The following is a 52,260-nucleotide window of genomic DNA, read 5'->3' as shown; positions in this document are numbered from 1 at the left end:
GCCCCGCACCGGCCCGCCCGGCCGCCCCGAAACCGCTGCGCCTGGGCAGCCCGCGCCCCCGGCTGCGCATGGTCGGCCTGGCGCTCGCCCTGGTCCTGATCGCCTTCGTCGTACGGCTGTTGCAGGTCCAGGCTGTGGACGCGAGCACCTACGCCGCCATGGCCGACCAGAACCGCTACGTCGGCCAGGTCCTGCCCGCCGAGCGCGGCGGCATCACCGACCGCGCCGGCGTGGCACTCGCGACCAGCGTGGACGCCTACGACATCACCGCCGACCCCACGATGTTCACCCGCGAGCAGCTGAAGATCGACGACGGGCCCGAGCAGGCGGCCGCGCTGCTCGCGCCCATCCTCGGCCTGGACCAGGAAGCCCTGGTCAAGAAACTCCGGCCGAAGAACAAGGCGCTGCGCTACACCCTGCTCGCCCAGCGGCAGACGCCGCAGGTGTGGACGCAGATCAAGGACCTGAAGGCCGCTCTGGCGAAGAAGTCGGACACCGCCGACGTCCTGGCCGGCGTCTTCTCCACCCCCAGCAGCAAGCGGGTCTACCCCAACGGTGCCCTCGCCGCCGGGATACTGGGCTGGGTCAACGCCGACGGCAAGGGCGGCGGCGGCATCGAGCAGGAGCTCAACAAGGAGCTGTCCGGCAAGGACGGCAAGATCCGCTACGCCCAGTCCGGCGGGCGGCTGGTGCCCACCGCGGGCTCCACGGAGACCCCCGCCGTGCCCGGCAGCGACGTCGAGCTCACCATCGACCGCGACATCCAGTGGGCCGCCCAGAGCGCCATCAGCGAGCAGGTGAAGAAGTCCGGGGCGGACCGCGGCTACGTGATAGTGCAGGACACCCGCACCGGCGAGATCCTCGCGATGGCCAACTCGCCCGGCTTCGACCCCAACGACCTGTCCAAGGCGAACCCGAACGCCCTGCACAACTGGGCCGTCGAGGACGCCTACGAGCCCGGTTCCACCGCCAAGATCATGTCGATGGCCGCCGTGCTGCAGGAGAACGTGGCCACGCCGCTGACGCACGTCGTCGTGCCCAACCGGCTGCACCGCGGCGACCGGCTCTTCAAGGACGACATCGACCACAAGACCTGGGACCTCACGCTCAACGGCGTCCTCGCCAAGTCCAGCAACATCGGCACCATCCTGGCCACCGGCCAGCTCGGCAGGACGCAGGCCGAGGCCAACAAGGTCCTCTACAAATACCTGCGCGGCTTCGGCCTCGGCAGCTACAGCGGACTGGACTTCCCCGGCGAGACCAAGGGCATCCTCGCCCCGCCCGCCACGTGGTCGACCTCGCAGCAGTACACGATTCCTTTCGGCCAGGGCATGTCGCTCAACGCGCTCCAGGCGGCGTCGGTCTACTCGACGATCGCCAACGGCGGCGTCCGCGTCGCCCCCACCCTCGTACGCGGCACGAAGGGACCCGACGGACGGTTCGTGCCGGCCGCCAAGCCCCGGAAGACAAGGGTCGTGAGCGCGAAGACGGCGAAGACGCTCGCCCAGATGCTGGAGTCGGTCGTGGACGACCAGGAGGGAACGGGCGCCAAGGCGCGCATCCCCGGCTACCGGGTGGCGGGCAAGACGGGTACGGCCAACCGCGTGGATCCGGCCACCGGCAAGTACCGCGGATACACGTCCTCGTTCGCCGGCTTCGCCCCCGCGGACAACCCGCGCGTGACCGTGTACTGCGCCATCCAGAACGCCACCAAGGGCAACTACTTCGGCGGCCAGATCTGCGGCCCCATCTTCAAGGAGGTGATGGAGTTCGCACTGAAGACCCTCCAGGTCCCGCCCACGGGCGCCCAGCCCGCGCGCCTGCCCGTCACCTTCACTCCCTGATCAGCGCAACCAGTCAGGAACGCTCCGTGACCATGATCACTCCCGACTCCGGCAAGCCGGACACCCCCCGCCCCTCGCTTCGCCCGCAGGCGGGTACGCCCGGTACGCTCACCGCCGTGCCACACGCTGATCAGTCCCAAACCACCCAGAAGGGCGTTTCCGTGACATACCCGGGGCCGCCACGACCGGTTCAGGTCTCCGCCACACCACTGACGGAGCTCGCCGATCAGCTGGGTGCCGCCGCGCCGCAGAGCACCGCCGAGGTCACGGGCATCACCCACGACTCGCGTGCCGTCCGCCCCGGCGACCTGTACGCCGCCCTGCCGGGCGCCCGCCTGCACGGCGCCGACTTCGTGACCCAGGCCGCGGGCCTCGGTGCGGTCGCGGTGCTCACGGACCCCACCGGAGCCGAGCGCGCCGCCGCCACGGGCCTGCCGGTCCTGGTCGTCGACGACCCGCGGGCCCTGATGGGCGAGCTGGCGGCGACGATCTACGGCCACCCGGGCCGGGACCTGCTCCAGATCGGCATCACCGGCACCTCCGGCAAGACCACCACCGCCTACCTCGTCGAGGGCGGTCTGAAGACCAAGAACAACACCGGCCTGATCGGCACGGTCGAGATGCGCATCGGCGACGAGCGCATCAAGTCCGAGCGCACCACCCCCGAAGCCACCGACCTGCAGGCCCTGTTCGCCGTGATGCGCGAGCGCGGGGTCGAGGCGGTGGCCATGGAGGTCTCCAGCCACGCGCTGGTCCTCGGCCGGGTCGACGGCTGCGTCTTCGACATCGGCGTGTTCACCAACCTCAGCCCGGAACACATGGAGTTCCACTCCGACATGGAGGACTACTTCCGGGCCAAGGCGCAGCTGTTCACGCCGCGCCGCAGCAGGCTCGGCGTGGTCAACGTCGACGACGAGTACGGCCGCCGGCTGACCAGGGAGGCCACCGTCCCGGTCGTCACCTACTCCGCCGAGGGCCACCCGGACGCCGACTGGCGGGCCGAGGACGTCCGGATCGGCCCGATGGACTCGACGTTCACCGTCGTCGGCCCCGAGGGCGAGCGGATCGAGGCCACCTCGCCCCTGCCGGGCGGGTTCAACGTGGCCAACACCCTCGCCGCGATCGCCGCCCTCGCCGCGGCCGGCCTCGACCCGCAGGCCGCCGCCGACGGCGTCGCCGCCGTGCCGGGCGTGCCGGGCCGGCTGGAGCGCGTGGACGCCGGGCAGCCGTATCTCGCGGTCGTCGACTACGCCCACAAGACGGACGCCGTCGAGTCGGTCCTGCGCGCCCTGCGCAAGGTCACCGAGGGCAGGCTGCACGTCGTGCTCGGCTGCGGCGGCGACCGCGACAGAACCAAGCGGGCGCCGATGGGCGCCGCCGCGGCGCGCCTCGCCGACACCGCCGTACTGACCTCCGACAACCCCCGCTCCGAGGACCCCCTCGCCATCCTTGCAACCATGCTCGAGGGCGCCGCGTCCGTACCAGCACACGAACGCGGTGAGGTGCAGGTCTTCGAGGACCGGGCCGCCGCGATCGCCGCAGCCGTCGCCCGCGCGCAGCCCGGTGACACCGTGCTCGTCGCGGGCAAGGGCCACGAGCAGGGCCAGGACATCGCCGGTGTGGTCCGTCCCTTCGACGACCGCCAGGTGCTTCGAGAAGCCATCCAGCAGACCCAGGGATGAACTTGTGATCGCCCTCTCTCTCGCCGAGATCGCAGAAGTCGTCGGCGGGCAGACGCACGACATACCGGATCCGTCCGTCCAGGTCACCGCTCCGGTCGTCCGGGACTCCCGCCAGGTGGAGCCCGGCAGCCTGTTCGTCGCCTTCGTCGGCGAACGCGTCGACGGCCACGACTACGCCCGGCAGGTCGTGGAGGCGGGCGCGGTCGCGGTCCTCGCGTCCCGGCCCGTCGGCGTCCCCGCGATCGTCGTCGACGACGTCCAGAGCGCCCTCGGCGCCCTCGCGCGGCACGTCGTACGACGGCTCGGCGCGACCCTCGTGGCCCTCACCGGCTCGGCGGGCAAGACCAGCACCAAGGACCTGATCGCCCAGGTCCTGCGGCGCAAGGCGCCGACGGTGTTCACGCCCGGCTCGCTCAACAACGAGATCGGCCTGCCGCTGACCGCCCTGTCCGCCACCGAGGAGACGAAGTTCCTCGTGCTGGAGATGGGCGCCCGCGGCATCGGCCACATCCGCTACCTCACCGAGCTGACCCCGCCGCGGATCGGCCTCGTGCTCAACGTCGGCAGCGCCCACATCGGGGAGTTCGGCGGACGGGAGCAGATCGCGCAGGCCAAGGGCGAACTCGTGGAGGCCCTGCCGGAGGACGGCGCCGCGATCCTCAACGCGGACGACCCCTTCGTACGGGCCATGGCGTCCCGCACGAAGGCCAGGGTGGTCCTCTTCGGTGAGAGCGACGAAGCGGACGTACGGGCCGAGAACGTGCGACTCACGGACACGGGACAGCCCGCGTTCAGGCTCCACACACCCTCCGGTGCAAGCGACGTGACCATGCGCCTGTACGGTGAGCACCACGTGTCGAACGCGCTCGCCGCGGCCGCCGTCGCCCATGAGCTGGGCATGTCCGCGGAAGAGATCGCCACCGCGCTCTCCGAGGCGGACTCCCTCTCCCGCTGGCGTATGGAGGTCACCGAGCGACCGGACGGCGTGACCATCGTCAACGACGCCTACAACGCGAACCCCGAGTCCACGCGAGCCGCCCTGCGCGCGCTCGTGGCCATGGGCAAGGGACGCCGGACCTGGGCGGTGCTCGGCAAGATGGCCGAGCTCGGGGACGAGGCGCTCGCCGAGCACGACGCGGTCGGACGGCTCGCCGTCCGGCTCAATGTCGGCAAGCTCGTCGCGGTCGGGGGCAGGGAAGCGTCCTGGCTGCAACTGGGCGCATATAACGAGGGTTCGTGGGGTGAGGAGTCGGTGCACGTGTCCGACGCACAGGCGGCGATCGACCTGTTGCGCAGCGAGTTGCGCCCGGGGGACGTCGTGCTCGTGAAGGCGTCCCGGTCGGTGGGGCTCGAGAGCGTGGCGCAGGCGCTGCTCGAGACCGGTGCCGCGGGTGGGGCTGATGCCCGATGATGAAGCAGATCCTGTTCTCGGGCGTCATCGGTCTGTTTCTGACGCTGGTCGGCACCCCGCTGCTGATCAAGCTGCTGGCGCGCAAGGGCTACGGCCAGTACATCCGTGACGACGGCCCGCGCGAGCACGCCAGCAAGCGCGGTACGCCGACGATGGGCGGTATCGCCTTCATCCTGGCCACCGTCGCCGCGTACTTCCTGTCCAAGGTGATCACCGGTCAGCCGCCCACCTACTCCGGCCTGTTGGTGCTCGGCCTGATGTGCGGCATGGGCCTGGTCGGCTTCCTGGACGACTACATCAAGATCGTCAAGCGGCGTTCGCTCGGCCTGCGGGCCAAGGCGAAGATGGCCGGTCAGCTCATCGTCGGCATCAGCTTCGCGGTGCTCGCGCTGCAGTTCTCCGACGCCCGCGGCAACACCCCGGCCTCCACCAAGCTGTCGTTCATCACGGACTTCGGCTGGACCATCGGCCCGGTGCTGTTCGTGGTCTGGGCGCTGTTCATGATCCTCGCGATGTCGAACGGCGTGAACCTGACGGACGGTCTGGACGGCCTGGCCACCGGCGCCTCCGTGCTCGTCTTCGGCGCCTACACCTTCATCGGCGTCTGGCAGTTCCAGGAGTCCTGCGCCAACGCGCAGACCCTCACCAACCCCGGCGCCTGCTACGAGGTGCGCGACCCGCTGGACCTCGCGGTCATCGCCTCCGCGCTGATGGGCGCCTGCCTCGGCTTCCTGTGGTGGAACACCTCGCCGGCCAAGATCTTCATGGGCGACACCGGTTCGCTGGCGCTCGGCGGTGTCCTGACCGGCCTCGCCATCTGCTCCCGCACGGAGCTGCTGGTGGCCATCATGGGCGGCCTGTTCGTCCTCATCACCATGTCGGTCGTCATCCAGGTCGGCTCCTTCCGGCTCACCGGCAAGCGCGTCTTCCGCATGGCGCCCCTGCAGCACCACTTCGAACTCAAGGGCTGGTCCGAGGTCCTGGTCGTGGTCCGCTTCTGGATCATCCAGGGCATCTGCGTCATCGTCGGACTGGGCCTCTTCTACGCGGGATGGGCAGCGGACAAGTGACCTCCTCGGTGCCTGAAGGATCCTCGGAGTTCCAGGGCAAGCACGTCACCGTCGCCGGGCTCGGCGTCTCCGGCATCCCGGCGGCCAAGGTGCTGCACGCGCGCGGCGCGATCGTCACGGTCGTCAACGACGGCGACGACTCCCGCGCGCGGGAACAGGCCGCCGAACTGGAGGCGCTGGGCGTCACCGTGCGCCTCGGCGACGGCGCGACCCTGCCCGAGGGCACCGAACTCGTCGTCACCGCGCCCGGCTGGAAGCCGGACAAGCCGCTGTTCGAGGCGGCCCGCGCGGCCGGCGTGGAGATCTGGGGCGACGTCGAACTCGCCTGGCGGCTCAGGGGCCCCGACGCGGCCCCCTGGCTCGCCGTCACCGGCACCAACGGCAAGACCACCACCGTGCAGATGCTGGCGTCGATCCTGAAGGCGGCGGGCCTGCGCACGGCCGCCGTCGGCAACATCGGCGTCTCGCTGCTGGACGCGGTGCTCGGCGAGGAGCACTACGACGTCCTGGCCGTGGAGTTGTCGAGCTACCAGCTGCACTGGGCGCCGTCCCTGCGGGCCCATTCGGCGGCGGTGCTCAACCTCGCCCCCGACCACCTCGACTGGCACGGCTCGATGGAGGCGTACGCGCGCGACAAGGGCCGTATCTACGAGGGCAATCGGGTCGCCTGCGTCTACAACGCCGCCGACAAGGCCACCGAGGACCTGGTCCGCGAGGCCGACGTCGAGGAGGGCTGCCGGGCGATCGGCTTCACCCTCGGCACCCCGGGACCCTCCCAACTCGGCGTCGTCGAAGGCATCCTGGTCGACCGCGCCTTCGTGGAGAACCGGCACAAGAACGCCCAGGAGCTCGCCGAGGTCTCGGACGTGAACCCGCCGGCCCCGCACAACATCGCCAACGCCCTTGCGGCGGCGGCCCTCGCGCGCGCCTTCGGGGTGCCCGCCAAGGCCGTACGCGACGGCCTGCGGAACTTCACGCCGGACGCGCACCGCATCGCGCACGTGGCCGACGTCGACGGGGTCGCCTACGTCGACGACTCCAAGGCCACCAACACGCACGCCGCGGAAGCCTCGTTGGCGGCCTACGAGTCCATCGTGTGGATCGCGGGCGGGCTCGCCAAGGGCGCGACCTTCGACGAGCTGGTCGCCAAGTCGGCAAAGCGACTTCGCGGCGCCGTGCTCATCGGCGCGGACCGCGCTCTCATCCGCGAAGCGCTCGCGCGACACGCGCCGGAAGTACCCGTCGTCGACCTCGACCGGACCGACACTGGGGCGATGCTCGCGGCTGTCCAGGAGGCGAAGCGGCTCGCGGCCGAAGGCGACACGGTGCTGCTGGCCCCCGCCTGTGCCTCGATGGACATGTTCGCCAACTACAACAAGCGCGGTGACGCGTTCGCGGAGGCGGTTCGCGAACTCGGCGCCTGACCGACGTAGCGGAGGCGTCTGATGCCCAGTAGCCGTACCGGACGGCCGCCCGTTCAACGGGCCGTCCGACGCCCCGCCGGTCCCCGGCCGCCCCGCGACAACCCGGTGCTGCGCGCGTACCTCAACGCCAAGCGCGCCTGGGACCGGCCGCTGACCGCCTACTACCTGATCGCCGGCGGCAGTTTCCTGATCACCGTGCTCGGTCTGGTGATGGTCTACTCGGCCTCCCAGATCACCGCGCTGCAGATGTCCCTGCCGGGCTCCTACTTCTTCCGCAAGCAGCTCCTCGCGGCCGTCATCGGCGGCGTCCTGCTGCTGATCGCCTCCCGGATGCCGGTCAAACTGCACCGCGCGCTGGCCTATCCGATCCTCGCGGGCGCCGTCTTCCTGATGGCCCTGGTGCAGGTGCCGGGGATAGGGATGTCGGTCAACGGCAACCAGAACTGGATCTCGCTCGGCGGCTCCTTCCAGATCCAGCCCAGCGAGTTCGGCAAGCTCGCCCTGGTCCTGTGGAGCGCCGACCTGCTGGCCCGCAAGCAGGACAAGAACCTGCTCAACCAGTGGAAGCACATGCTGGTGCCGCTCGTGCCGGTCGCCTTCCTGCTGCTCGGCCTGATCATGCTCGGCGGCGACATGGGCACGGCGATCATCCTCACCGCGATCCTGTTCGGCCTGCTGTGGCTGGCCGGGGCGCCCACCCGCCTCTTCGTCGGCGTGCTGTCGGTCGCCGCCACCCTCGGTGTGATCCTGATCAAGACCAGCCCCAACCGCATGGCCCGTCTGGCCTGCATCGGCGCCACGGAGCCCAAGTCCGGGGTCGCCGACTGCTGGCAGGCCGTGCACGGGATCTACGCGCTCGCATCCGGCGGAATCTTCGGTTCCGGGCTCGGTGCGAGTGTGGAGAAATGGGGACAACTCCCCGAGGCGCACACGGACTTCATCTTCGCCGTCACCGGTGAGGAACTGGGCCTGGCGGGGACGCTGTCGGTACTCGCCCTCTTCGCGGCTCTAGGCTATGCGGGTATCCGCGTGGCCGGACGCACGGAGGACCCCTTCGTCAGGTATGCCGCGGGAGGCGTGACCACCTGGATCATCGCGCAGGCGGTGATCAACATCGGTGCGGTGCTCGGTCTGCTGCCGATCGCCGGAGTCCCCCTCCCGCTGTTCTCCTACGGAGGATCCGCCCTGCTGCCGACCATGTTCGCCATCGGGCTGCTGATCGCGTTCGCGCGTGACGAGCCCGCTGCGCGGGCGGCGCTTTCCTTGCGGCAACCCCGCTTTGGTAGAAAGCGGGCGGGAGGCGCCGTGCGGGACCGGGGGCCTCGGAGATGGAACACGATGCGACGGCGTGCCTCGGCGGCGCGTTCGTCCGGAGAGCGGTGAATTTCGGTGCATGTCGTACTCGCCGGTGGGGGGACCGCCGGCCACATCGAGCCCGCGCTCGCCCTCGCGGACGCCCTGCGCAGGCAGGACCCGACCGTGGGGATCACGGCCCTGGGCACGGAGCGCGGCCTGGAGACCAAGCTCGTACCGCAGCGGGGCTACGAGCTGGCGCTGATCCCCGCCGTACCCCTGCCGCGCAAGCCCACCCCCGAGCTGATCACCGTTCCGGGCCGGCTGCGCGGCACGATCAAGGCGACCGAGCAGATCCTGGAGCGCACCAAGGCGGACGCCGTGGTCGGCTTCGGCGGCTACGTCGCGCTGCCCGGCTACCTCGCCGCCAAGCGCCTCGGCGTGCCGATCGTGATCCACGAGGCCAACGCCCGCCCCGGCCTGGCCAACAAGATCGGGTCCCGGTACGCCGCCCAGGTGGCCGTCGCCACCCCGGACAGCAAGCTGCGCAACTCCCGCTACATCGGGATCCCGCTGCGCCACACCATCGCCACCCTGGACCGGGCGGCGGCCCGGCCCGAGGCCCGGCACATGTTCGGCCTCGACCCCAACCTGCCCACGCTGCTGGTCTCCGGCGGCTCGCAGGGCGCCCGCCGCCTCAACGAGGTCGTGCAGCAGGTCGCGCCGTGGCTGCAGCAGGCCGGCATCCAGATCCTGCACGCGGTCGGCCCGAAGAACGAACTGCCGCAGGTGCAGCAGATGCCGGGGATGCCCCCCTACATCCCGGTAAGTTACCTGGACCGGATGGACCTCGCGTACGCCGCTGCCGACATGATGCTCTGCCGCGCGGGCGCGATGACCGTCGCCGAACTCTCCGCCGTCGGGCTGCCGGCCGCCTACGTCCCGCTGCCCATCGGCAACGGCGAACAGCGGCTGAACGCCCAGCCGGTGGTCAAGGCCGGCGGCGGACTGCTGGTCGACGACGCGGAGCTGACACCCGACTGGGTGCGGGCGAACGTCCTGCCCGTGCTCGCCGACCCGCACCGGCTGTACGAGATGTCCCGCGCCGCCGCCGAGTTCGGCCGCCGGGACGCCGACGACCTGCTCGTCGGCATGGTGTACGAGGCGATCGCCGCCCACCGTGCACAGCACTAGGACCGCATGAGCGAAGGGCAGGGAGCGTGGCCGGACCGACCACCGCCGAGCGTGGTGAACGTCAGCAGGAGTCGTCCGGCCCGCCCCTCGCCCGGCGGTTGAGGCGACTGAAGCCGCCACGCGTTCGTACGATCATCATTCTCGCCGTGGCGCTGGTTCTTCTCGGCGCGGGCACCGTCTGGGTGTTGTACGGCTCCTCGTGGACCCGCGTGGAGCGCGTGTCCGTCTCGGGAACTCAGGTCCTGACGCCCGCGCAGGTGCGCGAGGCCGCCGACGTCCCCGTCGGGGCGCCGCTGATCTCCGTCGACACCGGCGAGATCGAGACGAGGCTGCGCGCGAAACTGCCCCGAATCCACACGGTCGACGTGGTCCGTTCCTGGCCCCACGGAATCGGCCTGAAAGTGGTTGAGCGCACTCCGGTTCTCATTGTTCAAAAGGGCGGAAAGTTCGTCGAAGTGGACGATGAAGGTGTCCGTTTCGCCACGGTTTCCCAGGCTCCGAAAAGCGTGCCGGCACTGGAATTGAGGCTCTCCCGGGGTTCCGCCGCCGCGAGCCTGCGGCGCTTCGGCGAGGCCCGTCTGGTGCGCGAGGCGGTGCGCGTCGCCGACGCCGTTCCGGCGGCCGTGGCACGCGAGACCGCGACCGTCGAAGTGCGTTCCTACGACGACATCCTGCTGCTGTTGAGCGGGGGCCGGACCGTGGCGTGGGGGAGTTCCGAGAGGGGCGCCCTGAAGGCCCGTACGCTCACCGCTCTCATGAAAGCGGCTCCGGATGCGCGGCACTTCGACGTCTCCGTTCCCACCGCCCCGGCGTCATCGGGGAGTTGACGCACATCCGCGCAGGCCAGCACCCTGGTTGGGCAGCGCTATGGCTGATCACATAGGGTGAAAAGAAAAACGGGAGGTTCGGCGTGTTCGTTGAACGTGCGCCACTTGTCGACTTAGTGTCCTGTTCGGAAGACTCCAGCGAACAGTCACACTGGTAACCCTAAACTTCAACGTTAGGGTTCGGGTCGGCGCTACGGACCGTCCCAATCGGCATCAGTCGTCGGATCGCACTCACCCGCGAAACGGCGACACGTAACTCGAGGCGAGAGGCCTTCGACGTGGCAGCACCGCAGAACTACCTCGCAGTCATCAAAGTCATCGGTGTCGGCGGCGGTGGTGTCAATGCCATCAACCGGATGATCGAGGTCGGTCTCAAGGGCGTCGAGTTCATCGCCATCAACACCGACGCGCAGGCGCTGTTGATGAGCGACGCCGACGTCAAGCTCGACGTCGGCCGCGAACTCACCCGCGGACTCGGCGCCGGAGCCAACCCGGCCGTCGGCCGCAAGGCCGCCGAGGACCACCGCGAGGAGATCGAGGAGGTCCTCAAGGGGGCCGACATGGTCTTCGTGACCGCCGGTGAAGGCGGCGGCACCGGCACCGGCGGCGCGCCCGTCGTCGCCAACATCGCCCGCTCCCTGGGCGCCCTCACCATCGGCGTGGTCACCCGCCCGTTCACCTTCGAGGGACGGCGCCGGGCCAACCAGGCAGAGGACGGCATCGCCGAACTCCGCGAAGAGGTCGACACCCTCATCGTCATCCCGAACGACCGGCTGCTGTCCATCTCGGACCGCCAGGTCTCGGTGCTCGACGCCTTCAAGTCGGCCGACCAGGTCCTGCTCTCCGGTGTCCAGGGCATCACCGACCTCATCACCACCCCCGGCCTCATCAACCTCGACTTCGCCGACGTCAAGTCGGTCATGTCCGAGGCCGGTTCGGCCCTCATGGGCATCGGCTCGGCCCGCGGCGACGACCGCGCGGTGGCCGCGGCCGAGATGGCCATCTCCTCGCCGCTGCTGGAGGCGTCCATCGACGGCGCCCGCGGTGTGCTGCTCTCCATCTCCGGCGGAAGCGACCTCGGCCTGTTCGAGATCAACGAGGCCGCCCAGCTGGTGAGCGAGGCCGCCCACCCCGAGGCCAACATCATCTTCGGCGCGGTCATCGACGACGCGCTCGGCGACGAGGTCCGGGTCACCGTGATCGCGGCCGGCTTCGACGGCGGCCAGCCGCCGGCCCGCCGGGAGACCGTCATGGGCTCGTCCTCGTCCTCCGCCCGCCGCGAGGAGCCCACTCCGGTACGGCAGCCCGAGTCCCGCCCGAGCTTCGGCTCGCTCGGCAGCGTCACGCCGAAGGAGGACCCGGAGCCCGCCCCCGAGCCGGTCGCCGACCTCCCGGTCGCCCCGCCGGTCCCGCCGTCGCGGTCGTACACCGACAGCGCCGCCGAGGAGCTGGACGTACCGGACTTCCTCAAGTGATCCTTCTGACGTGACAAAGCAGCGCGACACCGTGAGCGGCGCGCACTTCGCCTTCACCGACCGGTGGGGCGGGGTGAGCGCCGTTCCGTACGAGGAGCTCAACCTCGGCGGAGCGGTCGGCGACGACCCCGACGCCGTCCGCACCAACCGGCAGCGGGCGGCGGGGTCCCTCGGCCTCGACCCGGCGAACGTGGTCTGGATGAACCAGGTGCACGGAGCAGACGTGGCCGTGGTCGACGGACCGTGGGGCGACAACCCCGTGCCCGAGGTCGACGCGATCGTCACCACGCGCCGCGGACTCGCCCTCGCCGTCCTCACCGCCGACTGCACGCCCGTCCTGCTCGCCGACCCGGTCGCCGGGGTCGTCGCTGCGGCGCACGCGGGCCGGCCCGGCATGGTCGCCGGCGTCGTCCCGGCCGCGCTACGCGCGATGACCGAACTCGGCGCCGACCCCGCCCGGATCGTCGCCCGCACCGGCCCCGCCGTGTGCGGCCGGTGCTACGAGGTGCCCGAGCAGATGCGCGCCGAGGTGGCCGCGGTCGAGCCGGCGGCGTACGCCGAGACGAGCTGGGGCACGCCCGCCGTCGACGTGACCGCCGGAGTGCACGCGCAGCTCGACCGGCTCGGGGTACGCGACCGGTGGCAGTCCCCGGCGTGCACGCGGGAGTCGGCCGATCACTTCTCGTACCGACGCGACCGCACCACGGGGCGACTCGCGGGATATGTCTGGCTGGACTGAGGGACATGACGGACCGTAAGGACGAACTCGCCGCGAACCTGGCGAAGGTGGAGCGTCGCATCGCCGACGCCTGTGCGGCCGCTGGCCGGGCGCGGGACGAGGTGACCCTGATCGTGGTCACCAAGACCTACCCGGCGAGCGATGTGCGGATCCTGGCGGAGCTCGGTGTGCGGCACGTCGCCGAGAACCGGGACCAGGACGCCGCCCCCAAGGCGGCCGCCTGCTCGGATCTGCCGTTGACTTGGCACTTTGTTGGGCAGTTGCAGACCAACAAGGTTCGATCCGTGGTCGGTTATGCCGATATGGTGCAGTCCGTCGACCGCGCCCGGCTGGTGACCGCACTGTCCCGGGAGGCGGAGCGGCAGGAGCGCGAACTGGGCTGCCTGATCCAGGTCGCCCTCGACGCGGGGGAGAGCGGGCGCGGGGAGCGCGGGGGTGTGGGACCGGGCGGAATCGAAGAGTTGGGCGATCTCGTGGCGGGGGCGCCCGGGCTGCGGCTGGCGGGTCTGATGACCGTCGCGCCGCTGACCGGACCCTACGCGGGACGCGAACAGGCGGCGTTCGAGCGGTTGATGGATTTGTCGACCGACCTGCGCCGGGCCCATCCGGCTGCGAACATGGTCTCGGCAGGGATGAGTGCGGACCTCGAACAGGCCGTGGCGGCCGGAGCGACACATGTACGCGTCGGCACCGCGGTACTCGGAGTCCGCGCACGGCTCGGGTAACGTCGCCAGGAAGTCGGACCACAGCAGAAAATATGGTCAATGCCGCCGAAAGGCGGGCACAACGGCCTCGTGGATCGCGGGCACTTGGCAGTCGTCAGTCGATCCACCACAGAGCGGAGGACTCAGAGCATGGCCGGCGCGATGCGCAAGATGGCGGTCTACCTCGGCCTCGTGGAGGACGATGGGTACGACGGCAGGGGATTCGACCCCGATGACGACTTCGAGCCCGAACTCGACCCCGAACCGGAGCGGGACCACCGACGGCACGAGCCGTCGCACCAGTCTCACGCCGCACATCAGTCCCAAAGGGACGAAGAGGTGCGAATCGTGCAGCCCTCCGTGCCGCGCGAACCGGTCGCCCGTTCCGCTTCGCTACCCGCGGAATCCGGCCGTCCGGCGCGCATCGCGCCCGTGGCGTCCATCACACAAGAACGCGCAAGCCTGGAGAAGAACGCACCGGTGATCATGCCCAAGGTCGTGTCCGAACGAGAGCCTTACCGGATCACCACGCTTCACCCGCGGACCTACAACGAGGCCCGTACCATCGGGGAACACTTCCGTGAGGGCACCCCGGTGATCATGAATCTGACTGAGATGGATGACACAGACGCGAAGCGACTTGTCGACTTTGCGGCCGGTTTGGTGTTTGGTCTTCACGGCAGCATCGAGCGGGTGACGCAGAAGGTGTTCCTGTTGTCGCCTGCTAACGTCGATGTCACGGCGGAGGACAAGGCCCGTATCGCAGAGGGCGGGTTCTTCAACCAGAGCTGAGACGCACGACCGGAAACAGCAGTACGAGCAGTACCCGGCAGCACGGAAACAGGGGAGAGGGAAGCACCAGCAATGAGCGTGGTCCTGCAGGTCATTTACATCGCGCTGATGTGCTTCCTGATCGTGCTCATCTTCCGGTTGGTCATGGACTACGTCTTCCAGTTCGCCCGCTCATGGCAGCCCGGCAAGGCGATGGTGGTCGTTCTGGAGGCCACCTACACTGTCACCGACCCACCGCTCAAGCTTCTGCGGCGGTTCATCCCGCCGCTGCGCCTCGGGGGCGTGGCGCTCGACCTGTCCTTCTTCGTACTGATGATCATCGTCTACATCCTGATCTCGATCGTGAGCCGGCTGTGACCGATGTGACCTACCGTCTTGCCGAATGCCGACGACTACGTTGAGGTGAAGAGATGCCGTTGACCCCCGAGGACGTGCGGAACAAGCAGTTCACGACCGTCCGCCTCCGAGAAGGCTATGACGAGGACGAGGTCGATGCCTTCCTCGACGAGGTCGAAGCCGAACTGACCCGCCTGCTCCGCGAGAACGAGGACCTGCGCGCCAAACTGGCCGCGGCGACGCGTGCTGCTGCCCAGAACCAGCAGAACATGCGCAAGCCCCCGGAGGGTCCCGGCGGTCCGCAGGACCAGCAGCAGGGCGGCATGCCCCAGCAGGGCGGAATGCCTCAGCAGGGCGGTATGCCCCAGCAGGGCATGCGAGGCCCGGGCGCCCCGGTGCCGGCCGGCATATCGGGCCCGCCGCAGCAGCAGATGGGTGGCCCCATGGGTGGTCCGCCCCAGCTGCCGAGCGGTGCGCCGCAGCTGCCCGCCGGTCCCGGCGGACAGGGCGGCCCGCAGGGTCCCGGCCCGATGGGGCAGGGGCCGATGGGTCAGGGCCCCATGGGCCAGGGCCAGATGGGCCAGGGCCAGATGGGCGGCCCCATGGGCCAGCCCCCCATGCAGCAGCAGATGGGTGGCCCGATGGGCGGCCCCATGGGCGGTCCGATGGGCGGCCCCGGTCAGGGCCCCGGTGGCGACAGCGCCGCCCGTGTCCTGTCGCTGGCCCAGCAGACCGCCGACCAGGCGATCGCCGAGGCCCGTTCCGAGGCCAACAAGATCGTCGGCGAGGCGCGTTCGCGTGCCGAGGGTCTCGAGCGTGACGCCCGTGCCAAGGCCGACGCGCTGGAGCGGGACGCGCAGGAGAAGCACCGCGTCGCGATGGGCTCCCTGGAGTCCGCCCGCGCCACGCTGGAGCGCAAGGTCGAGGACCTGCGCGGCTTCGAGCGCGAGTACCGCACGCGTCTGAAGTCGTACCTGGAGTCGCAGCTGCGTCAGCTGGAGACCCAGGCCGACGACTCCCTCGCCCCGCCGCGCACCCCGGCCACGGCCTCCCTCCCGCCGTCCCCGGCGCCCTCCATGGCACCGGCCGGCGCGAGCGCCCCGTCCTACGGCGGCAACCAGAGCATGGGCGGTGCGCCGAGCCCCGCTGCCCCGTCCTACGGCGGCCAGCAGCAGATGTCCCCGGCGATGACCCAGCCGATGGCTCCGGTCCGCCCGCAGGGCCCGTCCCCGATGGGCCAGGCGCCGTCGCCGATGCGCGGCTTCCTGATCGACGAGGACGACAACTGACGGCCGCGGCACGGTGAGTAGTACGCCGTAGGCGTCGGCAGCGTTCAAAAGGGGCGAGCCCCGGACTCCGGTCCGGGGCTCGCCCCTTTTACGCGGGTTGACTCTGCCGAACGGAAGGGGCGCGGGGAACCGATTGAACGGTTCCCCGCGCCCCTTCAGCCGCCGTCGGCGAGGATCACACCTTCCGGAGGCGGAACGTCAGGGACAGCCCCTCGTCGGTGAAGGCGGAGCCGTACGTGTCGTCCGCCTCACCCTGCCCGAAGTCCGTGGCCAGGACCTCGTCGGCGATCAGACCCGTGTGCTCGCTCAGCGCCGCGACGACCGCGGGGTCCGTGGACGTCCAGCGCAGGGCGATCCGGTCGGCCACGTCCAGCCCGCTGTTCTTCCGGGCCTCCTGGATCAGCCGGATCGCGTCACGGGCCAGACCCGCCTGCCGCAGCTCCTCGGTGATCTCCAGGTCGAGGGCCACGGTCGCACCGGAGTCGGACGCCACCGACCAGCCCTCGCGCGGGGTCTCGGTGATGATCACCTCGTCGGGGGCGAGCGAGATCGTCTCCCCGTCGACCTCCACCGACGCCGTGCCCTCGCGCAGGGCCAGCGACAGCGCGGCCGCGTCCGCGTTCGCGACGGCCTTGGCCACGTCCTGCACCCGCTTGCCGAACCGCTTGCCCAGCGCCCGGAAGTTGGCCTTCGCGGTGGTGTCCACCAGCGAACCGCCGACCTCGGACAGCGACGCCAGCGAGGAGACGTTCAGCTCCTCGGTGATCTGGGCGTGCAGCTCGGTGTCGAGGGACTCGAACCCGGCCGCCGCGACCAGTGCCCGCGACAGCGGCTGGCGCGTCTTCACGCCCGACTCCGCGCGCGTGGCGCGGCCGAGCTCGACCAGCCGCCGGACCAGCAGCATCTGCTTCGACAGCTCGGGGTCGATCGCCGTCAGGTCCGCCTCGGGCCAGGAGGCCAGGTGCACGGACTCCGGCGCGCCCGGGGTCACCGGCACGACCAGGTCCTGCCAGACCCGCTCGGTGATGAACGGCGTCAGCGGGGCCATGAGCTTGGTGACCGTCTCGACGACCTCGTGCAGGGTGCGCAGCGCCGCCTTGTCGCCCTGCCAGAAGCGGCGGCGCGAGCGGCGGACGTACCAGTTGGACAGGTCGTCGACGAACGCCGACAGGAGCTTGCCGGCGCGCTGGGTGTCGTAGGACTCCAGAGCCTGGGTTACTTGGTCGGTCAGCGCGTGCAGTTCGGACAGCAGCCAGCGGTCCAGGACGGGGCGGTCGGCCGGGGCCGGGTCCGCCTCGCTGGGCGCCCAGTCGGAGGTGCGGGCGTACAGGGCCTGGAAGGCGACCGTGTTCCAGTAGGTGAGGAGCGTCTTGCGGACGACCTCCTGGATCGTGCCGTGGCCCACACGCCGCGCGGTCCACGGTGAGCCGCCCGCCGCCATGAACCAGCGCACGGCGTCTGCGCCGTGCTGGTCCATCAGCGGGATCGGCTGCAGGATGTTGCCCAGGTGCTTGGACATCTTGCGGCCGTCCTCGGCCAGGATGTGACCGAGGCAGACGACGTTCTCGTACGACGACTTGTCGAAGACCAGCGTGCCGACGGCCATGAGGGTGTAGAACCACCCGCGGGTCTGGTCGATGGCCTCGGAGATGAACTGCGCCGGGTAGCGGCTCTCGAACAGCTCCTTGTTCTTGTACGGGTAGCCCCACTGCGCGAACGGCATGGAGCCCGAGTCGTACCAGGCGTCGATGACCTCGGGCACGCGCGTGGCCGTCTTCTCGCACGTGGGGCAGGCGAAGGTGACGTCGTCGATGTACGGGCGGTGCGGGTCCAGTTCGGACTGGTCGGTGCCGGTCAGCTCGGTGAGCTCGGCGCGGGAGCCGACGACCGTGAGGTGCTCGTCCTCGCAGCGCCAGATCGGCAGCGGGGTGCCCCAGTAGCGGTTGCGGGACAGGGCCCAGTCGATGTTGTTGTTCAGCCAGTCGCCGTACCGGCCGTGCTTGACGGTGTCCGGGAACCAGTTGGTGTTCTCGTTCTCCTGAAGGAGCCGGTCCTTGATGGCCGTGGTGCGGATGTACCAGGACGGCTGCGCGTAGTAGAGGAGCGCGGTGTGGCAGCGCCAGCAGTGCGGGTAGCTGTGCTCGTACGGGATGTGCTTGAAGAGGAGGCCGCGCTGCTGGAGGTCCTCGGTGAGCTTTTCGTCCGCCTTCTTGAAGAAGACGCCGCCGACGAGCGGGACGTCCTCCTCGAAGGTGCCGTCCGGGCGGACCGGGTTCACCACGGGCAGGCCGTAGGCGCGGCAGACCTTGAGGTCGTCCTCACCGAAGGCGGGGGACTGGTGGACCAGACCCGTGCCGTCCTCGGTCGTGACGTACTCCGCGTTGACCACGTAGTGCGCCGGCTCCGGGAACTCCACGAGCTCGAACGGACGTTGATACGTCCAGCGCTCCATCTCGGCGCCGGTGAAGGACCGGCCGGTCGTCTCCCAGCCCTCGCCGAGGGCCTTCTCGACGAGCGGCTCGGCGACGACGAGCTTCTCCTCGCCGTTCGTGGCGACGACGTAGGTGACGTCGGGGTGGGCGGCGACGGCCGTGTTGGACACCAGGGTCCAGGGGGTCGTCGTCCACACCAGGAGCGCGGCCTCGCCGGCGAGCGGACCGGAGGTGAGCGGGAAACGGACGTACACGGACGGGTCGACGACCGTCTCGTAGCCCTGCGCCAGCTCGTGGTCCGACAGGCCGGTGCCGCAGCGCGGGCACCAGGGGGCGACGCGGTGGTCCTGCACCAGCAGGCCCTTGTCGAAGATCGTCTTCAGCGACCACCAGACCGATTCGATGTACTCGGGGTCCATCGTGCGGTAGGCGTCGTCCAGGTCGACCCAGTAGCCCATGCGGGTCGTCAGCTCGGTGAAGGCGTCGGTGTGGCGGGTCACCGACTCGCGGCACTTGGCGTTGAACTCGGCGATGCCGTACTTCTCGATATCCGGCTTGCCGCTGAAGCCCAGCTCCTTCTCGACCGCGAGCTCCACGGGCAGGCCGTGGCAGTCCCAGCCGGCCTTGCGGGCCACGTGGTGGCCGCGCATGGTGCGGAAGCGGGGGAAGACGTCCTTGAAGACGCGGGCCTCGATGTGGTGGGCGCCGGGCATGCCGTTGGCGGTGGGCGGGCCCTCGTAGAACACCCACTCGGGGCGGCCCTCGGACTGCTCCAGGGTCTTGGCGAAGATCTTCTGCTCGCGCCAGAAGTCGAGCACGGCGTGCTCGAGGGCGGGCAGGTCGACCTGGGCGGGCACCTGGCGGTACGTCGGCGTTGTCATCAGCGAGCTTCCTCCGGCGGACTTGCTGCCTTCCGTCCGGAGGGACGAGAGCCGAATGCTTCCCTACGCCGGTTTCGGCGCGCTCCCGCGGTACCACCCTCCTTGGCCCGCCGGCGCGGGGTGTGCGCCGATGAGCCCCCTCATTGGGGTCGCGATGCCGGTTCTACGGCCGCGGCTGCGGCTTTCTTCCGGCGGCTCCGGGGTGATCTTCACGTCGCGCTCGCCCCCGGGCTTCCACCGTCCCCGGGTCGCTCTGGGCTGCGTACGCCGCTACTCGTCCCCATCCACGCTTTTCGCTCCGCCCAGTGTACGGCGCCGCGCGGACAGCGGCCGACCGGTTTTCGGAGCTCCGGTGACAGGGGTGCCGGGGGAGCGGAGATGACCCGAATGGAGCGGTACGCGTGTTCGCATTCCGGGACGCACGGTCCGGCGGATTATGCCGCGAGGAGGTGGGCACAACGGATGCAGGCTCGCGGAGCGGCATGCGCGAGCCGGGCGAATCGGGCGGTGTGCCCCGTTGCCGCGGGACTCAAGTCGATTTATCGTCCCAGCACGATTCGCGTGCAAGATCACAATATGTGAAGGGGCCGCGGCCATGGTGGCGAAGAAGACCGCCGTACAGCATTCGGCGCCCGGCAGGTCCACACAGGCCCCGGGCGGTGCGGCCAAGGATGTGAGCGGGAAGAAGAGCGCGCGGGGCGGGGCCGGCGGGCGCGCGGGCGGGGCGGCGAAGGCGGAGCAGAGCGCGGAGCCGGTGAAGAGGGTGCGGGGCGCCGCCGCGGCGAAGGGCTCCGGGCCGCCTCCGGAGACCGAGCCGGCGCCCGAGGCGAAGCCCACGAGCAAGCGGGCCGCGGGGAAGGCGACGGGTGCCGCGAAGGCGACGGGAGCTGCGAAGACGGCCGGTGCCGCAAAGGCTGCAGGAGCTGCGAAGACGGCGGGTGCTGCCCGGACGGCGGGAGCTGCGAAGGCGGCGGCCGGTACGGCGGGGGCCGCTGAAGCGGGGGCCAAGACGGCGGCCGTCGGTAAGGCGGCGGCCGGTGAGGCGGGTGCCGGAAGGTCGGGGGTGGGTAAGAAGGCCGCCGGGAAGAAGACGGTGGCCAAGAAGGCCGCGCCGAAGAAGGAGACGGCGGCGAAAGCGGTGGCCGGGAAGGCGGCCGGGAAGGGCGCCGCCGAGGAGGCCGCTCCACGCAAGCGTGCCGCCAAGAAGACGGCGGCGCGTGCGGGAGGGGGCGCCGGGAAGGCGGTCGCCCCCGCGAGCGCGGGCGAGAAGAACGAGAGCACGGCCAAGAAGGCGGGCGCGGCGCAGGCCGCGGAGCAGACGGGAGCCACGACAGTGGTTGCGAAGAAGACTCCTGGCACGGCCACGGCGGCGAAGAGCGCCGTACCCAAGGCACGCCTCGCCGCGGCGGTGGAGCCGGGCGAGCTGGCGGTACGCCCCGGAGAGGACCCCTGGACGACGGAGGAGGTCGAGGAGGCGCGCGCCGAGCTGCAGTCCGAGCAGCAGCGGCTGAGCGACGAGATCTCCTCCTCCGAGGCCGCCCTGCAGGGCCTGATGCGGGACTCCGGGGACGGCGCCGGCGACGACCAGGCGGACACCGGCACGAAGAACATCACGCGCGAGCACGAGATGGCGCTCGCCGCCAACGCGCGCGAGATGCTCACGCAGACCGAGCACGCCCTGCAGCGGCTGGACGCGGGCACGTACGGCCTGTGCGAGAACTGCGGCAACCCGATCGGCAAGGCCCGCATGCAGGCCTTCCCGCGGGCCACCCTGTGCGTGGAGTGCAAGCAGAAGCAGGAACGCCGGTACTGAGTGCTCACACGCGCGTGTCGTACCCTCGTCCTCAGTCAGGTACCTAGGTCGAGGGACTCACGTGGCAGAGGCGGAGCGCATCATCGGTACGCCGGATACCCCAGAGGCGGCGGGGTCCGCATCGCGGCAGGACACGGTCGCGCGCCCCGAGGGCAGGCGCAGGATCGCCGTGCTGTTCGCGGTCGCCGCCTTCGCCTACCTCCTCGACCTCGGCAGCAAGCTGCTCGTGGTCGCCAAGCTGGAGCATCACGCCCCGATCGAGGTCGTCGGGGACTGGCTGAAGCTGGAGGCGATCCGCAACGCGGGCGCGGCCTTCGGTTTCGGGGAGGCCTTCACCGTGATCTTCACGGTGATCGCGGCGGCGGTGATCGTGGTGATCGTCCGCCTCGCCCGCAAGCTCTACAGCCTGCCCTGGGCGATCGCGCTCGGCCTGCTGCTGGGCGGTGCGCTGGGCAACCTCACCGACCGGATCTTCCGCTCGCCGGGCATCTTCGAGGGCGCGGTCGTCGACTTCATCGCGCCCAAGGGCTTCGCCGTCTTCAACCTGGCCGACTCGGCGATCGTCTGCGGCGGTGTGCTGATCGTGCTCCTGTCCTTCCGGGGCCTCGACCCGGACGGCACCGTCCACAAGGACTGAGCCCCGGTTTTCCACAGGCCCGGTCGGGGCGGCCGGCGGTGTCCGGCATACTCGACGGGTGAGCACGATTCCCGAGATCCGAACCCTGCCCGTGCCCGACGGCCTGGAGGGCGAGCGCGTCGACGCCGCCATCTCCCGCATGTTCGGCTTCTCCCGCACGAAGGCGGCCGAGCTCGCCGCGGCGGGGAAGGTCATGGTCGACGGATCGGTGGTCGGGAAGTCGGAGCGGGTGCACGGCGGCGCCTGGCTCGAGGTCGAGATGCCGCAGGCGCCCGCGCCCGTGCAGGTCGTCGCGGAGCCCGTCGAGGGCATGGAGATCGTGCACGACGACGACGACGTGGTGGTGATCGTCAAGCCGGTGGGCGTGGCCGCGCACCCGTCGCCGGGCTGGACCGGGCCGACGGTCATCGGGGGCCTCGCCGCGGCCGGCTACCGCATCTCCACCTCCGGCGCCGCCGAGCGCCAGGGCATCGTGCACCGCCTCGACGTCGGCACCTCCGGCCTGATGGTCGTCGCCAAGTCCGAGTACGCGTACACCTCGCTCAAGCGCCAGTTCAAGGAGCGCACGGTCGACAAGCGCTACCACACGCTCGTGCAGGGCCACCCGGACCCGACCAGCGGCACCATCGACGCGCCCATCGGCCGTCACCCCCAGCACGACTACAAGTGGGCGGTCACGGCCGAGGGCAAGCCCTCCGTGACGCACTACGACCTCATCGAGGCGTTCCGCTCCGCCTCCCTGCTCGACGTGAAGCTGGAGACCGGCCGCACCCACCAGATCCGGGTCCACATGGCCGCCCACCGCCACCCCTGCGTCGGCGACCTCACGTACGGCGCCGACCCGACCCTGGCGAAGCGGCTGCACCTGACCCGGCAGTGGCTGCACGCCGTCCGCCTCGGCTTCGAGCACCCCGGCGACGGGCAGTGGGTGGAGTTCTCCAGCGACTACCCGGCCGACCTGCAGAAGGCGCTGGACCAGGTCCGCGAGGAGACCTACGGATGAGCGGCACGCCCGCGTACGAGGTGCGCGTCGCCGAGGACCCCGCCGACCTGGAGGCCTGCTTCGCCGTCCGCAAGGAGGTCTTCGTCGGCGAGCAGGGCGTGCCCGAGGACATCGAGTACGACGCGTACGACGCCGTGGCCGTGCATGTGCTGGCCGTGCGGGAGGACGGGTTCACGCTCGGCACCGGGCGGCTGCTGCACGGGGAGGCGGCCACGGCCAAGGTCGGCGGCGACTTGTCCGTGGGGTCGCTCGGGCGGCTCGCGGTCGCCCGGGAGGCGCGGGGTCTGGGAATCGGCGTCGCGCTGGTCCGGGCCATCGAGGACGCGGCCCGCGCGCGGGGGCTGACGGCCGTGGATCTGCACGCCCAGACGCACGCCCTGGGGTTCTACGAGCGGCTCGGGTACGAGGCGTACGGGCCGGAGTACCTGGAGGCGGGCATCGCGCACCGGGCGATGCGGCGCGCTCTGTAGCAGGGGGCCGAAAGCGCAGGTCGGGTCGGCGTCGTGGCAGGCTGGAGGTCTGCCCGTCGGACGTCGATCTTCCGGAGCGCTGACCGTGGATCAGTTGGCCCTGCTGTTCGTGCTGTTGCTCGGGGCCGTACTGAGCGTGCCGGTGGGGGACCGGTTCGGGCTGCCCGCGCCGGTCCTGATGACCCTCCTCGGGATCGTCCTCGCCGTCGCCGACTTCGTGCCCGACGTCAATGTCCCGCCGGATCTGATCCTGCCCCTGCTGCTGCCCCCGCTGCTGTACGCGGCCGTGCGGCGGACCTCGTGGCGGCAGTTCGCGGCGAACATCAGGCCGATCTTCCTGCTGGCGGTGGCGCTGGTCTTCGTCACCACCGTGTGCGTGGCCGCGGTCGCGCACGCCGTCGTGCCGGGGCTGCCCGTCGCCGCCGCCGTCGCCCTCGGCGCCCTGGTCGCGCCGCCCGACCCGGTCGCCGCCACGGCGGTCGCGGGCCAGCTCGGGCTGCCGCGCCGGCTGGTGTCCATCCTGGAGGGCGAGGGCCTGTTCAACGACGTGACGGCGATCGTGCTGTACCACGTGGCGGTGGCCGCCGCCGTCAGCGGGGAGTTCCACGCGGCGCGGGCGGCGCTCGACCTCGTGCTGTCCGCCGTGGTCGCGGTCGCGGTGGGCGTCGCCCTGGGCTGGGGCGCCAACCGGCTCCTCGACCTGCTGGGCGACGCGACCCTGCAGGTCGGCCTGACGCTGCTGGTGCCGTACGCCTCGTACGTCCTGGCCGAGGAGCTGCACGGCTCCGGTGTGCTCGCCGTGCTGACCACCGCGCTGTTCCTCGCGGAGTACGCCACCGACCCCGACGACGTGATGACACGGCTCGCCGGGCACACCTTCTGGGACATCGTCGACACGCTCGTCACCGGCGTCGCCTTCGGGCTGATCGGCCTGGAGCTGCACAACGCCATCCGGACGGCGTCCGGGCGGTGGGGCGAGCTGCTGGCCTGGTCGGCGTTGATCCTCGGCGTGGTCGTCCTGGTCCGCCTGGTGTACCTGCTGCCGGCGACCTGGCTGACCCAGCGGCTGCACGCCAAGCGGGACCACGACGAGGACATCCCGACGGGCTGGCGGGAGACCGTCGTCATGTGGTGGTCCGGCATGCGGGGCGTGGCCTCGGTCGCCCTGGCCCTGGCGATCCCGCTGAAGACGGACGCCGGGTCGGCCTTCCCCGACCGGGACGAGATCATCTTCATCGCCTTCGGCGTGATCATGGGCACGCTGGTGCTGCAGGGACTGACCCTGCCCTGGCTCGTGAAGAAGCTCGGCGTGCAGTCCGACACCGAGCGCGAGAAGAAGTTCGAGCGGGAGCTCGCCGTGCGGGCGGCCAAGGCGGCCAAGCGCCGGCTGCGGGAGATCGAGGAGGTCGAGGAGCTGCCGGAGGAGCTGTCCGAGCAGATGCTGCGGCGGGCCTTCGAGATCGGGGTGCGGATCAGCCCTGACCTGGGGGAGGAGGAGCGGCGCGAGGCGCACGAGCTGCGGGTGCGGCGGCTGAAGCGGATGCGGCGGATCCAGGGCGAGCTGCTGAGCGCCGCCCGGCACGAGGTGCTGGCGGCGCGGAACGAGCCGGGGGCAGATCCGGAGGTCGTGGACCGGGTGCTGCGCCATCTCGACGTACGCAGCCTGCGCTGAGCGCAATGCGGTTGCGGGACGGGGGCGTCCCGTGCCTAGGGTCGGATCATGGCTCGCAACGTGGTGATCAGCGGTGGCGGTACGGGAATCGGGCTCGCGGCGGCCCGGCTCTTCGCGGCGGACGGGGACCGGGTCCTGCTGCTCGGACGGCGCGAGGAGGTGCTGAAGCGGGCCGACGTGCCCGGCGCCTCGACGTACGCCGCCGATCTCGGCGACCCGGCCGCCGTGCGCGGTGTCGCGGACTTCGTGGCGCGGGAGTTCGGGACGGTGGACGTCCTGGTCCACGGCGCCGGGGGCAACGGACAGCTGGAGCCGCCGGCCGGGAGCGCGGATCCGCTCGACCGGGTCGCCCACGCCTGGACCGTCAACTTCCGCATCAACACCCTGACCGCCGTGCTCCTGACCGAGGCCCTCAAGGACCGGCTCGCCTCTCCCGGCGGACGGGTGCTGTTCGTCAGCTCCATCGCCGCCTACCGGGGATCGGGCAGCGGGGCGTACGCGGGCGCCAAGGCGGCGCTGCATCCGTACGCCCACGATCTGGCGCGGGAGCTGGGGCCGCGCGGGATCACCGCGAACGTGGTGGCGCCGGGGTACATCGAGGACACCGAGTTCTTCGGGCCGCGGATCGACCCGGCCCGGCGCGAGCGGCTCGTCGCCGAGACCTCGAACGGGCGCGCCGGCACCCCCGGCGACGTCGCCGCGACCCTGCACTGGCTCGCGTCACCGGGGGCCGGACATGTGACCTCACAGATCCTCCAGGTCAACGGGGGCGCCGAGCGCGGACACTGAGCGGCGCCCCCGTGCGCCGCGCGGCCTCAGCCGCGCCCCGTGCGCGGGGTCTCGAAGGCGCGGTGGCGGTGGCCGTCCTGGTGCGGCACCAGACCCGGCGGCAGCACCGCCTCCGCCGTGTTGACGCGTGGCAGGGCGTGCGGATGGCGTTCGTTCAGCCAGCGGACCATCTGCTCGCGGACCGTGACCCGCACCGTCCAGATGTCGTCCGCGTCCTTGGCCGTCACCAGGGCGCGGACCTGGATGGTGTTGGGCGTCGAGTCGGTGACCGCGAGGCCGTAGTCGCGGCCGTCCCAGGCGGGGCACTGGCGCAGGATGTCGCGGAGCTTGGCGCGCATCTCCTCGACCGGCGCCGAGTGGTCCAGGTGCCAGTAGACGATGCCGGTCATCTGCGGGGTGCCGCGCGACCAGTTCTCGAACGGCTTCGAGGTGAAGTACGACACGGGCATGGTGATGCGCCGCTCGTCCCAGGTCCGCACGGTCAGGAAGGTCAGCGTGATCTCCTCGACGGTGCCCCACTCGCCGTCGACCACGACCGTGTCGCCCAGGCGCACCATGTCGCCGAAGGCGATCTGCAGCCCGGCGAACATGTTGCTCAGCGTCGACTGGGCGGCGACACCGGCGACGATGCCGAGGATGCCGGCCGAGGCCAGCAGGGAGGCGCCGGCCGCGCGCATCGCGGGGAACGTCAGCAGCATCGCGGCCACGGCCACCACACCGACGATCGCGGTGACCACCCGCATGATCAGCGACACCTGGGTGCGCACCCGGCGGACCCGGGCGGCGTCGTGGTGGGCACGGGCGTAACGGGTGTACGAGGTCTCGACGATCGCCGCGGCGATCCGGATCACCAGCCAGGCGGCGGCCCCGATGAGGACCAGGGTCAGGAACTGGCCGACGGCCACCCGGTGCTCGCGCGTCAGCCGGGCCTGGTCGTAGGAGCCTCTGAGCAGGGCGGCGCACAGCACGAGTTGGTAGGGGAACCTGCCGCGCCGCAGCAGTCCCCACAGTTGTGTCTCGCTGTCACGTTCGTCGGCCTTGCGCAGCAGCAGGTCGGTGGCCCAGCCGATGAGCAGCGTGAGCACGACCGACCCGCCGATCACGATCAGAGGGCGGAGTACGTTCTCCATGCCTGCGAACCTAACCGGCCTCGCGGGGTCATGAACATGTGACTTCCGGCGGTAAACGGGTACGGCCGCCGGACGGCGCCGTCCCTCCCGGCTGGCACCATGGCCTCATGAACATCATGCTCTTTCACTCGACCTACGGCCTCAGGCCCGCGGTGCGCGAGGCCGCGGACCGGCTGCGCGGCGCCGGACACGAGGTGTGGACCCCGGATCTCTTCGACGGGCGCACGTTCGAGACGGTCGAGGAGGGCATGGCCCACAAGGACGAGATCGGCAAGGACGAGCTGCTGAAGCGGGCGGTGCTGGCCGCCGCGCCCTACTCGGAGCGGGGCCTGGTGTACGCGGGCTTCTCGCTGGGCGCCTCGATCGCGCAGACCCTCGCGCTCGGCGACGACAAGGCCCGCGGCCTGCTGCTCCTGCACGGCACGTCGGACATCGCGCCGAACGCCGCGGTGGACGAGCTGCCGGTCCAGCTGCACGTGGCCGAACCGGACCCGTTCGAGACGGACGACTGGCTGAGCGCCTGGTATCTGCAGATGGGCAGGGCGGGCGCGGACGTGGAGATCTACCGGTACGCGGGCGCCGGTCACCTCTACACCGATCCCGGGCTGCCGGACTGGGACGAGGAGGCCGCCGAGGCCACCTGGCGGGTGGCACTCGGCTTCCTCGAAACGCTCTAGCCGGCGGTCTCAGCCCGGGAAGCACTCCTTGGGGTTGTGCACCAGCGACTCGAAGTGCCCGGACCACACCCAGGTCTGCGGCTTGGAGTCGTAGAGCCGGAACCACAGCGCACCCGAGGGGGTCTTGGTGGTCGAGCACTGGATCCGCAGGGTCGTCTTGAACGGCTCCACGCGGAACCTGGTCGACGAGGACGTGGGCTTGGCGTAGAGGGGCGCGCCGTGGACGTCCAGCACCGTCAGGTTCACGTACGCCGGTGCCGCCGAGGCCTCCTGCGCCTGGGTGGTGGCGGTGATCCCGGCGAGGGCCAGGGCGGCTCCGAGCACCGCGGTCTTCCTCAGGACACTCTGGGGGGTGGCCATGTGACTCCAATCAGAACGGAACTGACGGGCCGCCGGCTCAGCGGCCCGTCAGTTTGTTCGATGGAATCAAGATCCGCTCGGTTGCTCCGGGCGCCGGATTTTCTTACACCGGGTCGTAGGTCCGCTCGACCTTCTGGGTGCCGGAGCGCGTGCGGTAGGAACGCACCCAGGTCGAGGTCGCGTTCCTGTCCGTGCGGTCGGACAGGACGTAGTAGTCCATCTGCGCGCGGTCGGCGGTGATGTCCAGGACGCCGTAGCCGTGGCGGTCGGTGTCCACCCAGTGCACGTGCCGGTTGGCGGCCCTGATGACCGGTGCGGCGATCGCGGAGACGGTGCCCTCGGGGACCTTCACGATGTCGTCGAGGTTGTCGGAGGTCACCGAGGTGACGACGAACTCCGTGGCGGCCGAGGCCGACAGCGGGTAGGTGCCGGCGTCCACCGGCACGTCGTTGGCCCACGCCATGTGGATGTCGCCGGTGAGGAACACGGTGTTGCGGATGGCGTTGGACCGCAGATGGGCGAGGAGTTCGCGGCGGTCGTCGGTGTAGCCGTCCCACTGGTCGGTGTTGACGGCGAGGCCCTCCTGGGGCAGGCCGAGCAGCTTGGCGAGCGGCTTGAGCAGGTCCGCGGAGAGCGAGCCGACGACGAACGGCGCGATCATCACCGAGTTGCCGACCAGCCGCCAGGTGGTGTCGGAGGCCTTCAACCCGGCCTTGAGCCAGTCGAGTTGGGCGCGGCCCGTGATCGTGCGGTCCGGGTCGTCCACCGAACCGGAGCCGGAGGACGCCTGCTGCGAGCGGAAGGAGCGCAGGTCCAGCAGCGACAGGTCGGCGAGCTTGCCGAAGCGCAGCCGGCGGTAGGTGGTGCCGGCGATCGCCGGGCGGACCGGCATCCACTCGAAGTAGGCCTGCTTGGCGGCCGCCTTGCGGTCGGTCCAGGTGCCCTCGGCGCCCTCGGTGTGGTTGACCGCGCCGCCGGACCATGCGTTGTCGGCGAACTCGTGGTCGTCCCAGATCGCGACGACGGGCGCCTTCAGGTGCAGGGCCTGAAGGTCCGGGTCTGTCTTGTACTTGCCGTGCCGGGTGCGGTAGTCGGCGAGCGTGAGGATCTCGTTGGCGGGCGCGTGCGGGCGGACGACCGTGCCGCGGGCGGCGTACTCGCCGGACTTGTACTCGTAGATGTAGTCGCCGAGATGTAGCCAGGCGTCGAGGTCGCCCCGGTCCGCGAGATGGCGGTACGAGGCGAAGTAACCGCCCTCCCAGTTGGCGCAGGAGACCACGCCGAAGCGCAGGGAGGTAACGGCCGCGTCCGCCGCCGGCGCGGTGCGGGTGCGCGCCACCGGGGAGTCGGTGCCGCCGGCCGAGAAGCGGAACCAGTAGTCGGTGGCCGGGCGCAGGCCTCGTATGTCCGCCTTGACGGTGTGGTCGGAGGCGGCGGTCGCCGTGACGGAGCCCTTGGCGACGATGTTCGTCAACGCCCGGTCCGTGGCGACGACCCAGCCGACCTCGGTGTCCGGGCCGAGCCCGGAGCCGGGCGTCGCCTCGGCGGTGGGCGTGACGCGGGTCCACAGCAGGACGCCGTCGGGCAGCGGGTCGCCGGAGGCGACGCCGTGCAGGAACTGGGGGGTCTCGGCGGCGGCCCGGGCGGGCAGGGCGGCGGCGAGCGGGCCGGCCAGGACAGCGGTCGCCGCCGCGGCCTTGACGACCGTACGGCGGCGGGGCGAGAGCGAGTTGGGAGGCTGGGACGCCTCGGAGGTTCTGTATCGACTGGTCACGGGCGATCAGGTTACTGATCGGTACGCGCGAGAGCGGGCGAACCCCGAAAGTTCGCCCGCTCTTCACGCGGAGGTGAGATCCCCTGCGGGGGTCAGCCCTTGAGGGCCGCGTCGACCGCCTGGTTGAACGTGGCGACCGTCCACCCCTGGTTCTGGTCGGAACTCGTGAGCTGCTTGCCGTTCATGACGAAGCCCGGCGTGCCGGTCACGCCGTCCTTGTTGTTGTCGAAGGTCTTCGACATCGCCACCGCCCAGGCGTCATAGGTGCCCTTCTTGACCGCGTTCTGGAACTGGGTGTTGTCCTTCAGCGCGGGAACGGTGTTCGCGATCTTGATGAGGTAGTTGTCGTCCTTGAACTTGTCGGTGGTCTCGTCCGGGTGCCACTTCGCCGAGTACATCGCGGACTTGTACTGGAGGAACGCCTCGTCGCTGACGTTCAACGCGGCGCCCAGCGCGCTCAGCGCGTTCTTGGAGCCCTGGCCGTTGTCCTTGTTGTCGATGAAGGTGGCGCCGATGTACTGGATCTTGTACTTGCCGCCGTCGATGTCCTTCTTCACGGTCGAACCGACGGTCTGCTCGAACGAGGCGCAGATCGGGCAGCGCGGGTCCTCGTAGACCTTGAGGGTCTTGGCGTTCGACTTGCCGATGACCACGGTGGTGCCCTTGGCGCCCGTGGTGTGGGCCGGGGCGACGACCTTGGCGTCCTTCAGGCCCTCCCAGTAGCTGGGCTTGTTGGCCTGGACGACGGCGTAGCCTATGCCGCCGGCCGCCGCCAGCACGGCGACGATCGAGCAGGCCACGATGACCTGCCGCTTGACCTTGGCCCTCTTGGCCTGGCGCTCGCGCTCGACCCGCAGCCGCTCTCGGGCCGCCGTCTTCGCCGTCTGGGTGTTCCGCTTGCTCATGTTCGTCTACTCCATGTGGGACGCGCACACGTCGTACGCGGGATACGTGTGGGGGACTGATCGTGCTCAGGGGGTCGCTCGGGCGACCGGGACGGATCGCTCAGACCAGAGCGACCGAGCACGGCGGTCCACGCCGTCCCAGGGAGTGCGCGAGAAGCCGGTCGCGGACGACGGCGACGGGCGGGCGGGGGCGCCGGATGCGCCGCACCGCCGAGGCGGGCCGGACGGCCACCGCGGCGACGGCCAGCAGGAGCGGACGGAACGTCGTCGCGGCGACCGCGCGCACCAGCTGGGTCAGCGCCCGCTCGCCGCGGCGCAGCCAGGCGGCCGCGAGGAGGCCGACGCCGACGTGCGCGCCGAGCAGCAGCCAGGCGGTCGCCGGGTCGGCGTGGGCGAGCAGGGCCGCCAGCCGGTCGGTGCCGGTGCCGGTCACGCGGGCCAGTGGAGTGCCGACCGGGGTGCTGCTGCCGCACAGCAGGTCCCAGCCGACGGAGCGCAGGGGGCCGGCGACGGGGCCGCCCGCACGGCCGTAGCAGACGTGCTGGCCGGTGGTGAAGACGGTGTCGGCGGCCAGCTCCAGCGGGATCAGCGCCCCGGCGATCCGCGCGAAGCCGCGCTCGCGGCCGGCCAGGGCGTAGGCGGCCGCGAACACGGCGGCGGCGACCGCGGCCACCGTGTTCACCGGCAGCGGGACCTGCGACAGCAGCACGTGCGACGCGGAGCTGAGCGTCACGACGAGTGCCGTGAACAGCGCCGCGCGTACGGCTCTGAGCTGGATCCCGGATATGTCCATAGCGTGGAGAGTGTTTCACGTGCCGCGGTAAGGGACCCCTAAAGGTTCCCTGTGAGCGGCCGGTCGGTTACAGACCCGGAATCCGTCCGTTGCGGAACAGGTCGACGAAGATCTGGTGGTCCGCACGCGCGCGTGCGCCGTACTCGTGCGCGAAGTCGACCAGGAGGTCGGCGAAGCCCGCCTCGTCGGCGGCGATCGCCGCGTCGATGGCCCGCTCCGTGGAGAACGGCACCAGGGACTCGCCGGAGGTGTCGTCGGCCGCCGCGTGCATCGTGGCGGTCGCCCGGCCCAGGTCGGCGACGACGGCCGCGATCTCCTCCGGGTCGTCGATGTCGCCCCAGTACAGGTCGACCGCGTACGGCGAGACCTCGGCGACCAGCTGCCCCGCGCCGTCCAGCTCGGTCCAGCCCAGCCACGGGTCGGCGTGCGCCTGCAGGGCGCGCTGCGAGATCACCGTGCGGTGGCCCTCGTGCATGAAGTAGTCCCGGATCGCCGGGTCGGTGATGTGCCGGGAGACGGCCGGGGTCTGGGCCTGCTTGATGTAGATCACCACGTCGTTCTCCAGGGCGTCGCTGTGCCCCTCGAGAAGGATGTTGTACGACGGCAGTCCGGCCGAGCCGATGCCGATGCCCCGGCGCCCGACCACGTCCTTGACGCGGTAGGAGTCCGGGCGGGCCAGCGAGGAGTCCGGCAGCGTCTCCAGGTAGCCGTCGAAGGCCGCGAGGACCTTGTAGCGGGTGGCCGCGTCCAGCTCGATGGAGCCGCCGCCCGGGGCGAAGCGGCGCTCGAAGTCGCGGATCTCCGTCATGGAGTCCAGCAGCTCGAAGCGGGTCAGCGAGCGGGCGGCGCGCAGGGCGCCCAGCAGCGGCCCCTCGGCGGTGTCCAGCGTGAAGGGCGGCACCTCGTCCCGCTTGGCGCCGGTCGCCAGCGCGTGGACGCGCTCGCGGTACGCGCCCGCGTACACCCTCACCAGCTCGGTGATCTGGTCGTCGCTGAGGGCCTTGGCGTACCCGATCAGCGCCACGGAGGCGGAGAAGCGCTTCAGGTCCCAGGTGAAGGGCCCGACGTAGGCCTCGTCGAAGTCGTTGACGTTGAAGACCAGGCGGCCGTTGGAGTCCATGTACGTGCCGAAGTTCTCCGCGTGCAGATCGCCGTGGATCCACACCCGCGAGGTGCGCTCGTCCAGGTACGGGCCGCCCCGCTTCTCGGCGTCGAGGTCGTGGTAGAAGAGGCACGCCGTGCCGCGGTAGAACGCGAACGCGGACGCCGCCATCTTGCGGAACTTCACGCGGAACGCGGCCGGGTCGGCGGCCAGGAGCTGGCCGAAGGCGGTGTCGAAGACGGCGAGGATCTCGTCGCCGCGCTGCTCGTCGTTGAGCTGGGGTACCGACATCGCGAGGTGCCTCCTGGTGCATGGATGTGTACGACAGCGTTTCTGTCGTCTCCAACGGTCGAGGGCGCGCGGAAGTGCCCGCGGCCCCCGCTGTGAAGGTACGCGGGGGAGCCCCGCGAGTGTCAGTGCCGAGGCATAGACTTCGACGCTGACCCCGGAACTGTCCCCGCGCCCGTCACCGAGTGTTTTCCATGGAGGCCACACCGTGTCAAAGCCGCCGTTCACGCACCTGCACGTCCACACCCAGTACTCGCTGCTGGACGGTGCCGCGCGGCTCAAGGACATGTTCAACGCCTGCAACGAGATGGGCATGACGCACATCGCCATGTCCGACCACGGAAACCTCCACGGGGCGTACGACTTCTTCCACTCCGCGAAGAGTGCCGGGGTCACCCCGATCATCGGCATCGAGGCGTACGTCGCCCCGGAGTCCCGGCGCAACAAGCGCAAGATCCAGTGGGGCCAGCCGCACCAGAAGCGGGACGACGTGTCCGGTTCCGGTGGTTACACCCACAAGACCATGTGGGCCGTGAACGCGACGGGGCTGCACAACCTCTTCCGCCTCTCCTCGGACGCCTACGCCGAGGGCTGGCTGCAGAAGTGGCCCCGCATGGACAAGGAGACCATCTCGCAGTGGTCCGAGGGGATCGTCGCCTCCACCGGCTGCCCCTCCGGCGAGGTGCAGACCCGCCTCAGGCTCGGCCAGTTCGACGAGGCCCTCAAGGCGGCCGCCGACTACCAGGACATCTTCGGCAAGGAGCGCTACTTCCTGGAGCTGATGGACCACGGCATCGACATCGAGCACCGGGTCCGTGACGGTCTGCTGGAGATCGGCAAGAAGCTCGGCATCCCCCCGCTGGTCACCAACGACTCGCACTACACGTACGCGCACGAGGCGACCGCCCACGACGCCCTGCTGTGCATCCAGACCGGCAAGAACCTCTCCGACCCCGACCGCTTCAAGTTCGACGGCACCGGCTACTACCTGAAGTCCACGGACGAGATGTACGCCATCGACTCCTCGGACGCCTGGCAGGAGGGCTGCCGCAACACCCTCCTGATCGCCGAGATGGTCGACACCGCCGGCATGTTCGAGAAGCGCGACCTCATGCCCAAGTTCGACATCCCCGAGGGCTACACCGAGGTCACCTGGTTCAAGGAGGAGGTCCGCCGCGGCATGGAGCGCCGCTTCCCCGGCGGCATCCCCGAGGACCGCCAGAAGCAGGCCGACTACGAGATGGACGTCATCATCTCGATGGGCTTCCCCGGCTACTTCCTCGTCGTCGCCGACTTCATCATGTGGGCCAAGAACAACGGCATCGCGGTCGGCCCCGGCCGAGGCTCCGCGGCCGGCTCGATCGTCGCCTACGCCATGGGCATCACCGACCTCGACCCCATCCCGCACGGCCTGATCTTCGAGCGCTTCCTCAACCCCGAGCGCATCTCCATGCCCGACGTCGACATCGACTTCGACGAGCGTCGGCGCGTCGAGGTCATCAGGTACGTGACCGAGAAGTACGGCGCCGACAAGGTCGCCATGATCGGCACCTACGGCAAGATCAAGGCCAAGAACGCGATCAAGGACTCCGCGCGCGTGCTGGGCTACCCGTACGCGATGGGCGACCGTATCACCAAGGCGATGCCCGCCGACGTCCTCGGCAAGGGCATCGACCTCAACGGCATCACCGACCCCTCGCACCCCCGCTACTCGGAGGCGGGCGAGGTCCGGGCGATGTACGAGAACGAACCGGACGTGAAGAAGGTCATCGACACCGCCAAGGGCGTCGAGGGCCTGGTCCGGCAGATGGGCGTGCACGCCGCCGGCGTGATCATGTCCAGCGAGACCATCACCGAGCACGTGCCCGTCTGGGTCAGGCACACCGACGGCGTGACCATCACGCAGTGGGACTACCCGAGCTGCGAGTCGCTCGGCCTGCTGAAGATGGACTTCCTCGGCCTGCGCAACCTGACGATCATGGACGACGCCGTGAAGATGGTGAAGTCCAACAAGGGGATCGACATCGATCTCCTCAGTCTCCCGCTGGACGACCCCACGACCTTCGAACTGCTCCAGCGCGGCGACACCCTGGGCGTCTTCCAGTTCGACGGCGGCCCCATGCGCTCGCTGCTGCGCCTGATGAAGCCGGACAACTTCGAAGACATCTCCGCCGTCTCCGCGCTCTACCGTCCCGGCCCGATGGGCATGGACTCGCACACCAACTACGCCCTGCGCAAGAACAAGCTCCAGGAGATCACCCCGATCCACCCCGAGCTGGAGGAGCCGCTCAGGGAGGTCCTGGACGTCACCTACGGCCTGATCGTGTACCAGGAGCAGGTGCAGAAGGCCGCCCAGATCATCGCCGGCTACTCGCTCGGCGAGGCCGACATCCTCCGCCGCGTCATGGGCAAGAAGAAGCCCGACGAACTGGCGAAGAACTTCACCATCTTCCAGGCCGGCGCCCAGAAGAACGGCTACAGCGACGAGGCCATCCAGGCCCTGTGGGACGTGCTGGTGCCCTTCGCCGGCTACGCCTTCAACAAGGCCCACTCGGCCGCGTACGGCCTGGTGTCGTACTGGACCGCCTACCTGAAGGCCAACCACCCCGCCGAGTACATGGCCGCCCTGCTGACCTCCGTCAAGGACGACAAGGACAAGTCGGCGATCTACCTCAACGAGTGCCGCCGCATGGGCATCAGGGTGCTCCCGCCGAACGTCAACGAGTCGGTGCACAACTTCGCCGCGCAGGGCGACGACGTGATCCTCTTCGGCCTGGAGGCCGTCCGCAACGTCGGCACGAACGTCGTCGAATCGATCATCAAGGCCCGCAAGGCCAAGGGGAAGTACGCCTCCTTCCCCGACTACCTCGACAAGGTCGACGCCACCGCCTGCAACAAGCGCACCACCGAGTCGCTGATCAAGGCCGGCGCCTTCGACACCCTCGGCCACACCCGCAAGGGGCTCACGGCCCAGTACGAGCCGATGATCGACAACGTGGTCGCGGTCAAGCGCAAGGAGGCCGAGGGCCAGTTCGACCTCTTCGGCGGGATGGGCGAGGAGGAGACCAGCGAGCCCGGCTTCGGCCTCGACGTGCAGTTCACCGACGAGGAGTGGGACAAGACCTATCTGCTCGCCCAGGAGCGGGAGATGCTCGGTCTGTACGTCTCCGACCACCCGCTCTTCGGCCTGGAGCACGTGCTGTCCGACAAGGCCGACGCGGGCATCGCCCAGCTCACCGGCGGCGAGCACGCGGACGGCGCGGTCGTCACCATCGGCGGGATCATCTCCGGCCTGCAGCGCAAGATGACCAAGCAGGGCAACGCCTGGGCGATCGCCACCGTCGAGGACCTCGCCGGCTCCATCGAGTGCATGTTCTTCCCCGCGACCTACCAGCTGGTGTCGACCCAACTCGTCGAGGACGCCGTGGTGTTCGTCAAGGGCCGCCTCGACAAGCGCGAGGACGTGCCCCGGCTCGTCGCGATGGAGCTCCAGGTCCCCGACCTGTCCAACGCGGGCACCAACGCGCCCGTGATCCTCACCATCCCGGCCACCCGCGTCACCCCGCCGATGGTCAGCCGCCTCGGCGAGATCCTCACCCACCACAAGGGCGAGAGCGAGGTCCGCATCAAGCTCCAGGGCCCGACGAAGACGACCGTGCTGCGGCTGGACCGGCACCGGGTCAAGCCCGACCCGGCGCTCTTCGGCGACCTGAAGGTGCTGCTCGGCCCGTCCTGCCTGGCCGGCTGAGCACGGCATGGACGCGCAAGGGGCGCACCCCGTACGGAGTGCGCCCCTCGACGTGTGCCTGGGTCTCAACAACCCTTTATGCAGATGTCAGTTGTGACCGAAGCTCTTCTGCCGCCCCTTGCGGGCCATATGGCCCGGGGTGACCTGCTGGACGTCCTGCTCGGCCGGCGACTCCATCGAGATCTGCTCGGCCGCCTGCTGACCACGCCCGGTCTGCGGCTGCTTACGGTTCTGCTTCTTGTTCTTGGCCATGGTGATCTGCCTCCTGTGGGGGATCTAGGGGCCAGGGCCGGGACCAGATTCACATAGGCTGACAACAAGCGCATGTCGGATAATTACCGTCTGTGACACGGCTTGTCGGGGAGCGAGGACGGGGACCGCACTCCGAAACGCCACGCCGAAGATCGAGTTCGGGCCGTTAACACCTGCGTAGTCGGGCAGACTCGAAGGAAGCCCGAAGCAAACCTCCCGGAAAGAGGGTGGATCGCGTGGACCGCTGCATCGTCCTGGTGGACGCCGGGTATCTGCTGGGGGCCGCCGCCAGTCTCCTCGCCGGGGAGCCCTCCCGCTCCCGCATCACCGTCGACCACACCGCCCTCGTCCAGGGCCTGCGCGAACGCGCCGAGTCCGACACCGAACGGCCCCTGCTGCGCATCTACTGGTTCGACGGCGCACCCGACCGGGTGCCCCAGCCCGAACACCGCCGGCTGCGGGTGATGCCCCGCGTCACCGTCCGGCTCGGCGCCCTGACCCGCAGCGACGGACGCTGGGCCCAGAAGGGCGTGGACGCGGCCATGCACGCCGAGCTCACCGAGCTGGCCCGCAACCGCGCCTGCTCCGACGTCGTCCTCGTCACCGGCGACGGCGATCTGCTGCCGGGCATGATGGCGGCCAAGGAGCACGGGGTCGCCGTACACCTGTGGGCGGTGCAGGCCGCCGACGGGGACTACAACCAGTCGGAGGACCTGGTCGCCGAGGCCGACGAGCGGCGGGTGCTCGACCGGACGTGGATCACCAAGGCCGTACGGGCCAAGGAGCTCGGCGGGATCTGCGCGCCGCCGCCCGTGCCCCGGCCCGAGATCGCCGCGATCCTCTCCGCACCGCTGCCCGACTCCGGGCTCACGGCCGCAGAGCGGCCCGCCGAGGAGCGCGAGCACGCATCGGCGGCCACCGTCACCGACAACGGCACGCAGGAGCGGGTGCCTGCGCCCAAGGGCGTGCCCACCCCCAAGGACCTCGCCGCCCTGCGGGCCCCCGGGGTCCAGCCGAGCCCGCAACCGGCCAACGCGACCCTGCGCTGGTCCTCCGACAAAGGGTGGGTCGACCGGCCGGTCGCCGAGCCCCCGGAGGCCGCCTCGATGCCGACGCTGGCCCAGCTGACCACGGCGGAGCAGCGGTGGGCCGACCGGGAGGAGGACATCACGACCGTCGGCGGGGACCCGTTCGAGGTCGGTCAGGTGTTCGCGCGGCGCTGGATCGAGCGGCTGGGGGACCACAGCCACCTGCAGAAGCTGTCGGGCATGTACCCGCGCATCCCGCACCGCATCGACGGCGAGCTGCTGCGCTACGCCGCCCGCTTCGGGCTGCTGGCCCACAAGGACGACCAGATCGACGAGCACGACCGTTACGCCATCCGGGCGGGGTTCTGGCGGGAGATCGACGTCCGCACGGCGGCCGAGCAGGCGCCCGCCGGCGAGTGAACCCGACAGCGGCGGCCCGGGCGGTGACGGGCGGCCCCAAGGGCGGGTAAAGGGCCCCGACCCCGTACCCTCGTCCTTTGTGAGTACGCGCGCGGCACAGGCACATCGGCACGGTGGCGATGTGGTGTGCGCGGTGCGCGGCCTGACCAAGACCTATCCGGCCGTCCGGGGACGCAGGGGCGTTCCGGGCGCGCCCGCGGTGCGGGCCACGGACGACGTGCGGCTGGACGTGCGCCGCGGTGAGATCTTCGGGCTCCTCGGCCCGAACGGGGCCGGCAAGTCCACCCTGGTGCGGCAGCTGACCGGGCTGATGCGGCCCGACGCCGGCAGCGTCGAGATCCTCGGCCACGACATCGTGCGGCATCCCGAGCGGGCCTCACGCATCCTCGCCTACCTCGGGCAGGAGTCGACCGCCCTCGATGAGCTGACGGTGTCCCTGGCCGCCGAGACGACCGGGCGGCTGCGCGGCCTGGAGGCCCGGCGGGCGCGGGCCGAGCGGGACGCCGTCCTGGAGGAGCTCGGGCTCACGTCCATCGCCGGGCGGGCCCTGAAGAAGCTGTCCGGCGGGCAGCGGCGGCTGGCGTGCTTCGCCGCGGCGCTGGTCGGCGAGCGGCCGCTGCTGGTGCTGGACGAGCCGACCACCGGGATGGACCCCGTCGCGCGGCGGGCCGTGTGGGCGGCCGTGGACCGGCGGCGGGCCGAGCGCGGGACGACCGTCCTGCTCGTCACCCACAACGTCATCGAGGCGGAGACGGTCCTGGACCGGGTCGCCGTGCTCGACCAGGGCCGGGTGATCGCCTGCGACACCCCCACCGGGCTGAAGGAACGGGTCGCCGACGAGGTCCGGGTCGAGCTGGTGTGGCGCGAGACGGCGCCGCTGCACGTCCCCGAGGTCGCCGCGCTGCGCGAGCGGGCCGTCGAGGCCGGGCGGCGCTGGACGCTGCGGCTCGCGCCCGAGGAGGCCCGCGCGGCCGTCGCCACCGTCACCGGCGGGGCCGCCTTCGCCGCCCTGGACGACTTCACGCTCGCGACGCCCAGCCTGGAGGACGTCTACCTGGCGCTGGGCGGCGCCGCGCGAGGGCTGGTGAAGGCGTGAGCGCGAGACCGGCCGTGTCCGTACAGGAACGAGAGAGCGCGTCCGTGCGGGACGGCGTGCGCGCCGCAGGGAAGGAGCGCAGCTCGTCGTGAGTGTCGTACCCGCCGGGATACTGCCCGGCGCCGTCGCCGACGAGGACGACGCCGCGCGCGGGGCCGCCGAGCTCGGACCGCGCGCACGGATGTGGCCGTCGCTCGCCGCCGTCTACCGGGCGCAGCTGTCGCGGGCCCGGGTCGCGCGGATCCCGCTGCTGTTCGTGGCGACCTTCCAGTCGGTCGGCATCCTGGTCATGATGCGCGGGGTCGTGGACTCGGGCGGCCATGACGCCCGGTTCGTTGTCGCCGGGTCCTCCGTGCTGGTCGTGGCCTACGTCGGGCTGAACCTGCTCGCCCAGTACTTCGGTCAGCTGCGGGGCAGCGGCGGGCTCGACCACTACGCGACGCTGCCGGTGCCGCCCGCGGCGGTGGTGCTGGGGGCGGCGGGGGCCTACGCCTCCTTCACCGTGCCCGGGACCGTGGTGACCGCCGTCTTCGGCGGGGTGCTGTTCGGGCTGCCGCTGTCGCACCTGTGGGTGCTGGCGGCGGTGATCCCGCTCGCGGGCGCCGCCCTGTCCGGGCTGGGAGCGGCCCTCGGGCTGCTCGCGCCCCGGCCCGAGCTGGCCACGCTGCTGGGGCAGCTGGGGATGTCGGCCGCGCTGCTGCTGGGGGTGCTGCCGGCCGACCGGATGCCCGAGGCCGTACGGTTCACGCGGGACCTGCTGCCGTCGACGTACGGCGTCGAGGCCTTCGCGCGGACCTTCGGGCCGCATCCCGACTGGGCGTTCGTGGCCGGTGACCTCGCCGTGTGCGCGGGTGTGGGCGTCGCCTCGCTGGCCGTGGCCACCTGGGCGTACCGCCGAGCGGCCGTCCGGTGACGCGCCGCACAGGCGGGCCTGGCACGATGTCAGGGTGACCGCACCGTTGACTCCCCCTCCGCCGCCGCATGAACAGTCCGCGCAGAACGCGTGGCAGCCCCCGGCCGCCGGGCACGCGGCCCCCGCGCCGCAGGACGCCGCCTGGCACGGTACGTACGGACAGGACGGGCCCGGAATGAAGACGGAAGTGCGCGAGGCCGCCGTCGTCACGGTGGCGGTGGCGCTCGGCGGTGTGCTGCTCGGACTGCTGTGGTGGTGGCTGGCGCCGCACGTGCCGCTGGTCGGCGACGTCGTCGACAAGAGCTGGGTGGTCTACCTCGCGGACAGCGAGGGGGAGCAGGCCATCGGGGTGGACGGAACGTTCACGCTGCTCGCGCTCGCCTTCGGCGTCGTCAGCGCCCTGGCGGTCTTCCTGTGGCGCCGGCGCGGCGGAGTTCCCCTGGTCGTGGCCCTGGGCGTCGGAGGGCTGCTCGCCTCCCTGCTGGCCTGGCGGATCGGCGTGTGGCTCGGCCCCCAGCAGGACGTCATCGCCCACGCCCGGCAGGTCGGCAAGGGAGTGACGTTCTCGGCGCCGCTCAAGCTGGGAGCGAAGGGCGCGCTGCTGACCTGGTCGCTGGTCGCGCTGATCGTGCACGTCGGCCTGACCGCGCTGTTCGGCCCCCGGGACCCGGAGCCGTACCAGCAGGGCCCCCTCCCGAAGGACCCGTACGGGGCCCCGCTGCCGTAGCAGGCGCCGGGACCCCGCTGCCGTGGAAGATCCCGGGACCCTGCTGCCGGGCAAGGCGCTGGGACTCTGTTGCCGGGCAAGAAGCCGGGACCCCGCAGCCGAAGCGGATGCCGGGTCCCGCTGCCGTAGGGACCTATGCCGGACGGTGGCCGTGGTTCGAGCGGCCCTTCTTCATGCGCCACTTGCGTTTGCGGGTTTTCTTCGACATGTCCCTTGTTCTTAACCGAGCGGGGGACGGTCGTCGAGGGGTCACGCACGCCCGACGGGGGCCACCACCGCTTCGGTGAGCTTCGCCAGGTCCTCGGGGGAGAGTTCGACCTCCAGGCCGCGGCGCCCCGCCGAGACGCAGATCGTCGCGTGGGCGGAGGCGGAGGAGTCCAGGACCGTGGGCAGCCTCTTGCGCTGGCCGAGCGGGGAGATGCCGCCGCGGACGTAGCCGGTGGTGCGCTCGGCGAGGGCCGGGTCCGCCATCGCCGCCCGTTTGCCGCCCACCGCGGCCGCCAGCGCCTTGAGGTCCAGGCTGCCCGCCACCGGGACCACCGCCACGGTCAGGGTCCCGTCGACGTCGGCCACCAGCGTCTTGAAGACCCGGTCGGGGGAGACGCCCATGGCCTCCGCGGCCTCCTCGCCGTAGGAGGGGTGGGCGGGGTCGTGCTCGTAGGCGTGGACCGTGAACGCCACGCCCGCGGCGGTCAGCGCCACCGTCGCGGGCGTGCCGCCCTGCTGCTTCTTCGACTTCTTCGCCATCCCGGCCCTCGCAGTGACGTCAGTTGAGGCTCGTGCGGCCGCGGGTCAGGTCCGCCGCCGGCAGTGACGGCAGGTTACGGATGATGGCCGTCTCGGAGCGAAGGAGTTTCAGTTCGTCGCGCAGCCGGGACGCGGTGTCCGGGGCCTGGAGGAGGCGCTGCTTGGTGGGGGTGTCCAGCATCATGGCCGCCGCGACCAGGTAGGAGACCACGGAGGGCTCGTCGGGGAGTTCCGCGCCGGTCGACAGGGAGCGTTCGCGCGCGCCCGCCAGCCGCTTCTGGTACTGGCGGAAGGCCCGCAGGACGCCCTCGGCGAGCGCGCCCGCCTCCTCGCCCGGCTCCTCGGTGAGCCCCTCCAGCTCGGCGGTGAGGAACGGGCCCGAGGTGTCCACCGACAGCAGCCGCACCCGGGTGGTGCCGGTGGCCAGCACCTCGAAGGTGCCGTCCTCCCGTTCCCGGATCGTCGCGGCGTCCGCCACGCAGCCCACGGCGTGGAAGGAGGCCGTCGGGTCGGCGCCGAAGCCGGCCGCCGGGCCGAGGTCGGGCACGGACGTGGGATCCGGCATGCCGGGGGCGCTCGGGGCCACCTCGTGGCCGTCGCGGATCGCCACGACGGCGAACCGGCGCGACTCCTCCTCGGGGGTCTTCAGCAGCTCACGCATCATGGCGCGATAGCGCTCCTCGAAGACGTTGAGCGGCAGTACCAGCCCGGGGAACAGCACCGAGTTCAGGGGGAAGAGGGGAAGACGGACGGTGGTCACGGCGCAAGAGCCTAATGGTCGCCGGAGCCGGCGCGTCCGCCGCGCTCACTTCGTGGATCGCGCGGCACCGGCACGGACCCCGCCGGGCACCGGCCGACGACGTCGGAACGCACCTTCAGGAACAGGGCCAGCGGGTCGTCCGACAGGTGGTCCCAGGGGAAGGACGTGGCGTACGGGCCGATGAGCCGCAGCTGACCGAGGGCGTCCGGCCAGCGCTCCAGGCCGACGAGGACGTACGTCAGCTTGTTGCGGATCTCGGCCGGCCACGGGGTGGCCGCCGGGAAGCGGGCCGAGAAGGCGATCGCCCGGTCGGCGGCCGCGTGCAGCCGCTCCCGCGGTACGGCCGTGCCGGCGCCGCCGGTGAGGCAGGCGAGGGCCGCCCGCGAGGGCAGCGCCTGGAGGAGCGATTCGGCGGGCGCGTCCTGCGCGGCCCGGTCGGCGAAGTCGAAGCACTCGGCGTACGAGCCCTGCCAGGAGGTGGCCAGATAGCGCAGGGCGGCCACGTGGCAGCCGTAGTGGTGCGGGGCGCGGCGCAGCGCCGCCTCCCACAGTTCGCCGAAGTACTTGTGACCGGCGCCGGCGCCGCGCGCGTGGTCCAGCGCGATCCGCCAGGGCACCGGGTCGTGGTCGGCGGCCCGCGCGGCGGCCGTGATCAGGGAGCTCACCTCGCGCAGCAGTTCGGCGCGGGCGGGGGAGTCCCAGGCCCGGTCCACCGCCAGCTGGGCCCGCAGCAGCAGCACGTCGGGGTCCCGCGGCGCGTCGGCGTACCACCGCTCCAGCCACTCGACCCGGGCCCGGGCGAAGGCCGACAGCCGTGCGGTGTACCGGTCGCGGTACTCCCACTCGGCACGCGCGCGGGTGCCCGCGAGCAGTGCGGCCGCCGGTGCGTACTCGCCGTGGGCCGCCGCCACGAGCGCCGGTCCGAGGCGGTCGTCGGGCGCGTCGAGCAGCACCTCGTCGTCGGCGGGCAGGCCGGGGCCGGCGGGCGGCCCGGAGCCGTCCGCGAGCGGCGCGGAGTGGGGGTGCGGCGCGGAGCGGGTGGTCCGGGCCGCGCGGTTGAACAGCGGTGCCATGGTGTCGACCATTGAAAGGCCGCAGGTCAGGCGTGCGCCAGACGGAGGGGACAAGTCATGGAAAGTTGTACGCCGGGCGGTCAAGAGCCGGTAAAAGTCGAATGTTGAACTAGTGGTCGAAGTGTGCGCGTCCTGTGATGATCAGTTGCGGCGCAGCATGCGCGTCGCCCCGGCCGCCACCGTCGTCGCCAGCACCCAGCCCAGGAGGACCATCACCGCGGCCAGCCACTGCCAGCCGCCGCTCAGCTGCCAGACGCCGACCTGGCCCAGGTCGATGACCGGCAGCAGCAGGTCCAGGGCGAACAGGGCCGGGTTCCACGGCGGATGCGCCGCCCCGGGCTGCAATGGCGGGTGGCTCGCGTGCGCGAAGGCCAGTGAGCCGGCCGCCCACAGCACCGCCATCCACACCGCGGCCCGCCCCGGCCGGTACCCGTAGGCCACCGTCCAGTCCTGCGCGTACCCCCACAGCTTCGCGGCGATCGGCAGGCTCTCGCGCCGCCGCCGCTGCTTGGCCAGCAGCACCTCGCGCGCGTCCTCGTCCTCGCCGCCGGCCCGCAAAACGGCGGCGAGGCGCTCGTACGGCTCCGGGTTGTACTCGGCGGTCGCCGCGGCCACCCACTCCAGCCGCTCCGCCAGCGGGAAGGGCCCGAGCGGTACCAGGTTCTCGTACTGGAAGCCGCCCATGTGCAGGTTGCCCGGGCCCGGCCAGGCGCTCGCCCGGTCGACCAGGTTGACCACCCGCGCGCCCGACAGGGCGACCTTGCCGCGCTGCGGCCGCTCGCCGAGGAAGCGCAGTTCCGGCGTCTGCACCCGGCGCAGCGACAGCTCCTGGTCGTCGGTGAGGACGAACCGCGCCCGCTCCAGGTCGACCGCGTCCCCGAACCGCCCGTCGTCCAGCCGCACCCCGCCCCGGCACTCGAACCGCTGGATCCGGGTCCCGCGCGCCGGAGTCGCCCCGCTCGGCGTGGACGCCCCGACACCCGCCGGGGTCAGGTACAGGGTGCGCCCGACGGTCAGCTGGGGCGCGTTCAGCGCGTGCCGGGTGCCGGAGCTGCTCAGCCGGGCGCCGCGCAGGCTGAGGCTGACGCCCACCTTGGCGCTGCGCAGGCTCAGCTCGCCCTCCGCCTCCAGCAGCTCGGCCTGCAGGTCCTGGCCGACCGTCATGCCGTCCGCGGCGATCGAGCGGCCGGCGCGGTCGGGGTGGACGATCGCCTGGTTGAGCATCAGGTCGGTGCCGATGTGGGCGTCGGTGAGCCGCACGCCGCCCGGGAACCGGCAGCGCGGCAGGTGCAGATCGCCCTCGGTGTGCACCCGGGCCGCCTCCAGGCGCGGCACCGAGCAGTCCACCAGCCGCACGGTGGTGAAGCGGGCCTCCGGCAGCAGCAGCTCCCGCTCGAAGCGGCAGCCGCGCATCTCCACGTACGGCACCACGATCCCGCCGGAGAGCTCCAGGGAGCCGCTGACCTGCACCCCGCGCAGCTTCAGCGCGGAGACGCGGCCCGCGAGGGCCGGCGGGCCGTCGAGCAGCAGCCAGGCCACGATGCGCGCCCGCACGGTCCGCTCGGGTCCCCAGGGATGGCGGCCGTGCGGATCGTCGACGGCCGCGTCCCCGCTGCTGAGGTCGTACGTGCTGCCGTTGCGGAAGGCCTGCCACATGCCGGCCTCGGCCGCGCTCAGGTCGTCCGGCAGGTCTCCGGCGTGGATGCCGGCCCCCTCGGTCACAACTCCTCCACTCCTGTGTTCGCACAACTGTTCATGCCCGGTGCGTCACACCCGAATCACCAGACGTGACGGCGATCTTCCGGGTTCCGGGGCGGTTCTGTATCAGCCATTGATACGCGCGGACGACGGCTGACCCGGGTCTGAGAGAATTGACCCCGTGATCTCCCGAATCGATCTGCGCGGCGACGCCCTTCCCGAGGGCCCCGCCCTGCGCGACCTGCTGCCCCGAGCCGACTTCGACGTCTCGGCCGCCCTGGAGAAGGTGCGTCCGATCTGCGAGGCCGTGCATCATCGGGGCGACGCGGCGCTGATCGACTTCGCCGAGAAGTTCGACGGCGTCCGGCTGGAGCAGGTGCGGGTGCCCGCCGAGGCCCTCGCCAAGGCCCTCGACGAACTCGACCCGGCGGTCCGCGCGGCCCTGGAGGAGTCCATCCGGCGCGCCCGTCTCGTCCACCGCGAGCAGCGCCGTACGACCCGCACGACCCAGGTCGTGCCGGGCGGCTCCGTGACCGAGAAGTGGGTGCCCGTCGAGCGCGTCGGCCTGTACGCGCCGGGCGGCCGGTCGGTCTACCCGTCCTCCGTGATCATGAACGCCGTCCCGGCCCAGGAGGCCGGCGTCGAGTCGATCGCCCTCGCCTCCCCGGCGCAGGCCGAGTTCGGGGGCCTGCCGCACCCGACGATCCTCGCCGCCTGCGCCCTGCTCGGCGTCGACGAGGTGTACGCCGCCGGCGGCGCCACGGCCGTCGCGATGTTCGCCCACGGCACCGAGTCCTGCCTGCCCGCCAACATGGTCACCGGCCCCGGCAACATCTGGGTCGCCGCCGCCAAGCGCTACTTCACCGGCAAGATCGGCATCGACGCCGAGGCCGGGCCGACCGAGATCGCGATCCTCGCCGACGACACGGCCGACCCGGTGCACGTCGCCTCCGACCTGATCAGCCAGGCCGAGCACGACCCGCTCGCCGCCGCCGTCCTCGTCACCGACTCCCTCGCCCTCGCGGACGCCGTCGAGAAGGAGCTCGAGCCGCAGGTCGCGGCCACCAGGCACGTCGAGGACCGGATCCGCCCGGCGCTCGCGGGCCGGCAGTCCGCGATCGTCCTCGTCGACGGCATCGACGAGGGCCTGCGGGTGGTCGACGCCTACGGCGCCGAGCACCTGGAGATCCAGACCGCCGACGCCGCCGCGGTGGCCGACCGGGTGAAGAACGCGGGCGCGATCTTCATCGGCCCCTGGGCCCCGGTCTCGCTCGGCGACTACGCGGCCGGCTCCAACCACGTGCTGCCGACCGGCGGGTGCGCCTGCCACTCCTCGGGCCTGTCCGTGCAGTCCTTCCTGCGCGGCATCCACATCGTCGACTACACCGAGGACGCGCTGGCCGAGGTCGCGCACCACGTGGTCACGCTGGCGGAGGCGGAGGACCTCCCGGCGCACGGCGCGGCGATCAAGGCCCGGTTCGGATGGAAGGTTCCCCAGAGCAAGTGACCGGCATCGACGACCTTCCCGTACGGGACGAGCTGCGCGGCAAGTCCCCTTACGGCGCGCCCCAGTTGGACGTCCCCGTACGGCTGAACACCAACGAGAACCCCTACCCGCTGCCCGAGCCGCTGGTCGAGCGCATCGCCGAGCGCGTCCGCGAGGCCGCCCGGAACCTCAACCGCTACCCGGACCGGGACGCGGTGGAGCTGCGCACGCGGCTCGCCGCCTACCTGACGGACACCTCCGGCCACGAGGTCGGCCTGGCCAACGTCTGGGCGGCCAACGGCTCCAACGAGGTCATCCAGCAGCTGCTGCAGACCTTCGGCGGACCGGGCCGCACGGCGATCGGCTTCGAGCCGTCGTACTCGATGCACGCGCTCATCGCGCGCGGCACCGGCACCGGCTGGATCTCCGGTCCCCGCAACGAGGACTTCACCATCGACCTCGCGGCGGCCGAGAAGGCCATCGCCGAGCACCGGCCGGACGTCGTCTTCGTGACCACCCCCAACAACCCGACCGGCAACGCGGTCCCGCCCGAGACGGTCCTCGCCCTGTACGAGGCCGCGCAGGCGGCCAAGCCGTCCATGGTGATCGTGGACGAGGCGTACATCGAGTTCAGCCACGGCCGCTCGCTGCTGCCGCTGATCGAGGGCCGGCCCAACCTGGTCGTCTCCCGGACGATGTCGAAGGCGTTCGGCGCGGCGGGCCTGCGCCTGGGCTACCTCGCCGCGCACCCGGCGGTCGTCGACGCCGTCCAGCTCGTCCGGCTGCCGTACCACCTCTCCTCGGTCACGCAGGCGACCGCGCTGGCCGCCCTGGAGCACACCGACACGCTGCTGAAGTACGTCGAGCAGCTCAAGGCGGAGCGGGACCGGCTGGTCGCCGAACTGCGCGCCGCCGGTTACGAGGTCGTGGAGTCCGACGCCAACTTCGTGCAGTTCGGGCGGTTCGAGGACTCCCACGCGGCCTGGCAGGAGATCCTCGACCGGGGTGTGCTGGTCCGCGACAACGGCATCCCGGGGTGGCTGCGGGTGTCCGCCGGCACCCCGGAGGAGAACGACGCGTTCCTCGACGCGGTCCGTGCAATGACGAAGGAGCAGAGTTCATGAGCCGCGTGGGACGCGTGGAGCGAGTCACCAAGGAGACGTCGGTGCTCGTCGAGATCGATCTCGACGGCAGCGGCAAGGTCGACGTGTCGACGGGCGTCGGCTTCTACGACCACATGCTCGACCAGCTCGGCCGGCACGGTCTGTTCGACCTCACCGTGAAGACCGAGGGCGATCTGCACATCGACTCCCACCACACCATCGAGGACACCGCCCTCGCACTCGGCGCCGCCTTCAAGCAGGCGCTCGGCGACAAGGTGGGCATCTACCGCTTCGGCAACTGCACGGTCCCGCTGGACGAGTCCCTCGCCCAGGTCACCGTCGACCTCTCCGGCCGCCCCTACCTCGTGCACACCGAGCCCGAGAACATGGCGCCGATGATCGGCGAGTACGACACCACGATGACCCGGCACATCCTGGAGTCCTTCGTGGCCCAGGCCCAGATCGCGCTGCACGTGCACGTGCCGTACGGCCGTAACGCGCACCACATCGTGGAGTGCCAGTTCAAGGCGCTGGCACGGGCGCTGCGCTACGCCTCCGAGCGCGACCCGCGTGCGGCGGGCATCCTCCCCTCCACGAAGGGCGCGCTGTGAACGGCCTGTCGACCCTCCTGATCGTCGTCGGCCTCTTTTTGGTCGGCGGCATCATCTCCTTCGTCAAGCAGGGAATGCCCAAGCAGCTCGTCGTGCTGCTGTCGATCGGCGCCGCGATGTGCCTGGTCGCGGGGATCATGAGGCTGGAGGTGTGGAATTGAGCGCCCCCAAGAAGGTCGTCGTCTTCGACTACGGCTTCGGCAACGTCCGTTCCGCCGAGCGCGCCCTCGCGCGCGCGGGCGCGGAGGTCGAGATAACGCGTGACTTCGACCGGGCCATGAACGCCGACGGCCTGCTGGTGCCCGGCGTCGGTGCCTTCGCCGCCTGCATGAAGGGCCTGAAGGAGGCCCGCGGCGACTGGATCATCGACCGGCGGCTGTCCGGCGGGCGCCCGGTGATGGGCATCTGCGTCGGCATGCAGATCCTCTTCGCGCGCGGCATCGAGCACGGCGTGGAGACCGAGGGCCTGGACGAGTGGCCCGGCACGGTCGAGCCGCTGCAGGCCGAGATCGTGCCCCACATGGGCTGGAACACCGTCGACACACCGGCCGGCTCCGAGCTGTTCGCCGGCCTGGACGCGGACGCCCGCTTCTACTTCGTGCACTCCTACGCCGTCCACGACTGGGCGCTGGAGACGCACAACCCGACCCTGCTCGCCCCCAAGGTGACCTGGGCGACGCACGGCAAGCCGTTCGTGGCCGCCGTCGAGAACGGCGCCCTGTGGGCCACGCAGTTCCACCCCGAGAAGTCCGGCGACGCCGGAGCCCAGCTCCTCACCAACTGGATCGGAACACTGTGAGCAAGCTCGAACTCCTCCCCGCGGTCGACGTGCGCGACGGCCAGGCCGTCCGTCTGGTGCACGGCGAGTCCGGCACGGAGACCTCGTACGGCTCCCCGCTGGAGGCCGCCCTCGCCTGGCAGCGGTCGGGTGCCGAGTGGCTGCACCTGGTCGACCTGGACGCCGCGTTCGGCACCGGCGACAACCGGGCGCTGATCGCCGAGGTGGCCGGGGCCATGGACATCAAGGTGGAGCTGTCCGGCGGCATCCGCGACGACGACACCCTCGCCGCCGCCCTCGCCACCGGCTGCACCCGGGTCAACCTCGGCACGGCCGCCCTGGAGACCCCGGAGTGGGTCGCCAAGGTCATCGCCGAGCACGGCGACAAGATCGCGGTCGGTCTGGACGTGCGCGGCACGACCCTGCGCGGCCGCGGCTGGACCCGCGACGGCGGCGACCTGTACGAGACGCTGGAGCGCCTCAACCGGGAGGGCTGCGCCCGGTACGTGGTGACGGACATCGCCAAGGACGGCACGCTGCAGGGCCCGAACCTGGAGCTGCTGCGCAACGTCTGCGCCGCGACGGACCGCCCGGTCGTGGCGTCCGGCGGCGTGTCCTCGCTCGACGACCTGCGCGCCATCGCCGAACTGGTACCCCTCGGTGTCGAGGGCTCCATCGTCGGGAAGGCCCTGTACGCGAAGGCGTTCACCCTGGAAGAGGCCCTGGAGGCTGTGTCGTCATGACCGATGCCGTACGGCGTGTGCAGAGCGGGACCCCCTGGGAAGAGACCTTCGGTTTCGCGCGCGCCGTGGCGGCGGGCGACCGCGTGCTGGTGGCGGGCACGACGTCCTTCAAGGGCGATGTGCTCTACGGGGAGGGCGACCCGTACGAGCAGGCCAAGGTGGCCTTCACCAGCGCGATCGAGGCGATCGGCGAGTTCGGGCTGGACGTCGGATCGGTGATCCGGACCCGGTTGTTCCTGACCCACGCGCGGGACGTGGACGCCGTCGGCCGCGCGCACAAGGAGTTCTTCGACGCGGTGCGGCCGGTGTCGACCCTGCTGGTCGTCGAGGGCTTCGTCGACCCGCGCATCCTGGTCGAAGTGGAACTAGAGGCATTCAGAGGAGCCGTGGATTCATGACCCTGGCGGTCCGAGTCATCCCCTGCCTGGACGTGGACAACGGCCGGGTCGTCAAGGGCGTCAACTTCCAGAACCTGCGCGACGCGGGCGACCCCGTCGAGATGGCCAAGGTGTACGACGCCGAGGGCGCCGACGAACTGACGTTCCTGGACATCACCGCGTCGTCCGGCAACCGCGAGACGACGTACGACGTGGTGCGCCGCACGGCCGAGCAGGTGTTCATCCCGCTGACCGTGGGCGGCGGTGTGCGCACCGCCGAGGACGTGGACAAGCTGCTGCGGGCCGGCGCCGACAAGGTGGGCGTCAACACGGCCGCGATCGCCCGTCCCGACCTCATCCGCGAGATCGCCGAGCGGTTCGGCCGGCAGGTGCTCGTGCTCTCCGTCGACGCGCGCCGCACGCCGGAGGGCACCTTCGAGGTCACCACCCATGGCGGCCGGCGCGGCACCGGCATCGACGCCGTCGAGTGGGCGCACCGGGCGGCCGAGCTGGGCGCCGGCGAGATCCTGCTGAACTCGATGGACGCGGACGGCACCAAGGACGGCTACGACCTGGAGATGATCTCGGCCGTCCGCAAGCACGTCACCGTGCCGCTGATCGCCTCGGGCGGCGCCGGCAGGCTGGCCGACTTCCCGCCGGCCGTCGCGGCGGGCGCGGACGCGGTGCTGGCCGCGTCGGTGTTCCACTTCGGGGACCTGCGGATCGGCGAGGTCAAGCAGACGCTGAAGGAGGCGGGGTACCCCGTGCGCTGAGGCGCCGCGGCCGCCGTGAGCCCCGGTCACCTGGTGACCGGGGCTCCTTCACGGGCGGATGCGAAAGAGAAGTTGCGCAAAATCTATTGTGCAATTTTCCTTTCCTTTCTAGCGTGGGGGGCATGGCAGACAGGGAGAGAGACCGCCGGATCCAGGACGTGGGCACCCTCAAGTCCCTCGCCCACCCCCTGCGGATGCAGCTGTACCGGTGCCTGACCATCGCCCGCGCGGCGACGGCCTCGCAGCTGGCCGAGCAGGTCGACGAGGCCGTCTCCCTGGTCAGCTACCACCTGCGCAAACTCGCCGAGCACGGCCTCGTCGAGGAGGCCGAGCCCCGCAGCGCGGACGGCCGGGAGCGCTGGTGGCAGCCCGCCTCCGACGGCGTCAGCGTCCGCGACGAGGACTTCCGCGACGCCCCCGAGAAGGCAGCCGCGCACACCGCGGCCAGCCGCCTCTTCTTCGAGCAGCGCGCCGACATGTACCGCCGCTTCCTCGACGAGCGCGCCCACTGGAGCGCCGCCTGGGCCAAGGCCCACGACTCCTCCGAGTGGCTGCTCAAGCTCACCCCGGAGGAACTGACCGCGCTGTCCAAGGAGATGCACGCCCTCGTCCGCAGGTACGAGGAGCGCGGCCGCGCCGCCGACGCGGCGGGCGACACCGAGGGCCGCGAGAACGTCGCGGTGCACACGTACGGCTTCCCCTTCCGCGTCTGAGAGGACGGACCGCGTGCCCACCACGCTCGCCCCCACGGCCGGCCCGCTCACCGGCCCGGCCCACCGCGACGCCAACGTCCTGCGCTGGCTCGGCGCGTACGTCTCGTCCGCGATCGGCGACAACGTCTACTACATCGCCCTGTCCTGGGCCGCCGTCCAGTCCGGCACCCCGGCCCAGGCCGGCCTGGTCACCGCGGCCGGAGCGCTGCCGCGCGCCCTGCTGATGCTCGGCGGAGGCGTGATCGCCGACCGCTACGGACCGCGCCCGACCGTCCTGGTCTGCACCGCGGCACGCACCGTCCTCGTACTGACCGCGGCGGCCCTGCTGCTCGCCGCGAGCCCCGGGCTGTGGCTGCTGGGCGCGGTCGCCGTGGTCTTCGGTCTCGTCGACGCCGTCTTCCTGCCGGC

The 52,260-nt window shown here is 71.2% G+C and carries 48 protein-coding genes; 36 read left to right on the top strand and 12 right to left on the bottom strand.

Translation table 11 applies throughout. From position 1 onward, the window contains the following. From M8J74_RS02325 to M8J74_RS02260, 14 genes are all read left to right on the top strand, one after another. Nucleotides 1–1,844, top strand: a 1,844-nt coding sequence (locus M8J74_RS02325) for a peptidoglycan D,D-transpeptidase FtsI family protein (RefSeq protein WP_249834789.1), incomplete at its 5' end; no start/stop codon positions are given. A 161-nt stretch (nucleotides 1,845–2,005) separates the two neighbouring features. Next, on the top strand, nucleotides 2,006–3,526 hold the full coding sequence (locus M8J74_RS02320; protein WP_249834788.1) for a UDP-N-acetylmuramoyl-L-alanyl-D-glutamate--2,6-diaminopimelate ligase: 1,521 nt from the start codon (nucleotides 2,006–2,008) through the stop codon (nucleotides 3,524–3,526). 4 nt (nucleotides 3,527–3,530) lie between these two features. After that, entirely contained in the window at nucleotides 3,531–4,937 is a 1,407-nt protein-coding gene (locus M8J74_RS02315; RefSeq protein WP_249834787.1) for a UDP-N-acetylmuramoyl-tripeptide--D-alanyl-D-alanine ligase, read from the top strand. After that, on the top strand, nucleotides 4,934–6,007 hold the full coding sequence (gene mraY, locus M8J74_RS02310; RefSeq protein ID WP_174267309.1) for a phospho-N-acetylmuramoyl-pentapeptide-transferase: 1,074 nt from the start codon (nucleotides 4,934–4,936) through the stop codon (nucleotides 6,005–6,007). The genes M8J74_RS02315 and mraY overlap by 4 nt, the downstream gene beginning before the upstream one ends. Continuing rightward, nucleotides 5,989–7,431, top strand: coding sequence for a UDP-N-acetylmuramoyl-L-alanine--D-glutamate ligase (gene murD, locus M8J74_RS02305; RefSeq protein WP_249834786.1), 1,443 nt, complete (start codon nucleotides 5,989–5,991; stop codon nucleotides 7,429–7,431). The genes mraY and murD overlap by 19 nt, the downstream gene beginning before the upstream one ends. A 21-nt stretch (nucleotides 7,432–7,452) precedes the next feature. Beyond that, complete coding sequence (gene ftsW / locus M8J74_RS02300; protein WP_249834785.1) at nucleotides 7,453–8,814, top strand: putative lipid II flippase FtsW; 1,362 nt, start codon at nucleotides 7,453–7,455, stop codon at nucleotides 8,812–8,814. 6 nt (nucleotides 8,815–8,820) lie between these two features. Further along, the gene (gene murG / locus M8J74_RS02295) at nucleotides 8,821–9,918 is read left to right on the top strand and encodes an undecaprenyldiphospho-muramoylpentapeptide beta-N-acetylglucosaminyltransferase (protein WP_058925842.1); all 1,098 of its coding nucleotides are present in this window, start codon (nucleotides 8,821–8,823) and stop codon (nucleotides 9,916–9,918) included. A gap of 26 nt (nucleotides 9,919–9,944) precedes the next feature. After that, nucleotides 9,945–10,745 (top strand): cell division protein FtsQ/DivIB, encoded by an 801-nt coding sequence (locus M8J74_RS02290; RefSeq protein WP_249834784.1) that lies wholly within the window; start codon nucleotides 9,945–9,947, stop codon nucleotides 10,743–10,745. 278 nt (nucleotides 10,746–11,023) lie between these two features. Further along, entirely contained in the window at nucleotides 11,024–12,220 is a 1,197-nt protein-coding gene (gene ftsZ / locus M8J74_RS02285; RefSeq protein WP_058925844.1) for a cell division protein FtsZ, read from the top strand. Between the two features lie 10 nt (nucleotides 12,221–12,230). Further along, nucleotides 12,231–12,959, top strand: coding sequence for a peptidoglycan editing factor PgeF (pgeF, locus tag M8J74_RS02280; protein WP_249834783.1), 729 nt, complete (start codon nucleotides 12,231–12,233; stop codon nucleotides 12,957–12,959). Between the two features lie 5 nt (nucleotides 12,960–12,964). Continuing rightward, nucleotides 12,965–13,684 carry a YggS family pyridoxal phosphate-dependent enzyme gene (locus tag M8J74_RS02275; RefSeq protein ID WP_249834782.1) on the top strand — a complete coding sequence of 240 codons (720 nt, stop codon included), beginning with the start codon at nucleotides 12,965–12,967 and terminating at the stop codon, nucleotides 13,682–13,684. Between the two features lie 129 nt (nucleotides 13,685–13,813). Beyond that, nucleotides 13,814–14,455 carry a cell division protein SepF gene (locus M8J74_RS02270; protein ID WP_058925846.1) on the top strand — a complete coding sequence of 214 codons (642 nt, stop codon included), beginning with the start codon at nucleotides 13,814–13,816 and terminating at the stop codon, nucleotides 14,453–14,455. Between the two features lie 72 nt (nucleotides 14,456–14,527). Continuing rightward, nucleotides 14,528–14,812, top strand: a complete 285-nt coding sequence (locus M8J74_RS02265) for a YggT family protein (RefSeq protein WP_058925847.1) — start codon at nucleotides 14,528–14,530, stop codon at nucleotides 14,810–14,812. 53 nt (nucleotides 14,813–14,865) lie between these two features. Further along, the gene (locus M8J74_RS02260) at nucleotides 14,866–16,080 is read left to right on the top strand and encodes a DivIVA domain-containing protein (RefSeq protein ID WP_249834781.1); all 1,215 of its coding nucleotides are present in this window, start codon (nucleotides 14,866–14,868) and stop codon (nucleotides 16,078–16,080) included. Between the two features lie 175 nt (nucleotides 16,081–16,255). Here M8J74_RS02260 and ileS read toward each other — a convergent pair whose 3' ends face one another. Beyond that, a complete protein-coding gene (ileS, locus tag M8J74_RS02255; protein WP_249834780.1) occupies nucleotides 16,256–19,393 on the bottom strand; it encodes an isoleucine--tRNA ligase in 3,138 nt (1,045 codons plus the stop codon). Nucleotides 19,394–19,988: 595 nt separating this feature from the next. Between ileS and M8J74_RS02250 the strand changes: the two genes are divergently transcribed. The 6 genes from M8J74_RS02250 to M8J74_RS02225 all read left to right on the top strand — a co-directional run bounded on the left by M8J74_RS02250 (nucleotide 19,989) and on the right by M8J74_RS02225 (nucleotide 25,777). Beyond that, nucleotides 19,989–21,206: a TraR/DksA family transcriptional regulator gene (locus M8J74_RS02250; RefSeq protein WP_249834779.1), complete on the top strand. Its 1,218-nt coding sequence runs from the start codon at nucleotides 19,989–19,991 to the stop codon at nucleotides 21,204–21,206. 61 nt (nucleotides 21,207–21,267) lie between these two features. After that, nucleotides 21,268–21,843, top strand: coding sequence for a signal peptidase II (lspA, locus tag M8J74_RS02245; protein WP_249834778.1), 576 nt, complete (start codon nucleotides 21,268–21,270; stop codon nucleotides 21,841–21,843). A 58-nt stretch (nucleotides 21,844–21,901) separates the two neighbouring features. Next, nucleotides 21,902–22,846, top strand: coding sequence for an RluA family pseudouridine synthase (locus tag M8J74_RS02240; RefSeq protein WP_058925852.1), 945 nt, complete (start codon nucleotides 21,902–21,904; stop codon nucleotides 22,844–22,846). Then, nucleotides 22,843–23,316 (top strand): GNAT family N-acetyltransferase, encoded by a 474-nt coding sequence (locus tag M8J74_RS02235; protein WP_249834777.1) that lies wholly within the window; start codon nucleotides 22,843–22,845, stop codon nucleotides 23,314–23,316. Before M8J74_RS02240 ends, M8J74_RS02235 begins: the two co-directional genes overlap by 4 nt. An 85-nt stretch (nucleotides 23,317–23,401) precedes the next feature. Further along, complete coding sequence (locus M8J74_RS02230) at nucleotides 23,402–24,988, top strand: Na+/H+ antiporter (RefSeq protein WP_249834776.1); 1,587 nt, start codon at nucleotides 23,402–23,404, stop codon at nucleotides 24,986–24,988. A 48-nt stretch (nucleotides 24,989–25,036) separates the two neighbouring features. Further along, on the top strand, nucleotides 25,037–25,777 hold the full coding sequence (locus M8J74_RS02225; RefSeq protein WP_249834775.1) for an SDR family NAD(P)-dependent oxidoreductase: 741 nt from the start codon (nucleotides 25,037–25,039) through the stop codon (nucleotides 25,775–25,777). A gap of 26 nt (nucleotides 25,778–25,803) precedes the next feature. On the opposite strand, the gene M8J74_RS02220 is transcribed toward M8J74_RS02225, so the two are convergent. Then, entirely contained in the window at nucleotides 25,804–26,907 is a 1,104-nt protein-coding gene (locus tag M8J74_RS02220; protein ID WP_249834774.1) for a mechanosensitive ion channel family protein, read from the bottom strand. 107 nt (nucleotides 26,908–27,014) lie between these two features. Between M8J74_RS02220 and M8J74_RS02215 the strand changes: the two genes are divergently transcribed. Then, nucleotides 27,015–27,584, top strand: coding sequence for a dienelactone hydrolase family protein (locus M8J74_RS02215; protein WP_249834773.1), 570 nt, complete (start codon nucleotides 27,015–27,017; stop codon nucleotides 27,582–27,584). 9 nt (nucleotides 27,585–27,593) lie between these two features. Here M8J74_RS02215 and M8J74_RS02210 read toward each other — a convergent pair whose 3' ends face one another. The 5 genes from M8J74_RS02210 to M8J74_RS02190 form a co-directional block, all read right to left on the bottom strand. Next, entirely contained in the window at nucleotides 27,594–27,944 is a 351-nt protein-coding gene (locus tag M8J74_RS02210; protein WP_058925858.1) for a hypothetical protein, read from the bottom strand. A gap of 103 nt (nucleotides 27,945–28,047) precedes the next feature. Further along, on the bottom strand, nucleotides 28,048–29,718 hold the full coding sequence (locus M8J74_RS02205) for an alkaline phosphatase D family protein (RefSeq protein ID WP_249834772.1): 1,671 nt from the start codon (nucleotides 29,716–29,718) through the stop codon (nucleotides 28,048–28,050). Nucleotides 29,719–29,810: 92 nt separating this feature from the next. Next, nucleotides 29,811–30,623 carry a thioredoxin domain-containing protein gene (locus M8J74_RS02200; protein WP_249834771.1) on the bottom strand — a complete coding sequence of 271 codons (813 nt, stop codon included), beginning with the start codon at nucleotides 30,621–30,623 and terminating at the stop codon, nucleotides 29,811–29,813. Nucleotides 30,624–30,723: 100 nt separating this feature from the next. Further along, a complete protein-coding gene (locus M8J74_RS02195) occupies nucleotides 30,724–31,416 on the bottom strand; it encodes a hypothetical protein (RefSeq protein WP_249834770.1) in 693 nt (230 codons plus the stop codon). Between the two features lie 67 nt (nucleotides 31,417–31,483). Continuing rightward, nucleotides 31,484–32,809: a DUF2252 domain-containing protein gene (locus M8J74_RS02190; protein ID WP_249834769.1), complete on the bottom strand. Its 1,326-nt coding sequence runs from the start codon at nucleotides 32,807–32,809 to the stop codon at nucleotides 31,484–31,486. Between the two features lie 205 nt (nucleotides 32,810–33,014). Between M8J74_RS02190 and dnaE the strand changes: the two genes are divergently transcribed. Then, entirely contained in the window at nucleotides 33,015–36,554 is a 3,540-nt protein-coding gene (gene dnaE / locus M8J74_RS02185) for a DNA polymerase III subunit alpha (protein WP_249834768.1), read from the top strand. An 87-nt stretch (nucleotides 36,555–36,641) separates the two neighbouring features. On the opposite strand, the gene M8J74_RS02180 is transcribed toward dnaE, so the two are convergent. Continuing rightward, nucleotides 36,642–36,806 carry a hypothetical protein gene (locus M8J74_RS02180; protein WP_203237744.1) on the bottom strand — a complete coding sequence of 55 codons (165 nt, stop codon included), beginning with the start codon at nucleotides 36,804–36,806 and terminating at the stop codon, nucleotides 36,642–36,644. Nucleotides 36,807–37,042: 236 nt separating this feature from the next. Here M8J74_RS02180 and M8J74_RS02175 point away from each other — a divergent pair, with 236 nt between their 5' ends. The 4 genes from M8J74_RS02175 (at nucleotide 37,043) to M8J74_RS02160 (ending at nucleotide 40,990) form a co-directional block, all read left to right on the top strand. After that, nucleotides 37,043–38,254 carry an NYN domain-containing protein gene (locus M8J74_RS02175; protein WP_249834767.1) on the top strand — a complete coding sequence of 404 codons (1,212 nt, stop codon included), beginning with the start codon at nucleotides 37,043–37,045 and terminating at the stop codon, nucleotides 38,252–38,254. A 124-nt stretch (nucleotides 38,255–38,378) separates the two neighbouring features. Beyond that, nucleotides 38,379–39,350 carry an ABC transporter ATP-binding protein gene (locus M8J74_RS02170; RefSeq protein WP_058928472.1) on the top strand — a complete coding sequence of 324 codons (972 nt, stop codon included), beginning with the start codon at nucleotides 38,379–38,381 and terminating at the stop codon, nucleotides 39,348–39,350. 88 nt (nucleotides 39,351–39,438) lie between these two features. Further along, nucleotides 39,439–40,263: an ABC transporter permease gene (locus M8J74_RS02165; RefSeq protein ID WP_058925865.1), complete on the top strand. Its 825-nt coding sequence runs from the start codon at nucleotides 39,439–39,441 to the stop codon at nucleotides 40,261–40,263. A gap of 34 nt (nucleotides 40,264–40,297) precedes the next feature. Then, a complete protein-coding gene (locus tag M8J74_RS02160; RefSeq protein WP_249834766.1) occupies nucleotides 40,298–40,990 on the top strand; it encodes an AAA family ATPase in 693 nt (230 codons plus the stop codon). A gap of 249 nt (nucleotides 40,991–41,239) precedes the next feature. Here the strand turns inward: M8J74_RS02160 and ybaK are convergent, their stop codons facing one another. From ybaK to M8J74_RS02140, 4 genes are all read right to left on the bottom strand, one after another. Further along, entirely contained in the window at nucleotides 41,240–41,737 is a 498-nt protein-coding gene (gene ybaK, locus M8J74_RS02155; RefSeq protein WP_249834765.1) for a Cys-tRNA(Pro) deacylase, read from the bottom strand. Nucleotides 41,738–41,756: 19 nt separating this feature from the next. Then, on the bottom strand, nucleotides 41,757–42,497 hold the full coding sequence (locus M8J74_RS02150) for an LON peptidase substrate-binding domain-containing protein (protein ID WP_058925868.1): 741 nt from the start codon (nucleotides 42,495–42,497) through the stop codon (nucleotides 41,757–41,759). 11 nt (nucleotides 42,498–42,508) lie between these two features. After that, nucleotides 42,509–43,582, bottom strand: coding sequence for a hypothetical protein (locus M8J74_RS02145; protein WP_249834764.1), 1,074 nt, complete (start codon nucleotides 43,580–43,582; stop codon nucleotides 42,509–42,511). 129 nt (nucleotides 43,583–43,711) lie between these two features. Beyond that, the gene (locus M8J74_RS02140; RefSeq protein ID WP_249834763.1) at nucleotides 43,712–45,292 is read right to left on the bottom strand and encodes an oxidoreductase; all 1,581 of its coding nucleotides are present in this window, start codon (nucleotides 45,290–45,292) and stop codon (nucleotides 43,712–43,714) included. 157 nt (nucleotides 45,293–45,449) lie between these two features. Between M8J74_RS02140 and hisD the strand changes: the two genes are divergently transcribed. The 10 genes from hisD to M8J74_RS02090 form a co-directional block, all read left to right on the top strand. After that, nucleotides 45,450–46,775: a histidinol dehydrogenase gene (hisD, locus tag M8J74_RS02135; protein ID WP_249834762.1), complete on the top strand. Its 1,326-nt coding sequence runs from the start codon at nucleotides 45,450–45,452 to the stop codon at nucleotides 46,773–46,775. Continuing rightward, nucleotides 46,772–47,878, top strand: coding sequence for a histidinol-phosphate transaminase (locus M8J74_RS02130; RefSeq protein WP_249834761.1), 1,107 nt, complete (start codon nucleotides 46,772–46,774; stop codon nucleotides 47,876–47,878). The genes hisD and M8J74_RS02130 overlap by 4 nt, the downstream gene beginning before the upstream one ends. Continuing rightward, complete coding sequence (gene hisB / locus M8J74_RS02125; protein ID WP_030932889.1) at nucleotides 47,875–48,468, top strand: imidazoleglycerol-phosphate dehydratase HisB; 594 nt, start codon at nucleotides 47,875–47,877, stop codon at nucleotides 48,466–48,468. The genes M8J74_RS02130 and hisB overlap by 4 nt, the downstream gene beginning before the upstream one ends. Beyond that, nucleotides 48,465–48,629 (top strand): CG2302 family histidine operon protein, encoded by a 165-nt coding sequence (locus M8J74_RS02120; protein WP_058925873.1) that lies wholly within the window; start codon nucleotides 48,465–48,467, stop codon nucleotides 48,627–48,629. Before hisB ends, M8J74_RS02120 begins: the two co-directional genes overlap by 4 nt. Next, nucleotides 48,626–49,267, top strand: a complete 642-nt coding sequence (gene hisH, locus M8J74_RS02115; RefSeq protein WP_249834760.1) for an imidazole glycerol phosphate synthase subunit HisH — start codon at nucleotides 48,626–48,628, stop codon at nucleotides 49,265–49,267. The genes M8J74_RS02120 and hisH overlap by 4 nt, the downstream gene beginning before the upstream one ends. After that, the gene (gene priA, locus M8J74_RS02110; RefSeq protein ID WP_249834759.1) at nucleotides 49,264–49,989 is read left to right on the top strand and encodes a bifunctional 1-(5-phosphoribosyl)-5-((5-phosphoribosylamino)methylideneamino)imidazole-4-carboxamide isomerase/phosphoribosylanthranilate isomerase PriA; all 726 of its coding nucleotides are present in this window, start codon (nucleotides 49,264–49,266) and stop codon (nucleotides 49,987–49,989) included. Before hisH ends, priA begins: the two co-directional genes overlap by 4 nt. After that, nucleotides 49,986–50,387 (top strand): RidA family protein, encoded by a 402-nt coding sequence (locus M8J74_RS02105; RefSeq protein ID WP_249834758.1) that lies wholly within the window; start codon nucleotides 49,986–49,988, stop codon nucleotides 50,385–50,387. The genes priA and M8J74_RS02105 overlap by 4 nt, the downstream gene beginning before the upstream one ends. After that, nucleotides 50,384–51,139 (top strand): imidazole glycerol phosphate synthase subunit HisF, encoded by a 756-nt coding sequence (hisF, locus tag M8J74_RS02100; protein ID WP_249834757.1) that lies wholly within the window; start codon nucleotides 50,384–50,386, stop codon nucleotides 51,137–51,139. Before M8J74_RS02105 ends, hisF begins: the two co-directional genes overlap by 4 nt. Before the next feature lie 122 nt (nucleotides 51,140–51,261). Next, complete coding sequence (locus M8J74_RS02095; RefSeq protein WP_249834756.1) at nucleotides 51,262–51,852, top strand: ArsR/SmtB family transcription factor; 591 nt, start codon at nucleotides 51,262–51,264, stop codon at nucleotides 51,850–51,852. A gap of 13 nt (nucleotides 51,853–51,865) precedes the next feature. Continuing rightward, on the top strand, nucleotides 51,866–52,260 hold a 395-nt coding region (locus tag M8J74_RS02090), incomplete at its 3' end, for an MFS transporter (RefSeq protein ID WP_249834755.1).

It is taken from the genome of Streptomyces panaciradicis, assembly GCF_023516615.1.
GTDB lineage: Bacteria > Actinomycetota > Actinomycetes > Streptomycetales > Streptomycetaceae > Streptomyces > Streptomyces panaciradicis.
Note: the sequence above shows the minus strand (reverse complement) of the source record. Positions and strands in the feature narration are given on the sequence as shown.

Excerpts from the sequence above, each read along its gene's own strand:
- mraY (WP_174267309.1), top strand. The coding sequence starts at position 4,934 with ATGATGAAGCAGATCCTGTTCTCGGGCGTCATCGGTCTGTTTCTGACG.
- murD (WP_249834786.1), top strand. The coding sequence starts at position 5,989 with ATGGGCAGCGGACAAGTGACCTCCTCGGTGCCTGAAGGATCCTCGGAG.
- ftsW (WP_249834785.1), top strand. The coding sequence starts at position 7,453 with ATGCCCAGTAGCCGTACCGGACGGCCGCCCGTTCAACGGGCCGTCCGA.
- M8J74_RS02275 (WP_249834782.1), top strand. The coding sequence starts at position 12,965 with ATGACGGACCGTAAGGACGAACTCGCCGCGAACCTGGCGAAGGTGGAG.
- M8J74_RS02270 (WP_058925846.1), top strand. The coding sequence starts at position 13,814 with ATGGCCGGCGCGATGCGCAAGATGGCGGTCTACCTCGGCCTCGTGGAG.
- M8J74_RS02265 (WP_058925847.1), top strand. The coding sequence starts at position 14,528 with ATGAGCGTGGTCCTGCAGGTCATTTACATCGCGCTGATGTGCTTCCTG.
- M8J74_RS02260 (WP_249834781.1), top strand. The coding sequence starts at position 14,866 with ATGCCGTTGACCCCCGAGGACGTGCGGAACAAGCAGTTCACGACCGTC.
- ileS (WP_249834780.1), bottom strand. The coding sequence starts at position 19,393 with ATGACAACGCCGACGTACCGCCAGGTGCCCGCCCAGGTCGACCTGCCC.
- M8J74_RS02250 (WP_249834779.1), top strand. The coding sequence starts at position 19,989 with ATGGTGGCGAAGAAGACCGCCGTACAGCATTCGGCGCCCGGCAGGTCC.
- M8J74_RS02235 (WP_249834777.1), top strand. The coding sequence starts at position 22,843 with ATGAGCGGCACGCCCGCGTACGAGGTGCGCGTCGCCGAGGACCCCGCC.
- M8J74_RS02225 (WP_249834775.1), top strand. The coding sequence starts at position 25,037 with ATGGCTCGCAACGTGGTGATCAGCGGTGGCGGTACGGGAATCGGGCTC.
- M8J74_RS02220 (WP_249834774.1), bottom strand. The coding sequence starts at position 26,907 with ATGGAGAACGTACTCCGCCCTCTGATCGTGATCGGCGGGTCGGTCGTG.
- M8J74_RS02215 (WP_249834773.1), top strand. The coding sequence starts at position 27,015 with ATGAACATCATGCTCTTTCACTCGACCTACGGCCTCAGGCCCGCGGTG.
- M8J74_RS02210 (WP_058925858.1), bottom strand. The coding sequence starts at position 27,944 with ATGGCCACCCCCCAGAGTGTCCTGAGGAAGACCGCGGTGCTCGGAGCC.
- M8J74_RS02200 (WP_249834771.1), bottom strand. The coding sequence starts at position 30,623 with ATGAGCAAGCGGAACACCCAGACGGCGAAGACGGCGGCCCGAGAGCGG.
- M8J74_RS02195 (WP_249834770.1), bottom strand. The coding sequence starts at position 31,416 with ATGGACATATCCGGGATCCAGCTCAGAGCCGTACGCGCGGCGCTGTTC.
- M8J74_RS02190 (WP_249834769.1), bottom strand. The coding sequence starts at position 32,809 with ATGTCGGTACCCCAGCTCAACGACGAGCAGCGCGGCGACGAGATCCTC.
- M8J74_RS02180 (WP_203237744.1), bottom strand. The coding sequence starts at position 36,806 with ATGGCCAAGAACAAGAAGCAGAACCGTAAGCAGCCGCAGACCGGGCGT.
- ybaK (WP_249834765.1), bottom strand. The coding sequence starts at position 41,737 with ATGGCGAAGAAGTCGAAGAAGCAGCAGGGCGGCACGCCCGCGACGGTG.
- M8J74_RS02145 (WP_249834764.1), bottom strand. The coding sequence starts at position 43,582 with ATGGTCGACACCATGGCACCGCTGTTCAACCGCGCGGCCCGGACCACC.
- hisB (WP_030932889.1), top strand. The coding sequence starts at position 47,875 with ATGAGCCGCGTGGGACGCGTGGAGCGAGTCACCAAGGAGACGTCGGTG.
- M8J74_RS02105 (WP_249834758.1), top strand. The coding sequence starts at position 49,986 with ATGACCGATGCCGTACGGCGTGTGCAGAGCGGGACCCCCTGGGAAGAG.
- hisF (WP_249834757.1), top strand. The coding sequence starts at position 50,384 with ATGACCCTGGCGGTCCGAGTCATCCCCTGCCTGGACGTGGACAACGGC.
- M8J74_RS02095 (WP_249834756.1), top strand. The coding sequence starts at position 51,262 with ATGGCAGACAGGGAGAGAGACCGCCGGATCCAGGACGTGGGCACCCTC.